The sequence below is a fragment of the Pseudomonas sp. WS 5027 genome (genome assembly GCF_012985695.1).
In the GTDB taxonomy this organism is placed as follows: Bacteria; Pseudomonadota; Gammaproteobacteria; order Pseudomonadales; family Pseudomonadaceae; genus Aquipseudomonas; species Aquipseudomonas hygromyciniae.
On record NZ_JAAQWU010000003.1, the window covers coordinates 115,344 to 173,014 of the forward strand.

Genomic DNA, 57,671 nt, shown 5'->3' on the forward strand with positions numbered 1-57,671 from the left:
CTTGACCATGTCCGGCTTGAGCTTGTTCCAGCCAATGGCCTGGTCCAGGGCGGCGTTGGCCTTGGCCTGGTAGGTGTCCAGCACGGTTTGCTTGGCGGCAGGCGCCTTGGTTTGCTCGAAACGCTGGGCGAACATTTGCTGCACTTGCATGTACACCGGGGTGCCGAGCTTGTCTGCGTGAGCCAGGGTCAGGAAGGCTTCGGCACTGGCGTTGTGGCTGGCGGTATCGGCAAAAACCTGGCCGCTGGCACATACCAGAGCAACCGCGGTACAGATGGCACGAAGACGAGTCATCGAATTTCCTTTTCTAGCAGGCGAGGTAAGACCCCAAGGGCGACCATTCTGCGCCTAAAAAACGCCGGCACTCAACCCCACGCCTTGTAGGGCCTGGTTTTGCGGGGGTTTGCCCGATGAAATGGCTTTTATGGAACCCAAACGGGCCCCCAGGGCCTAAACTGCGCAAACCGACTACAAGGAGAGTCACCGCGATGAGCCGTATCGAAACCGACAGCCTGGGTGAAGTACAAGTCCCGGATGACGCTTACTGGGGCGCACAGACCCAGCGTTCACTGGTCAATTTCGCCATCGGCGAGCAACGCATGCCACTGGCGGTCCTCCACGCCCTGGCCCTGATCAAGAAAGCTGCGGCGCGGGTCAACGATCGCAATGGCGACCTGCCCGCCGATATCGCCCGCCTGATCGAACAGGCCGCCGACGAAGTACTCGACGGCAAGCATGATGACCAGTTCCCGCTGGTGGTCTGGCAGACCGGCAGCGGTACCCAGAGCAACATGAACGCCAACGAAGTGATCGCCGGCCGCGCCAATGAGCTGTCGGGCAAGCCCCGTGGCGGCAAGAGCCCGGTGCATCCCAACGATCACGTCAACCGCTCCCAGAGTTCCAACGACAGCTTCCCCACCGCCATGAGCATTGCCACAGTGCAGGCGGTGCATGAGCAGTTGCTGCCGGCGCTGCGCGAGCTGTCCGGCGGGCTGGCAGAGCTGTCGGCGCGCCATATGAAGCTGGTCAAGACCGGCCGCACCCACATGATGGACGCCACGCCCATCACCTTTGGCCAGGAAGTCTCGGCATTTATCGCGCAACTCGATTATGCCGAGCGCGCCATTCGCAGTGCCCTGCCCGCCGTGTGCGAGCTAGCGCAAGGTGGTACGGCGGTCGGCACCGGCCTGAACTCGCCCCATGGCTTTGGTGAGGCAATTGCCGCAGAAATTGCCGCGTTGTCCGGGTTGCCGTTTGTCACCGCCCCCAACAAATTCGCCGCGCTGTCGGGCCATGAGCCGCTGACCACCCTGTCTGGCGCCCTGAAGACCCTGGCCGTGGCCTTGATGAAAATCGCCAACGACCTGCGCCTGCTGGGCTCGGGCCCACGCGCCGGGCTGGCTGAAGTGCGCATGCCGGCCAATGAGCCGGGCAGTTCGATCATGCCCGGCAAGGTCAACCCGACCCAGTGCGAAGCCCTGTCGATGCTGGCCTGCCAGGTACTGGGCAATGACGTGACCATCGGCATTGCTGCAAGCCAGGGGCATTTGCAGTTGAACGTGTACAAGCCGGTGATCATCCACAACCTGCTGGAGTCGATCCGCTTGCTCGCCGACGGCTGTCGCAACTTCCAGGAACATTGCATCGCGGGCCTTGAGCCCGACGCCGAGCAAATGGCCGAACACCTGGAGCGCGGCCTGATGCTGGTGACGGCGCTGAACCCGCATATCGGCTATGACAAATCAGCAGAGATTGCCAAGAAAGCCTACGCCGAGGGGCTGACGCTACGGGAAGCCGCGCTGGAGTTGGGCTACCTCACTGACGAAGAGTTCGACCAGTGGGTACGCCCGGAAAATATGCTCGAAGCCGGGCATTAAGACGCCAAACGCAGCCGCCGGGCCTTGAGCCCGGCGAGCAACGACGGCGCCAGCGCGACAGTCGCCGACCCCAGCACCACCACCAGCGCCCCGGCATAGCCCAGGGCGTTGATCTCTTCGGCCTGCACGTAGTCCGGCCATAGCCAGGCCGCCAAGGCGACCGCTACAAAGGTCACCAGCGGCGTGAGCGCCAGGGTCGCACTCACCCGCGAGGCTTCCCAATGGGCCAGGGCTTCGGCAAACGCGCCGTAGGCCACCAGCGTATTCATGCAGCACGCCAACAGCAGCCAGCCTTGCAGCGGGCTCAGTTGCAGCGCTTCCAGCGGATGGGCCCATGGCGTGAGCAACAAGGCGCAGGTGAGGTAGATCACCATCATGACTTGCAGCGAATTCCACACGGTCAGCAATTGCTTCTGACCCAGGGCATAGAACACCCAGATCGACGTGGCGAGCAGGATCGTCAGCACCCCGGCGGTGTAAGTGCCGAGGGACGTCAGTAATTCCTCCAGGCGCTGGTTGAAGAACAGGCCGAAGCCTGCGATCAAGACGACCAATCCCACCACTTGCCCGCGGCTGAAACGTTCCTTGAACACAAACACGCTGGCGATCATCAAAAAGATCGGCCCCATCTGCACGACCAACTGTGCGGTGCCGGGGCTGAGCGATTTCAGGCCCACCAGGTACAACACGTAGTTGCCCACCAGGCCGCATACCGCCATCGCCACCAGCCAACCGCCCTTGGGGCCGAGCACTTTGCGGCTGGGCAGACGCTTGGTGGCCGCAAGGTAGACGAACAGACAACCGCCGGCCACGGTCAGGCGAAACCAGGTGACGGTGATCGGGTCCATCACCTGCAGCACTTGCTTGAGTTTGATCGGCAGAATGCCCCAGAGGAACGCGGTCAGCAGGGTCAAGCCAAAGCCATAGACCCAGCGGCCGGAAGAGATGTGCATGAGTGCCCCAAAAAGCCAGAGGTGGAGGAGCTGGCATTCTAGGGCGATGCGGTGTGTTTTGGGTATCGATCATTCATCTGCTGCAGACCGAGTCATGGCACCCCCATCACCAGTACACCGCTGCCGCTGATAGCCCCCGGAGTCGGCAGTGAGCCGGTTCGCCGCACCAGCGAAAACGTCACATCGTCTCCGCCCACACTGTTGGTGATTCGGGTGAGGAATGAACCGTTAACGGCTACCGCAGCCCCGCCGCGCAAGAGCGCCGTGCCCACGTCGGCATTGCTCATGAGCAACAGCCGCGAGTCGAACGAGGAGCGCGTGCCTTTATAAGTAATGGTGATCGGTGTGTTGATTCCGCCGTCCGGACAGGAGTAAGTGAGTCTGCGGTTACTGACCACGGACGTTGACAGCGGATCGGTGCCGATTGCCCGTTGGTGGACGTCGCCGAAGTTGATTTCGATCGGGTTGTTATTGTTGATCGTGCAGGTTGAGGGCGAGATGGTGAAATTGTTGGCGGCGTAATAAGTGACCGTCAGACTCGCCGAGGATGTGTCGTAATTGTTTGTCTGCTCCAGACGCAGCACACCGAGGGCGTCCCCTACGCGAATGTCGATGGGGTTGCTGGGATTGTTACGCAGCATGATGTAAGGGGTCACATTGATGGGATAACCGATGAGGTTATTGGGCATCGTTGCGATATAAATGCCGTTGGGAACGGGATTGTTGTAAAACGCTCCATTTATACGAAGGCCGGTGATTTGGGCGGCAAACTTTGGGCCTGGAGTCCATGCCGAACCGACCCTGGTCGAGGTTCGCCAGTAGTCCTCTCTCGAGGGAGGAAAGCCCGGGAAGGGTTTAAACCTGCACTCCAGATTCGCGCCCTCAAGCATGATACGTGTCTTATCAGCATCCGCCTGAACCCTGACGGGAACCTGCAGGTTAGGGTTTCCGCCTATCCACGCCCCACCGTCTACCCGGCACTCAGCAGCGCGCAAGTTTGTAGTCACGCCAATCAAGACGAGAAGCACCGTGGTTCCAAATAATCGTTTCATTTCTAATCTCTCTTTGCCTGTCTCCCCGCGTGACCCAACGCGCTTTCACCGTGTGCGTCAAAGCCGCCCGAGAGAGCGTTGAGGTTCGCCTGAGGCTTTTTATGTGCACTGCCACCCCCTTCAATGTCGGCAGTGACGAAAAGGTGATGTCCACTGACGTAATGAGGGGCACTGGCAAGCTGTCGTGAAAAATCCGAACCCCCATCGCACGTCACGCCGTGCCTTGCAGTCCCCCGGAGGCGCTGGAGGTTAGCCAAGGCCACTTTCAGCTGTGAACGATTACGGATAGTCCAATGTAAAAGTGGAGGTCACCGTGTACGCGCCGTGCCCGATGGTTTGATCCCTGATCGCATTCGGCTCGCCCTGTACGTAGGCCTTGAGCTCAATGACATTGCTGCCATCGCTTAGCAGTTGCCTGTCGCTGACGGCATTCAAGGGCAAGGGCTTGTCACTCAGCGTTTCCATGCCCACCCCGATCCCCGAGGCACCACTGCCGCCATCGAGCGCGAGCAAACCGGGCAGCGCGGTGTTTTCCGTGCCGCCGAACATGATGGTCACCGAGTCGCCGATCGTGGTGTCACAATCCTCCAGGTGCAGCCTGAAACGCTTGCCCACGGATCGCGTGTTGAGATAGAGGTATTTGCTGGTCAGGTCCCACAATTCCAGAGTGACGGCCTCGTCACCGGGGCGCAGTGTGCAGGCCTCTTCAACCAGGTTGCCCTTGAAGCTCAGGTTGTCCGCCGCATACCCCAAGGGGGCCAGGCCGAAGGCGAGCAGCACTGCCAACCCGCCCTTATGCACAATTTCATATCGCATCGACTCAGCTCCTACTGGTATTCGGCCAACAACGTGGCCACCGCCGTAAACCGGGCCGGCGTCAGGACTGCCCCGGGCTGTTGCACCGGAACGACCTCCAATGTCGGCGGTGACGACAGGGTGATGTCCATTGGCGTATTGAGGGGCAATGGCAGGCTGTTCTGAAAAACCCGAATACCCAGCGCCGGCACGCTGGTCTGCACGGCAGAGCCATCAAACGCCGTGGGGGTGCCGTTGACACTCAACTTCAACGCCCACGGCAACGTGTCAGTGCCACAATTAATCGCGTAACCGATGCCTTTTCGGTATTTCACACCATCAATGCGCTTGACCCCGACGTCGCCAAAGTCGACTTCAATGGTCTTGCCACCTTCAATCGTGCAGGGTGGCGGCTCGTTCAACATACCGCTGAACGTCAGGTTGGCCGATGCAACATTGCACAGGCCGATGGAGCACAGCGCGAGCAATGCTCGCTGTGGCCAAACCTTCATTAGTCGTTCCTCATATAGGTCGCCGTCATTGGTAATCGACCACAAGGGTCGCAGCGGCATCGAACGCCCCGCCGCTCAGTTGGCTGCCCGCGCGTTTGACGGGCACCGCCTGCACCACCGGGAAATTGGGATAGGTAAAGTTCACCCGGGTGTTGAGCGGCCAGTCAGCGCCGTTCACGAACAGCTTGACCCCAAGGTCCGCCTTGCGCGTAGAGAGCACGCGGCTGTCAAACGAGGCACCGGTGCCGTTGAGCGCCAGGGTCAACGCATTGCTGTGGGGAGCGCTGCAGGTGACGGTGTACGGCACATCGCGACGATAATTCACCCCGTCCACCCGTGACGTCTGCAAGTCATTGCCAAACGGCACGTCCAGCGTATTGCCACTGTTAATGACACACGGCGGAGGGGCAATGATGACCGCGCGAATCGTCAAATTGGTCTGTGCCTGCACACTCTGGCTGACGGCCCCTATCAGGCAAACAGCGATCAGAATGGCCCGTGGGCTGATTGGTCTATCCATCGCTCTGCCCTTACTCATAGTTGAGCCTGAAATCCACCACGGCCCTGAATGCTCCACTGGTCAGTGGCGCAGCGGTGCGTGTGGGCCGTACGTGCCAGGTCTGAATGTTGCGTCCCACGGGCAGAAACAAAGCTTCGCCCCTTGAACCCAACTGGACGTCCCGGCCCAGGGCGTCGGTCAATTGCAGGCCCATCCCGGTGATGCCTTGCACTTTGACCAGCCGTGGATCATCGGGATCGGCAGGCGCAGAAAACGCCACCGACAGCACGGGTTGGTAGGCACTCCATACCAGGTTGCCGGTGCGTTCACTGCGCGCGCGGCCGGCGGTGCGCTGGCAATCGGTAAAGCGCAGTTGAAAAGCCTTTGCAGTCGCCTGGTCACCGGGCCGCTGCAGCTGGCTGCTCGACACAGCGTCCAGGTCAACCGTTTGATGCAGTGACGCCATCTCCAGGCTGCAAGGCGATTCATGCATGGACCCGAGCACATTCAGCATCCCGCTCATACCTTCAATATCCTCGTCCTCCTCGGCGTGTACGCCCATCGCCAGGATCCACAACAAGCTGCCCAAGACCTTCACATTGTTCGATTTCATGACGTTCTCCAGCCGCATTACTCTTTCGGCAATGCGGCCTGCGTGTTCACCTGGCACGTGTTGCCATTGCAGGTGAAGGCCAGAAGCGGACGGCCGCCGTAATCATTCACATAGGCCAGGTAAGGGGTCGTACCCAGTGCGCTGGCCGTGGGGCCCAAGGTCAATGCGTCTTTGGGCGGGATCATCAGCGGCGCGAAGCCCTGCGCGGTTTTGCCGTCCTTGCTGCTGCGCGCATCCACCAGGGTCACGTAATAAGGCGTCGGGTTGTTAACCCGGTATTGATCGCCTTCGCGGGTCAGGGTCAGTTTCTGCTGCCAGGGGTTGGACAGGTCTTGCTGGCTTGGCGTAATAGCTTGTGGTCGATAGAACAACTTGATGCGGGTCTGCAATGCAATTTGCAGGGTGTTGGATTTATCGCTGCGCGGCGGGATTTCCCTCAAGTTGAAGTAGTAGACCGTCTCCCGATCCTGCGGTAACGACTTGGCTGCCGGTAATGCCTGAATTTTCACCTGGCTTTGTTTACCAGGCTCCAAGCGTTGAACAGGCGGGAGCACGATCAAGGGCGAGGTGATTTTTTTACCCGCCTCATCCTCAATCCAACCTTGGGCCAGATACGGCAGCTGGGTATTGTTGTTGGTAATGCTCACGCTGGTGGCATCTTTGCCGCCATCAAAAATCACGCGGGTACGGTCCAGGCCGACGGCGGCGCCGGCGCTCTGGCTCAAACCCAGAGCCAGGAGCACGAAAGCCGGAGGGGTGAGGCGCATATCAAGCATCATGAGGCTGTGTTCTCCGTATCGATAAGTTCCCCGGTCAGCGTGGCTGGCCCGGGCAAGGATGGGGTTGCAGCGATCCTGTGGCAGCCCAGTTGCAAGGTGTCCGTCAAACCATCAACGGGCAGGATGGCGGGAAGCGTAAGGACGCATTGTTCGTCGCCGCCCCAACTGACGACCATCTGCTCGCCAGCCCGCAAGCCACTCAGGTAGACACTGCCGCTGTCATTCACAATCCCGGTGTCCTGTTGCTTCATGTTCTTCACCGTCGCGCCGAAGGGCGGTGAACTGCCATCCGGCAGGCGCACAATGGCCATGGCTTTTTCGCCGGCAATCACATCCAACGCGCGGTAACCAATCGCTCCTTCGGTGAGCGTTAACTGGGTGACCGACTCAGTCGCTTCGACATTGCTCGGCAAGCGCTCCAGATCAACGCTGGCCACCGTACGCTGGTAGCTGCTGATGTCGGAGATGACAGCCTTGCCAAAGACGTTACTGCGAGTCGGTGAGCCGTAACCGCGAACAGGTACATCGGGCACCCCACCGGTATCGATCATCAGGCGCGTGCCGCCGGTGCTGGTGGTACGGTGCAGAGCCGCACCGTAGGCCGTGAGCGTGCCACCACCACGGGCAGACACACCCAGGCTGCTGTAGCCACCCTCTTGCGTACTGGCGCTGATATCGATGTCGGCCTGATCCCCCATATGACTCAGATACCCACTGCCGTAGGCATTGCTGGCACTGAGCTGGTAGCTGTTGCGCTCATCGATCCGATCGCTGTAGCGGGTTGCAAAGGTGTTCTTGCCAGCGGCCCTGTTGGCATCCGCCGACAGGGTGCCGGTGCGCCCAAACGGCAGGCTGACCGTCAGCGCCATGCCGTTGTCGTTGTAGTTGTATTCCTGGGTGCGATACATATTCAGGGACAGGTTCATATTCTTGACCGTGCCCACATTGAAGTAACGCGACAACGACAGGTTCCAACGCTGAGTGTCCGGCCGGTCCCAATAGGTTTGCTTGTGGTAACTGGCGTAGACGGTAGCGCCCAGGTCACGAAACTGTTTGTTGACCGTCACCGTATAAAGCGCCTTGCTGCCGCCAATAGGCTTCCAGCCCTCGCTTAAATCGCGATAATCGCCGCGCCCGCCGAGTTCACCGTTCAAACCGTAATGCCGGGCGTCCAGGTACTCACTCATACTCAAGAAATTCTTCTCGGAAAACCGGTAACCGGCGAAGGTCACCTGGCTGTCATACTCTTCAAAGTTCTTGGAGTATTGAAGGCGGTAGGATTTACCCGAGAGCGTCTCGTTCCACACATGGGCGCGCGACTGCGTCACGTCCAGCGAAACGGCGCCGAACGCCAGCAAGTCGCGCCCTGCGCCCACGGACACGGCTCGGTAGTTGTTGTCGGTCATGCCGCCGCCGAACAACGACCAGCCATTGCTGATCCCCCAGGAAAACTCCCCGGTACCGAAAAAGTCGCCATCCGCACCGTATTGCAGATTGGACGGTCGACCCGCCGCCAGCTTGTAACGCATTTGGCCCGGACGCGTCAGGTAGGGAACACCCGCCGTGTCGATCTGGAAGCTGTTTACCACGCCATCCTGTTCTTCAATCCGCACGTCCAACTTGCCCGTCACCGCGTCCTGCAAGTCCTGAATGCGAAAGGGGCCTGCCGCCACCAGGGTTTCGTAGAGCACGCGCCCCTGCTGGCTGATGATGACTTTCGCATTGGTTTTGGCCACCCCGACAACTTCCGGCGCGTAACCACGCAGGTTGGGTGGTAACTGGCTTTCATCCGAGTTCAGCGCGGCACCGGTAAAGCGGAAGCTGTCAAACAGGTCCGAATACAGGTAGTTCTCACCCACTAACAGGCGCGCTCTCAACGCCGGAATAGCGCGATACGCGTAGTAGCGGCTCCACTCCAGCTTTTGAGGCCCTGCGGCTTCTTGTCGGCCGCTCTCGACGCGCCCTTGCCAGTCCGCCCTGAGGCGCCAGGCACCGGCATTAGCCCCCACGGTGCCATTGCCACTGAGGTTTTTGCGGTTACCGTCGTTTCGTTGATAGTTGGACTGCGCCGTCAGGCTGTAATCGATCAACAGCCCCGGCACGCCTTCATCCCAGCGTGAAGGCGGATCCCAGTTGATGGCGCTGTACTCAAGGTATGCCTGGGGCAAGTTGATGCTCAGCGTGGAGCTGGCCAGATCACCCTGGACGTCCATGCCAGGCAAACTTTGAATGTCCAGGCAATCGCCGCCTTTCCACCATGCCAGTTTGTCGGCTTCGGACACTTTAAGGCCCAACTGTTCCACAAGACTGTGGGACAAACAGGCCTGGCTACCCTTGGGATCATTATCGGGCGGATAGAACGCCACCGGTTGTTCAGCAATAGGCTGACCGTTTATCTGCACAACCATCGAATAAGTGCCGGGTAAAATAAACCCGCTGCGCGCAAACTGAGACAAGTCAATATTAGTGCGATCAGTCAGGTCAAGAACGTCCGTATTAAACTCGATGTCTGCGGCGCCCAATGCACTTCCCGCCAGTGATATAAGCCCACCAAACAGGCCCGGGCGCAGCGTATTTTTGATCTTCGCCGTATTCAACATGCATGCCTGCCCATCAATGTTCAAAAATATTCCAACTTGAACCGCACTGCGGCGCTGTGGGGTCCCGCCACCAGCGGCAGTCCATTGCCGACCAGATAGAATCTGTAGTTGAGTGTCATGTCGCCCTCCGCCAACGGTGTCGGCGCCATCCGCTGACCCGGAATACTTTCTTCGCCGGCGGCGTCCACAATGTGCAGGGCGACCCCCTGCGAGTCGCCAAACACCGCAAAGGAGAGCCCTAGCCTGTCGGTGGGGCCGTCAAACGTCACTCGCATATGCTCCCAATCAGGCAGAGTTACCCCCGGGCGCAACGGGTCCGGCCGAGTCAACGAGCAATTGATCAGGCGCAACTGGAAGGGGTGGTCTTCCCCGCGCGTGTTACGTAAAAGCCGGCCAACCGGTTCTGGCTGCATCTCGATGGTCTGGTCGATACTGGCCAGCTCCAACCCGCAGGCTGAGTCGACGACTTGTCCCCCAAGCAGGACAACGCCCTCGCCCTGTGAGGCCTCCTGCGCAAAAACGTAAGGGCAGACCAACATCGTTAGTGAAGAAGCGATAGCGAAACGCACAAATGTTTTCACCTGGATCTCCCGACAGCGTCCCCCGCCACCCGCGGTGGCGGGGGGAAACACTTACTGATAAGCCAAGGTGAAATTGGTGACTGCGCTGAAATCGCCAGGAGTGATGGCGCCCGTGGCGGCACCTTGGACGTAAGCCCCGAACTCCAGCGTGTTATTGCCTGCAGCAATGATCTGCGGAGTTGTAGGAACGCCAAGCTCAACCACGTCACCGCCGTGGGTCATCATGATGCCCACACCGCCGGCGCCACCCACCGTGCCGATCGCCCCTGGAACAACGCTGGAAGGTGCTCCCGTGAAGGTCGTGGTGACGGTATTGTCGGTGAGGTTGGACAAGTCGCAGCCTTCAAGCTCGATCAGCAAACGACGGGCCTCGGACTTGCCGCCTGATTCCAACTGGTGTTTGGCGATCGCACCCAGTCGGATGGTCTGATCGACGGAGTCAGGTTTGATGGAGCAGGCGCCCGAATGTACCGAGCCCAGAAACGTGACCGTTCCATCCGCGGCCTGAGCAACGGACGCAGTCCCCGCCAAAACGCCGACAGCCAAAAGCACAGTTTTCAGTTTAGTTTTCATTCACAATTTCCCACTTATCAAATGTCATAAGGCGTCCTGCAACACGTCAGCGCAGGACTGATTAAACGAACGGTGTGACCCGTGCCATTAAGTCGGTGACCGCCAAGTTGTTTTTCCAACTTATTGCATTGCAATTCGCGACACCGCTCAACACAGGGGAAGTTTGTACATAACGCACAAACAAGAAAGCCGTCCATTTCCCTTAACGAAGTAGCCGTGAGCCACTAACACTCGCAGGAAAAACATGGCAATCTGCCAAAACTTTAAAAAGTGCTGAAGGAATTAGACTACACGCAGATTAATGAGAATATTTTAACCAAGATTATATCTGTAAGAACGAGATTACAGGCACTAAAAAATCACCGCTCCCGTTGAAAAACCCCAACTAAGCAAGCAACTAAAAGTGCGGTTTTGAGATAACTGAACAGCAGATGCGCAAAGGGAGGACAAGCCCCCCCTCTGCATTGATCGAGTACGAACGACCCGAAGCGCGAAACTCAAGTGACTAGCGTGCGACCTCAAACAAACCGGTGGCGCCCATGCCGCCACCCACGCACATGGTGACGACGCCGTAACGCAGGTTACGCCGTTGCAACTCACGCACCAGATGCCCCACTTGCCGCGAACCGGTCATGCCGAACGGGTGACCGATGGAAATCGATCCGCCGTTGACGTTGTATTTGGCGTTGTCGATTTCCAGACGATTGCGCGCGTACAGGCACTGCGAGGCAAACGCTTCGTTGAGTTCCCACAGGTCGATATCCGCCACTTGCAAGCCACGCGCCTTGAGCAGCTTGGGCACTGAGAACACCGGACCGATGCCCATTTCGTCCGGCTCGCAGCCCGCCACGGTGAAGCCACGGAAAAACGCCTTGGGCTTGAGCCCCAGTTCCAGGGCTTTTTCCAGGCTCATCACCAGGGTCATCGAGGCGCCGTCGGACAGTTGCGACGAGTTACCCGCTGTCACCGAGCCGTCCTCGGCGAACACTGGTTTCAAGCCTTGCAAGCTCGCCAGGGTGGTGTCGGGGCGGTTGCAGTCGTCGCGATCGACCACGCCGTCGAGAATCTGCACCGCGCCGGTGTTTTTGTCCTCGACCTTGTACTTGACCGCCATCGGCACGATTTCGTCATTGAACAAACCATCGGCCTGGGCTTGGGCGGTACGTTGCTGGCTTTGCAGGGCGTACAGATCCTGTTCTTCGCGGCTGACGTTGTAGCGGCGCGCGACGATTTCGGCGGTCTGGCCCATGGGAAAGTAAATGCCCGGTACTTGCTCTTTGAGCAGCGGGTTGATCAGGTTGTCGGTGTTGACGCTTTTCATGGTCAGGCTGATGGACTCGACGCCACCGGCGACGATGATGTCGCTGCAGCCCGAGGCGATCTGGTTGGCAGCGATGGCAATCGCCTGCAAGCCCGATGAGCAGAAACGGTTGAGGGTCATGCCCGCCGTCCCAGTGCCCAGTTGCGACAGTACCGCCACGTTACGCCCGATGTTGTAGCCCTGGGCACCCTCATTGGAGCCAGCGCCGACGATGCAATCTTCAACCGTCGCCGGGTCGATGCCGTTGCGGGTGAGCAGCGCGTTGACGCAATGAGCCGCCATGTCATCCGGACGGGTCTGGTTGAACTTGCCGCGAAAGGACTTGGCCAGGCCGGTTCGTACGCTGTCGACGATGACTACTTCACGCATGGGCTACCTCGATCTTGTGGTTGTTGGGCGATGGATCGAGGATAGATCCAGGCCCAGGCAACCGCGATGATCATTCACCCGGCATATACAAAACCATGGCTGGCTGAAGCAGTGGGGCTTTGGGGTGGGGCCGCTTCGCGCCCCGGCGCGGGGCAGGCCTGCTCACCACAAAAAGAAAACTCACCACACACAGCCGGCTCCCCCCAAAAAGCACAGTCACCCCAAAAACGCCTGCTCTCCTCAACCAGCACGGGTGGGGTCGTTTGTTGAGGTGAACAGGCTCTTTGCGGTGAGCCTATACCTGATGGCGAACACAACCTTTTTGTGGTGAGCAGGCTTGCCCTGCGCTGGGCTGCGAAGCGGCCCTAAAACCTACCGACGGGTTCTGCCTGAAGAAACGCGGCGACTGGATTGGGGCCGCTTCGCGCCCCAGCGCAGGGCAAGCCTGCTCACTACAAAAAGCGAACTCACCACACACTGCTGGCTCACCAAAAAAAGTCTGCGCTCCCCAACCAGCACGGCGCGCAAACCACGTAGTTATTTCTTCTTCTTTTTATCGTGCTTGTCGGACTTGGCGAAGGCTTCTTCTAAAGCAAGGTTAATCGTGCGAAGCACCTTGACCCGCGCCCAGCGCTTGTCGTTGGCCTCAACCAGGGTCCAGGGGGCGATCTCGGTGCTGGTGCGGTCCACCATGTCGCCCACCGCTGCCCGGTAGGCATCCCACTTGTCGCGGTTGCGCCAATCGTCTTCGGTGATTTTGAAGCGCTTGAAGGGGATTTCTTCGCGCGCCTGGAAGCGCTCCAACTGGGTGTCCTTGTCGATGGCCAGCCAGAACTTGACCACGATCACCCCGGCGTTGCGCAACTGCTCCTCGAAATCGTTGATCTCGGCATACGCCCGCATCCAGTCCGCCGGGGTGCAGAAGCCTTCGATCCGCTCCACCAGCACCCGCCCATACCAGGAGCGGTCAAACACGGTGAACATCCCCCGCGCCGGGATCTGCCGCCAAAAACGCCACAGGTACGGCTGGGCCCGTTCGTCTTCAGTGGGCGCGGCAATCGGTACGATGCGGTATTGGCGTGGGTCCAGCGCCGCCGCCACCCGGCGGATCGCCCCGCCCTTGCCCGCCGCGTCGTTACCTTCAAATACCGTAACCAGCGCGTGCTTGCGCATGCGTTTGTCGCGCATCAAGCCCGAGAGCCGCGCCTGCTCGGTGATCAGTTGCTCTTCGTAGTCGTCCTTCTCCAGACGCTGGGTCATGTCCAGGCTGTCGAGCAGGCTCCGTTGATCCACCGACGAGGGCAAGGGCGCCGGCTGAATCCCGCTCGCCTTGCCTTTGCGCACCTTCAGGGCATTTTGCAGACCCTCCAGCAGGATCTTGCCCACCGTCAGCCCACGGTAATTGGCATCGACGCCTTCGATCACATGCCAGGGCGCGTAGTCCCGGCTGGTGCGGCGCAGCACGCGCTCACCAAAATGCACGAACTTGTCGTAGGTCTCGGACTGCTGCCAGTCCAGCGGGCTGATGCGCCAGCTGTGCAGCGGATCGTCCTGCAAGGCCTTGAGCCGTGCCTTCATTTGTTTCTTGGACAGATGGAACCAGAACTTGAAGATCAGCGCGCCTTCATCGCAGAGCATCTGTTCCAGGCGTTCGGCCCCGGCGATAGCCTGGTCCAGCCGCGCATCCTTGATCTGCCCATGGACCCGCGCCTGCAACATCTGGCTGTACCAGTTGCCGAAGAACACCCCCATGCGCCCCTTGCCCGGCAATTGCCGCCAATAGCGCCAAGCCGGCGGGCGCGCCAGTTCTTCGTCGGTCTGCTGGTCGAAGGTACGCACTTCGATCAGGCGTGGGTCCATCCATTCGTTGAGCAGCTTGACCGTTTCGCCCTTGCCGGCGCCTTCGACGCCATTGATCAGGACGATCACCGGGAAGCGTCCCTGCTGGTGCAACTCAAACTGAGCCTCCAGCAAGGCTTCACGCAATGCCGGGACTTCTGCGTCGTAAATGTCTTTATCGACGGCGTGACCGATTTCTGCGGATTCGAACATGGGCGACTCCCTTCCAAGATGGATCAAGACTAGCGGATTGGGCTTCACGGCGGGCAAGCAATTCCATAGAGCTTGCCGTGGATCAATCTGCAACCCTGCCGGCTAGTCTTCCGGCAGATGGCAGATGTCCAGGTCCTGATGCTTCATCATCTGCTGGGTCAGGCGCTCCATCACCTCGTTGATCGCCTGTCTGCGCGGCGCGCGCAGGGCTTCCATTTGCGCCAGGTATTCACCGTCGGTGAGGTTCTGGCTGTTCTCGAAAAGCGCCTGCTGCTGTTCATCAAACGGCTCGGCTGCGCGGCTGAATGTCTTGGGAAACTGCTGTTTGAGGTGGGCCTTCCAGAACGACAGCTGGGCAATAAACCGCAAAAACAACGGTGACAGTTCGGCGCTGAGGACTTGCTCATGCGCCTGCTCCAGGTTCTCGCTGGTCAAGTCCGCCAATGACGCGTAGCGCATGTGCTTGGGTTGCCCCGGCAACTGCAGGATCTTCGCCAAGCCGACCCGATACGCCAGGCTGACCTCCAGCGGATCTTCGCTGGCATGTTCGGCGGCGTAAGTGGCCGCAATCTTTTCCAGTTCACTGAGGCGAAACAAACCGCGCCCCAGGGTCAGCAGCACTCCGGAATTGCCTTGCCCTCGACTGGCCTGGCGCGTGGCGTTCGCCACGGCCTTGAGCACTTCGACCTGGCTGAAAATCTCTGTCGCGCCATCGACACAGTTCGCCGGATGGGCCACCAGTTGAAACACCTGCTCGCGCAACTCGACGCTGTCATGGGTCGCCTGCAGGACTTCCCAGACCCGCCGGGTCATGTCCTCGCGCACGTGGCGGCTATCGGCGGCGCCGGAAAGTTGCGCCAACAACGTCATCAGTGGCATCGATTCCGGATCGTCGCGCAGGTTGGCCCAGATCGCCCGCTTGCTGGCATCGGCCGCCGCCACCTCGTCTGGCAGCCAGGTGCGCCTGGCCTTCAGCTCAGTGAAGCGTGACTGATCGTCCTCCACATAGCCCATGCCAATGCCCACTTCATCGCGGTAACGAATCAACGCGGTCATTGTCGTCGAGGACAAGGGGTTGCCCCCCAGATTGATCGCCTGGCTGAACCTGCGTGTCGACGCGAACAACCAGTCGGGCAATACGGTGATCCAGTTGCTGCGCAGGTCGACCTGCTCCAAATGGGCCAGGCGTGCGATCCCGGTGGGCAGGTCCACCAGCTTGGCGTCCTCTAGCAACAGGGTATGCAAGTCGCGCATGTTGCTCACATCCAGATGCGACTCGATGGGGTTGTGGCTCAGGTCCAACAGACACAAGGTGCTCATGTCCGCCAGTTTGCGCCGGGTGTACTCAGTCAGCGCCAACTGATTGTGGGGCAAGCACAGGCTGTTGAGTTCGGGCATGCGCGAGAGGTATTCCGGAAGCCGGGTCAGGCGGTTGCGGTCCAGATTCAGGCGCCGCACGCCCTTGAAGCACTTGAGGAAATACGCCACGTCATCACCCAGGCGCATGTTTTTCAGGGACAGGTGCCGCACATGGTCGAAGCGGATCTCGGCGGGCAGGTTCGGCAAGGCACCCACGCGCATGCCATCCAATACCAACCCCGGCACGGGCACTTGTTGATCATCGAGGACAAAGCTCTGGCGGCGCCAGCAGGCCTCGATCCGCTCGGCCACTTGCTGGCGGCTCTGGCGCACATCAGCCATGCCCGGCTGCGCCTCCAGGTCGCCGACGTTGTTCTTCCAGTGTTTGAGGATCGTGCGCAGGCGCTCCAGGTCAGCCTGCAGGCGGGCAACGGCCTTGGCCTGGGCCAGGGCGTCGGTCCCCAGGCTGCGCAACAACTCTGCGGCCTGGACATCACTGAACAGGGGATAAATTTTCTGCACCTTGCCCACCAGTGGCGAGCGCAGCGCCAAAGGGCTGGTCGGTGAATCCGCCAGGCGGCAGGGAACCTCCAGCGCTTGAGGCTCGCTGGCCTGATCGGAAAAGGCTTCACCCGCCACCCCACGCTCGCTCTGCGCCCGGGCAGCCACCCGGCGGCGCAGTCTCCAGCCGCTTTCGCCAGGATTGAGCGGCAACTCCAGGGCGCTGCGCTGGGTAGCCGAGAGCGTGTGCATGATCGCCTCGAACAGCCCGTCGGTACCGGCCTGGGCCGGCCCCATGCTGACGCCGTGGGCATCGAACGGCGCAAAGCCCGCCGCTGAACTGACCACCACCCGACGCTCGCTCGCACCCGCCCTCGCCCCCAGGGCCAACAGCGGCCCGGTGGGCGAATCCTGGCGCAACTCCAATTGCAGTGCGCTATCCCAGCCTTCGAGGCCCGGCAGCATGCGTACCGCCACGCACTGGGTGTCGAGACCGGCCAACTCCGGCTGCTCGAAACCGGCCAGGGCACGATCCAGGCGCTGTGTCTCAAGGGTCACGCGCGCCGACTCTGCCAGGGCCATGGGCACCCGCTGATTGTCCCGCAGGGCTTGAAGCTCCAAGGAAGACACCTGGGCCATGAGCTCGCGCATCACCCGGGTGGGCAGCTGCGGGTAGGCCTGGCGCAGCGCCGCCCACTCCTCGGGCACCGGCCCGTCGTAGGCCTGATACAGCTGTTCAAACAACGGTCTGCGATCAGCCTTGAGGTGGGCGAGCAATTGACGCGCCAGCGCCCCGTGCTCGTCATTGGCGGCCACCCCCTCACCCAACAGTGCAGCCTTGTGTTGCGTATCCAGGCCAGCCAGCAGCACATCAAATACCCGCCCCTGAGCCACCGCCTGCGCGTCGATGCTCAAGCGCCCTGCGGCACCAAACGGGCCGGCGGCGGGATAACGCGCCGTGACGCTACCCTGGGCATCCAATACCTCGAAATAATGACCCTCGGGCCAACCCGGCAGCAGCGGCAAAGCGTGCATCTGGGTAGCCGCACTTTGCCCATTGAGGTAAGCGCCACGCTCCAAAAGCCAGACCAGATCGCGGATCGACTGCTCCAGCCTGAAACGCTCGTACAGATCACGAAAGCGCGCCGGAAAGGGCAGACACTCGTGCGCCAGGTGATACCCCCAGCGGTGGGGCTTATCGATGATGTCCTTGACCAGCCGCAGCTTGCGCGAGTCCAGCGCAGGGTGGCGACTGCTCGGCTCCAGACGGGAAAACAGATAGTCCTGGTCCTCCCACTCGTCAGGATCCTCGAACGCAAAGCGCCAGGCCCCCTCGCCGTTGTGCAACATCACCGGTCGATAGGCCGCCTGCCGCGTGCGGTGATTGGCCCGCCACACGCCCTGCTGGGGCTCGTAGGTCACCTGATGCAGGTTGTCGCCGACTTTGACGTATGAGCGCGCGCCCACCTGGTAGACGCCTTGCGCGTCGGCAGCCACCTCGTCGATCAGGTGTTGATCGTGGGAATACTGCCCGAGGTCTGGCCGCCACAGGCGTGGCTGCCCGTCGTTGGAGCGCACCGCTTCCAGCGTCTTGAAGTAATCGGCATAGCTTTGTCGGGCGCGCTTGAAGACCTTGCCCACCACCTTGGCCCCCGCGGCGAACAACACCATTGAAGTAATGTCCTGCGCCACGGCAACCAATTGTTTGAGCGCTTCTTCCTGGTCGCCACGGCGCCAATCTTCAATGCCGTCATACACCTCGCCGAGCATCTGCCCCACCGCCACGCTGGTCATCAATAGGCCCAATGCCGGGACCACAAACCCAGCGAGGTTGAGCAGCGTCAGCCCGGCGTCCAGATAGTCCAGCAGGCGCTGTTTGCGCACCTCTTCATCTACATCCGCCACCGGGACCGCCAGGGTCCGCGCGTCGATCTGCAATTTGCCCGCATAGGTGGCGAAAAAGTGCTGCGCCAGGCTGGTGGTGATGGGCCTGGCCTCCAGCACGCCCAGGGTGCGGCGCTGGTCAAAGTGCCGAAAAAAACCGACCCGGTCTATTTCGCCCAAGTAAGCAGTGAAAAACGTGCGGTAGGTGCGCACTTCCAGCTTCAGATCCAGATAGACCTTGAAGTCGTTGAGCGAGGGGTATTCAAAAAAAGGTCGCCCCGGCTCATTGGGCATGTACACCACACAGGGCTCCTGCGGGTAATCGGCAATCGACCGGCCAGAAAACACCACCACGCTCCACAGGCAGCAATCCAGTGCACTCAAGCCCTGCCAGATGACCTGACGGCCTTGAAACAACAGGCCCCTGGCCTGCACCGGGTCCATCTTGCGATCCAGCAGGGTGCATAGCAGGCCATAAGTCTGGTGGGTGATATCGCCGCGCATGCAGGCCATGTGCGCGTCGATTTTCATGTCCAGGGTTTTCATCCAACCGATATCGAGCGCCACGCCATTGAAATAGGCGTCATCGCCGGGCTCACCAACGTTGAGGTTGAACACGTCACTGATGTGCTGCTGATACAAGCGCCCTACATCAAGGTCCCGGCAGCCCTTGGCAAACGCCTGCACTGAGACGGGGCTCACCCCACGCAAGGCTGAGCCCAATTGCAGCCGCGACTGCGGCGCAAAATGCCCGTCTTGTGTTTCCTCCTCGGTAAAGTTCTGCAGGGCCATGTGCAGCAGGGTCTGCTGCTCCAGCTTGGTACTGCGGACATATTCCAGCGGCAGGACGTCTTTCTGGTATTCGTAGAAAGCCCGTACAAACAGGTCCTTCTGCGGCTCGACCGTGACTTGCCAGTGCCTCTGGCAGTAGGCCTTCAACTGCGCACTGCAAAATTCATCCAGTGACCGCAACGGGCGCAAGCGGCCTGCGACTGCGGCCCTGGCCTCGTCAATCTGCGCAGCATCGCGCTCCAGCGCCTCCAACACCCCTTTGGGGGCGTTCAGCATCCAGCCCGGCAGGCGCTTTTGCAGGACCTCGGCCTTGGGCAGGTCGTTGGTGATTTCCAGCAACGCGGCTTGCAACTGGCGCTGGGTCAATTGAGTACATGTCTTGGTCAAATCATCCTGGTCCGGCATGCGCAATGTCCTTTATTGCCCGTTAATCAGCCATTCACCATAACCCGACGCAAGCCATTGAATTTACGCAGATAGTTGATCGATACCGGGGTCACTTCAGGCATTTTTTGCGTGCAAACAGCAGCGGGCTACCACCACAGGCCGGCGTGGATCGGCCGCCGCTCCCGTGATCGGCTAGAATGGCCGCCTTGTCTTTGCCGAGTTGCCCATGAACCCCGTATCGCCAAATGCCCAGCTTGACTGGGACGACCAGGGACGCCCGCGCTCGCGGGTCTTCGACGACGTGTATTTCTCCGATCAGTCGGGCCTGGACGAAACCCGTTATGTGTTCCTTGAACAGAACCATCTGCAACAGCGCTTTGCCGCGCTGCCCGTGGGTGGGCGACTGGTGATCGGCGAGACCGGCTTTGGTACCGGGCTCAATTTCCTGTGTGCCTGGCAGTTGTTTGACCAGCACGCCGCGCCCGGCGCCCGTCTGCACTTTGTCAGTGTGGAGAAGTACCCCCTGAGCCACGCCGACCTGCAGCGGGCCCTGGCTCTATGGCCGGAACTCCAGCCCTGGGCCGAGCAACTGCTGGCGCAATACATTGCCATTCACCAGGGTTTCCAGCGCCTGGTGCTGGACGCGGGCCGCGTGACCCTGACGCTGATGATTGGTGATGCCCTGGAACAACTGCCGCAACTGGACGCGCAGGTCGATGCGTGGTTCCTCGACGGCTTTGCCCCGGCGAAAAACCCCGACATGTGGACCGCCGAGCTGTTCGCCGAACTGGCGCGGCTGGCAGCGCCGGGCTCGACTATCAGCACCTTCACCAGCACCGGCTGGGTACGTCGCCTGCTCAATGGCGCCGGGTTCAAGATGAAACGCACGCCAGGCATCGGCCACAAGTGGGAAATCCTGCGGGGTGAATTCCTCGGTTGGCCGGCTGAAACACCGCCACCCACAGCCATCAAGCCCTGGTTTGCCCGTCCGCCGGCCTACACCGGCGAGCGCCGCGCCCTGGTAATCGGCGGCGGCCTGGCCGGTTGCACCACGGCCGCCAGCCTGGCGGCGCGCGGTTGGCAGGTCAGCCTGCTGGAACGCCACGCCGGCCTGGCGCAAGAAGCCTCGGGCAATCCGCAAGGCGTGCTGTACCTCAAGCTGTCCGCCCACGGCACCGCGCTGTCGCAACTGATTGTCAGTGGTTTCGGGCATACCCGGCGCCTGCTGCAACACCTGCAGCGCGGGGTCGACTGGGACAACTGCGGAGTCCTGCAACTGGCCTTCAACGCCAAGGAAGCCGAGCGCCAGGCGCAGTTGGCGACGGCCTTCGACCCACAGTTGGTGCATCAACTGGATCAACAGCAGGCGCAGGCACGGGCGGGTATCGGCCTTGGATCAGGTGGATTGTTTTACCCCGAAGGCGGCTGGGTCCATCCACCCGCACTCTGTGATTGGCAGGCGCACCAGCCGGGCGTCGAGGTCCTGACCCATCATCATGCGCTGGACCTGCGCAAGGTCGATGACCAGTGGCAGGCCTGGAATGGCCAACAGTTGCTGGCCAGCGCAGCGGTGGTGGTGCTCGCCGGGGCCGCCGAGGTCAAGGCTTTTGCGGCGGGCGCCGAGCTGCCCCTCAAACGCATTCGCGGGCAAATCACCCGCGTGCCACAGACCGACACCAGCCAAACCCTGGCCACGGTGGTGTGCGCCGAAGGCTACGTGGCACCGGCGCGCCAGGGCGAACACACACTGGGGGCCAGCTTCGACTTCAAAAGCTGTGACCTGACCCCCACTGCCGCCGACCATGCGGGCAACCTCGAACTGCTGGAGGCGATCTCGCCCGACCTGGCTGCGCGCCTGCAGGCGTCTACCCTCGACCCGGACAGCCTGCAAGGCCGCGCGGCTTTTCGCTGCACCAGCCCCGATTACCTGCCGATTGTCGGGCCGCTGGCCGACAGCCCGGCATTCGCCGATACCTACGCGGCGCTGCGCAAGGATGCACGCCAGACGCCGGACGTTGCCTGCCCTTGGATGGACGGTTTGTATGTCAACAGCGGCCATGGCTCCCGGGGCCTGATTACCGCACCGCTGAGCGCCGAGCTACTGGCCGCCTGGCTCGACAATGAGCCGTTGCCCTTGCCCCGAAGCGTGGCCGAAGCCTGCCACCCGAATCGTTTTGCCTTACGCACTCTGGTGCGCAGCAATACCCTCAAGCGCGATCATTCAAACTGACGGCAAACCACTGCCGATCAACTCCTGGTATTTCAACGCCTCCTCGCTGAGGCGTTCCGACTCGGCGCGTCGGGGTTTGATCGGGTGTCGGTGTCACCTGCAACGCTCCTTATCGACGCACAGGCCATTTGCCTTATAACGCATTGTTCTAAAACTCCCTTAACACGCACGGGGTCAGTCTCTGGGTACCCGCCGCTTTGGCGCGTGCGCTTTTATCCCTCCCCAACGGAAAAACCGGTAAGGAATTTATGTGCGGATTAGCTGGAGAATTACGTTTCGATGCCCAACCTGCCGACTTGGCAGCCATTGAGCGCATCACCCATCACTTGGCCCCTCGCGGCCCCGACGCGTGGGGTTTCCATGCCCAAGGGCCGATTGCCCTGGGCCATCGGCGCCTGAAAATCATGGACCTGTCGGATGGCTCCGCCCAACCGATGGTCGATGCCCAGTTGGGCCTGTCCCTGGCCTTCAACGGCGCGATCTACAACTTCCCTGAATTGCGCAGCGAACTCGAAGACCTGGGTTACGCGTTCTATTCCGGTGGTGATACCGAAGTGCTGCTCAAGGGCTACCACGCCTGGGGCGAAGCCCTGCTGCCCAAGCTCAACGGCATGTTTGCCTTCGCTATCTGGGAGCGCGACAGCCAGCGCCTGTTCATCGCCCGTGACCGCCTGGGCGTGAAACCCTTGTACCTGTCGCGCACCGGCCAGCGCCTGCGCTTTGCCTCGGCGTTGCCAGCGCTGCTCAAGGGCGGCGATATCAACCCGATCCTCGACCCGGTGGCGCTCAACCACTACCTGAATTTCCATGCCGTGGTGCCCGCGCCGCGCACGTTGCTGGCGGGTATCGAAAAACTGCCGCCCGCCAGTTGGATGCGGATCGACGCCAACGGCACTACCGAACAGAAAACCTGGTGGACCCTGCCCTACGGCCCCCATGAGGATGAAAAGAACCTGACCCTGGAAGACTGGACCGACCGCGTGCTCGACAGCACCCGCGAAGCCGTGGCGATCCGTCAACGGGCCGCGGTGGATGTGGGCGTGCTGCTCTCGGGCGGGGTCGATTCGAGCATGCTCGTGGGCCTGTTGCGGGAAGTGGGCGTGCAGGACCTGTCGACCTTCTCCATCGGTTTTGAAGATGCCGGCGGCGAACGTGGCGATGAGTTCCAGTATTCGGACCTGATCGCCAAACACTACGGCACCCAGCATCACCAATTGCGCATCGCCGAAAGCGAGATCATCGAGCAACTGCCGGCCGCGTTCCGCGCCATGAGCGAACCGATGGTCAGCCATGACTGCATCGCCTTCTACCTGCTGTCCCGGGAAGTGGCCAAGCATTGCAAGGTGGTGCAAAGCGGCCAGGGCGCCGATGAGTTGTTCGCCGGTTACCACTGGTACCCACAGGTGGACGGTGCTAGCGACCCTTACGCCGCCTATCGCGATGCGTTTTTTGATCGCAGCTACGACGACTACGCCGCCACTGTCGCGCCGCAATGGCTGACCGCCAATGACGCCGCCGGCGACTTCGTGCGTGAACATTTCGCACAGCCGGGTGCCGATGCCGCTGTGGATAAGGCCTTGCGTCTGGACAGCACAGTGATGCTGGTGGACGACCCGGTCAAGCGCGTGGACAACATGACCATGGCCTGGGGCCTGGAAGCGCGTACGCCGTTTCTCGACTACCGCCTGGTGGAGTTGTCGGCCCGGGTGCCGGGCAAATTCAAGCTGCCGGACGGCGGCAAGCAAGTGCTCAAGGAGGCCGCGCGCCGGGTCATCCCCAGCGAGGTCATCGACCGCAAGAAAGGCTACTTCCCAGTGCCCGGCCTCAAACACTTGCAGGGCGATACCCTCAATTGGGTACGCGACCTGCTGCTGGACCCGAGCCAGGATCGCGGCCTGCTCAACCCGGCGATGCTCGACCGCCTGCTCACCGATCCCCAAGGCCAACTGACGCCGCTGCGCGGCTCCAAACTGTGGCAATTGGCAGCGCTGAACCTGTGGCTCAGCGAACAAGGAATCTGATTGATGAAACCTCACGCCACGGCCTACAGCCAACGTCTGCTGCGCGGCCAGGCGCCCTCCTACGAGCGCTTGCAAGCGCGTCTGGCCGAAGACGGCAGCGAACCCAGCGCGCAGCCCATAGCATTACATTGCGGCTGGGGCCGGTTGTTGATTGGGCATACCTTCCCTGACCCGGCGAGCCTGGCCCTGGAGTTGCTCAACGAGCAGCCGGGGGAACGGGATATCGCCCTGTATGTGGCCGCGCCCCAGCAGATCCTCGGGATCGATCCGCAACAGTTGTTCCTCGATCCATCCGACACCCTGCGCCTGTGGTTCACCGACTACCGCCCGGCGACCCGGGTGTTTCGTGGCTTTCGCATTCGCCGGGTACAGAGCGAAGCCGATTGGCAGGCCGTCAATCGCCTGTACCAGGGGCGCGGCATGTTGCCGGTGGATGCCGACCTGTTGACTCCGCGCCACCAAGGCGGCCCGGTGTACTGGCTGGCCGAGGACGAAGACAGCGGCGCGGTGATCGGCAGCGTCATGGGCCTCAATCATCAAAAGGCCTTCCACGATCCGGAAAGCGGCAGCAGCCTCTGGTGCCTGGCCGTGGACCCGCAATGCTCGCGGCCGGGGGTCGGCGAAGTGCTGGTGCGCCACCTGATCGAACACTTTATGAGCCGGGGCCTGAGTTACCTGGACCTGTCGGTATTGCATGACAATCGCCAGGCTAAAAGCCTCTACGCCAAGCTCGGTTTTCGTGCCCTCACCACCTTCGCGATCAAGCGCAAGAATGGCATCAACCAACCGCTGTTCCTCGGCCCTGGGCCGCAGGCGGGGTTCAATCCCTATGCGCGGATCATTGTCGAAGAAGCCCACCGACGCGGGATCGACGTGCAGGTAGATGACGCCGATGCCGGGCTGTTTACCCTCAGCCATGGCGGCCGTCGAGTGCGCTGCCGCGAGTCGTTGAGCGACCTGACCAGTGCCATCAGCATGACCCTGTGCCAGGACAAAAGCCTGACCCACAAGACCTTGAGCGCCGCCGGTTTGAAATTGCCATCGCAGCAACTGGCCGCCAGCGCCGACGATAACCTGGAGTTTCTCGACGAACACCAGCGCATCGTGGTCAAGCCGCTGGACGGGGAACAGGGCCAGGGCGTGGCCGTGGACTTGCAGACCATCGAAGAAGTACAACGCGCCATCGAGGCGGCGCGCCAGTTCGACTCGCGGGTATTGCTGGAGAGCTTCCACGAAGGCCTGGACCTGCGCATCCTGGTCATTGGGTTTGAAGTGGTGGCCGCCGCCATCCGCCGCCCGGCCCAGGTGATCGGTGACGGCAAGCACAGCGTCGGCGCGTTGATCGAGGTGCAAAGCCGCCGACGCCAGGCGGCCACCGATGGCGAAAGCCGCATCCCCATGGACGACGAAACCCTGCGCACCTTGAAAGCGGCGGGTTACGACTACGACAGCATCTTGCCTTCCGGTGAGGTGCTGGCGGTGCGCCGTACCGCCAACCTGCACACCGGCGGTTGCCTGGAGGATGTTACGGCGATTCTGCACCCGTCCCTGGCGGACGCTGCCGTACGTGCCGCGCGCGCCCTCGACATTCCCATGGTGGGCCTGGACCTGATGGTGCCGGCCGCCGACCAGCCGGAGTATGTATTTATCGAAGCCAATGAACGCGCAGGATTGGCCAATCATGAACCGCAACCGACTGCGGAGAAATTCGTGGATCTGTTGTTTCCCCATAGTCAGCCCACGGCTTGAGATAGGCGTTGACTGGTCGGGCCTCATCGCGGGCAAGCCCGCGATGAGGCCAGCCCAGGCACCCAATACCCTCAGCCCCCTCATCGAAACCATCGATGCCCTCAACTCATCAGGAGTTTCCATGACCCGAACCATCCCCGAACCGGATCTCAACTACCTGCAGAAAGTGCTGCTGGAAATGCTCGCCATCCCCAGCCCCACCGGGTTTACCGACACCATCGTGCGCTATGTCGCCGAGCGCCTCGAAGAACTGGGCATCCCCTTTGAAATGACCCGTCGCGGGACCATCCGCGCCACCCTCAAGGGCCAGCAAAGCAGCCCCGACCGCGCGGTTTCCGCGCACCTGGACACCATCGGCGCTGCCGTGCGGGCGATCAAGGACAATGGCCGCCTGACCCTGGCGCCCGTGGGCTGCTGGTCTAGCCGCTTTGCCGAAGGCAGCCGCGTGAGCCTGTTCACCGACAATGGCGTGATCCGTGGCAGCGTCCTGCCACTGATGGCTTCCGGGCACGCGTTCAACACCGCCGTGGATGAAATGCCAATCAGTTGGGACCATATCGAACTGCGCCTGGACGCCTACTGCACCACCCGTGCCGATTGCGATTCCTTGGGGATCAGTGTCGGCGATTTCGTGGCCTTCGACCCACTTCCGGAGTTCACCGAGAGCGGCCATATCAGCGCCCGCCACCTGGATGACAAAGCCGGGGTCGCGGCCTTGCTGGCGGCGCTCAAGGCGATCGTCGACAGCGGTGAACCGTTGCTGATCGACTGCCACCCGCTGTTCACCATCACCGAAGAAACCGGCAGCGGCGCGGCGGCGGCATTACCCTGGGATGTCAGCGAATTCGTCGGCATCGACATTGCCCCGGTCGCCCCCGGCCAGCATTCCAGCGAGCATGCCGTGAGCGTAGCGATGCAGGATTCTGGCGGGCCCTATGACTATCATTTGTCCCGTCACCTGCTGCGCCTGGCCGCCGACCATGAGCTGCCGGTACGCCGCGATCTGTTTCGCTATTACTTCAGCGATGCCCATTCTGCGGTGACCGCTGGCCACGATATCCGCACCGCGCTGCTGGCCTTCGGTTGCGATGCGACCCACGGTTACGAGCGCACCCATATCGATAGCCTGGCGGCATTGAGTCGCCTGCTTGGCGCCTACATCCTCAGCCCGCCGGTATTTGCCAGCGATGCCCAGCCAGCCCAGGGTTCCCTGGACCGCTTCAGCCATCAACTGGAGCACGAGACGCAAATGGAGAGCGACACCCGCGTGCCGTCGGTAGACAGCCTGGTCGGGCAGAAAACCTGACGCTGGCAACAATGATCCCGGCGCAGTAGCATCGCCGGGATCAATCATTTGAGGCTTGTATGCTGATTCCCTACGATGCACTTGAAGTCGACACCCTGACCCGCCTCATTGAAGACTTCGTCACCCGCGACGGCACCGATAACGGCGACGACACGCCCCTGGAAACCCGGGTACTGCGTGTACGCCAAGCGTTGACCAAAGGCCAGGCGCTGATTGTTTTCGATCCGGAGAGTGAACAGTGCCAACTGATGCTCAAGCACGATGTGCCCAAGCATCTGTTCGACTAAGGGTTGGGCACAGGCACTGGATGGGTCGCCAGCGGCTGCCCCTGCAGGTTGCGGATCTTTTCGTAGACCTCCGCCCGATGCACATTGACCCCTGCCGGCGCGTCCACACCAAGTTTCACCTGGAAGCTGTTGACCTCCAGGATCCGCAGGGTGATGTGATCGCCGATGGAAATGATTTCGCCTACCGCGCGGCTAAGTACCAGCATGGCGTTTGTCCTTTGAGAGTTACCGGACATCGACCATGCGCCCTCCCCCATGCCCCATCAATGCCTTGCTAGCTAAACAGACCTCCCCTACAAGCCTTGGTTAACTTTACTGACAGACAAATATGGAAAGTGCTGCAACAGAAGACAAAAACTGAACACACCGTTTAACGTGTGGCGAGGGGGCTTGTCCCCCGCTGGGCTACGCAGCAGCCCCAAAATATGCCACCCCGGTGTGTCAGATAAAACTCGGTGAGGCTTATTGGGTTGGGGCTGCTGCGCAGCCCAGCGGGGGACAAGCCCCCTCGCCACAATAAGCGCCTGAGCCACACTTGCCCCTGCGCCCGTTAACTTTTGACCGACTGGGCCTTGGCGCGCATTTTTTCCGACATGCTGGTCATTTCGTCATACAGCAACTGCGGGTTTTTCTGCTTCAGAGCCCAGGCCATCCGCCCCTGTTCGTGGGGCAGGATCATGAATTCACCGGCAGCCACGCGCTGGTAGATGTAATCGGCGATGTCCGCCGCCGTGATCGGCGAGCTTTCCAGCAGCTTGCCGACCTGGGCCTTCATCGCCGGGGTGGGGCCGCGGAACGAGTCCAGCAGGTTGGTCTGGAAGAACGACGGGCAAACCACATGCACCCCGACTTCCTGCTGCTTGAGTTCCACCAGCAGGCTTTCTGAAAGTGCCACCACGCCGGCCTTGGCCACGTTGTAGTTGCTCATGGCCGGGCCTTGCATCAGGGCCGCCATGGAAGCGATGTTGATGATCCGGCCCTTGCTTTTTTCCAGCAGGGGCAGGAAGGCCTTGCAGCCCTTGACCACGCCCATCAGGTTGATCGCGATCTGCCAGTCCCAATCCTCCAGGGACAGTTCGCTGAAGAATCCACCGGAGGCGACCCCTGCGTTGTTGACGATCACATCGATACCGCCCAGCTTGACTTCGCAGGCCTGGGCAAAGGCGGTGAGCTGGCTGTAGTCACGCACATCACAGCGCTGGATAAAGCCATCGCCACCGGCCTTGCGCACCAGCGCGAGGGTTTCCTGCAAACCCGGCTCACTGACATCCGACAAGGCCAGTTGCCAACCTTCGCGGGCCCAGCGCAGAGCGATTTCGCGACCCAGGCCGGATCCGGCGCCAGTGATCATCATGCGATTTTGCATAGGAAGTAGCCTTGTGATTCAGGGAAGAAGTACGCGCCAGTGTAGCGAAGGTTATTCACCGCCCCATGCACCATCAAGTTGCTGAATGCCGCGGGCAAACCAAAGGCCCGGTCGGATGCCTGGGCGCGGGGTAAGTTCAATCTTTTCAAACTAAGCGCGAAGCCAAACAACAATTAAAAAGGAAATAAGCCAGCGGCCAAATCGCTTTAAAAAAACAGGGAATTTTCTGCAAAGTGCAGGAGTCGGATTGATTAAGGCAGCCGCTTTAGATGTGCGGCTCTGGTATTTAACAATCAGGTCTTTGCACAAGACAAATAAGGAAAACAACCTATGAGCCTCATTCTTATCATTGTTCTGATCCTCCTGCTGGTCGGCGGTCTGCCAGTGTTTCCGCACTCACGCAACTGGGGTTATGGGCCATCGGGTATTCTCGGCACGGTGCTGGTGGTGCTGTTGATTCTGTTGTTGCTGGGCAAGATATAACTGCCTTGATTGCATAACTGTAGGAGCGAGCTTGCTCGCGAAGAACTCAGCACCACCGCGGTTATCCAGAACAAACGCGTTGCCTGGGCATTTTTCGCGAGCAAGCTCGCTCCTACAAAAAAAGATGAAAAAAAAGAGGCCTTGAAAAAGGCCTCTTTTTTATTGCCAGCCGATTAGTCCGGCTTGCCGTCTACCACGCCTGCGGTGTTATCCAGCAGGCTCTTGGTGGCGGTCTGCAGGAACGACTCAAGTTTCTGCTTGAGTTGTGCCTCATCCGCCGACTCAGGGATCACCTTGCCGGTAGGGTTGGCGCCCAGTTCGTATTGCCACAGTTTCGGTGGCATTTCCTTGGGCAGTACCAACACGCGGTCAGCGGTGAGCAACGCCACGGTCTGGTCGCTGCCCGATGGCTTGATCACGCCAAAGCCCTTGTCGCCTTCCGGCAGGTTGAGCAGGTCACGGCCCCAGCACTGGTGGCGGGTTTCACCGCCCAGGCGGCCCATGATGGTCGGCACGATGTCGATCTGCGTCCCCACGGTGTGGTCACGCACGCCGAACTTGTCCTGCACGCCAGGGGCGATCAGCAGCAGCGGCACGTTGAAGCGGCCCAGGTCCATTTCGGTGATCTGTTGCTCGTTACCAAAACCATGGTCGCCGACGATCACAAACAAGGTGTCCTTGAAATACGGCTCCTTGCGGGCCTTCTCGAAGAACTGGCCCAGGGCCCAGTCGGAGTAGCGCATGGCCGTCAAATGTTCGTTGAGACGACCACGGTCAGTCACCGGCTCGACCGGCAACGGCGTCGGCAAGGCGTACGGCGTATGGTTGGACAGGGTTTGCAGCAGTGCGTAGAACGGCTTGCCGCCCTCGCGCGCCTTCAACTCTTGCAGGCCACGGTCGAACATATCCTGGTCGGACACGCCCCAGGTCGGATCGGAGAACACCGGGTCGACGAAGTCATTGCGGCCAATGAAGTTGGTCATGCCCTGGTTGCTGAAGAAGCCCGACTGGTTGTCCCAGGCGAAGTCGCCGTTGTAGACATACACGTCGTCGAAGTCACGGGCACTGAGCAACTGCGGCAAGCCCGACAGCTTGTGGCTGCCTTCCGGGGTCTGCATCAGGTATTCAAAACCTGGCAGGTTCGGGAAGCAAGCCATGGTGGCGAACATGCCCTGGTGGGTATGGGTGCCATTGGAGAAGAAACGGTCGAACAGCAGGCCTTCCTTGGTCAACTCGTCGAAGTACGGCGTGATCTTGCCGCCACTGCCCAGGGCGCCCACCGAGTGACCGGCGAAGCTTTCCATCAGGATCACCACGACGTTCTTGATCGGCAGGGTTTTCTCGGCCGGAGGCGTGAAGTCACGGCGCACGGCGGCGGTGTCGGTATCTACCAGTTTTTCGTCAGGCAGCACCAGCATGTCGCGCACGGTCTGGGTGGCCAGCGGTTGCTCCAGGGTAGCTTTCCAGACGTTCTCGCGATGCTCGGAAAAACGCGCCTTGGCCGCACCGATCAGCGACAACGTACCGTTGAGGCCCAGGTGGTTGGCGAAGTTGGAGTCGGTGGTGTACACGTCACCCCAACGCAGCGGCGGGCCCTGGCGCAGGGTGCCGCGCGCGGCGACCACGGCAATCAGCAGGCACACCACAAACACCGCGACGCGGCCGTACCACGGGGCAACCTGGCGGGTGCCGACGGTGCCACCGCTGAACGGGCCACGGGGCCGCGTTGCACGGTCAGCGCCCTTGAAGGCGATGCTCAGGATAAACGTCCCCACGGCCCAGCCCAGCAGGTAGCGCACCACCGGGAAACCGTACCAGAGCATACTCATCACGGTTTTCGGGTCTTCCTTGACGTACTGGAAGACCAGGCCGTTGAGGCGCTGGTGGAACTCGCGGTAGAAGTCCATCTCCATCAGGCCAAGGAACAACGCGATGCTGGAGACCACCGTCAGCCACAGCCGGAAGAACCCGCGAGCAGCCATGGCCCGCACACTGAACAAGGCCAGGATCAGCGGGATGCTCAGGTACACCACCAGGCGCAAGTCCAGGCGCAGGCCATTGACGAACGCTTCAAGAAAGGTCGAGGCCGGGGTGTCGAGCATCATGTCGCTGTTGTAGACCAACAGCCCGAGGCGCAGCAGGGAGAGCATCACCATCATGACCAGCGCGCAAAGCAGCGTGTAGGCCAGGTGGGACTTGACGGTGGGTTGCAGCAGGCGATTAGAAGCTCGCTGCTGATTCAGGGCGTCCGGGTTTGCCATGTTGTTTGAGGACCCATTGGAAGTTTAAGTTGCGAAATAATGCAGCGGCGTCCTGCCCCGGCCAATAGAGGCATAGGGTCCAGGGTATTACGCGGTGGGCAGATGGTGCCCGATCAACGTCGGCAACGCTATTGATTACTCAGCGCGCAGGGCTCCTGGCGACACAGACGGACCGTGGCAGGAAAATAAAGCGGGGGAATTGTCTTGGATGAAGTGTGAAAATTTTGTGCAGCGAATATCTCGACACACAAATCTGACGGACATGGTGCAAAAAAATGGGGGGGCGGGCTTGCTCGCGATGGTCATGAGTATCGACACAACTTTTTGATGATTCTTGGGGTTGGGTACATATCCGTTGCTGCGGTCACGGCCACTTAGGGTTCCGCCCTGACGGCGGGTCACTTTTGGAAAAGAGCCCCAAAAGTAACCAAAAAGGCTCTTGCCCCACCACTTGGTGCCTCGCCTAGGCTCGGCATGCCCGTAATCCGACATTGATTTGGGGGGCCGCCGCGATGGGCCATCCATGGCCCAGCGCGGCTAAACCGGCGTCCTGCCGGTTTACCCCCCAAATCAATATCGGATTACGGCCAGCGTGGTTTAACGGGGCGCCTAAGATCAAAATCACAAGCAAAGCGAGGCGGCCTGACAGCCGACCTGATCGTCGAAGCGTACGCGTACCCTTGTGGGAGCGGGCTTGCTCGCGAAGGCGGTGTATCAGTCAATATATCCATCACTGACCCACCGCATTCGCGAGCAAGTCGAATCGTCGCACCGCCGCTCCCACAGGGGAATGCAGCTCCGCGCTCTGGCGTTGCTGTTGCTCTGTTTTTGATCTGGTTTTTGATCTTGGGCGCCCCGTCAAACCACGATGGCCGCAGGCAGGTATTGCGCAGTGGGCACCCCGGCATGGATGCCGGGGTAGCCGCGACACGGCCATGGATGGCCGATCGCGGCGGGCCCACGGAGCAATGCCTGACTGCGGGCATGCCGAGCCTAGGCGAGGCACCGAGTGGTGGGGCAAGAGCGCTTTGGTTACTTTCGCGCTCTTCGAAAGTGACCCGCCGTAAGGGCGGAACCCTAAGCCGCCGTGACCGCAACAACGGATATGTACCCATACCAAGAAGATACTTGTGTAGATACTTACAGCTATCGCGGGCAAGGCCGCACACTATTTGATCGTGCCCACTGAAGATCAGATCCGCACATTGCCCCGTGGCCCGGCGATGGCCCAGATAATCAGGCCCAATACCGGCAACAGCAGGATCAACAGGATCCACAACACTTTGGCCCCGGTGCTGGCGCCGCTTTTGAACACGTTGATGATCGCCCAGATATCCAGTGCAAGGATGATCAACCCGATCAGACCATTAAATGTGGAACCCATGGTGTCGCTCCTAAGTGAGGGCTTGCCTGTTTAGGATAGCCAGCCCTGACGAGGGTTCCGTTTTATTTCAGACATGCAACGCGATGCGCAAGGCTTCCAGGGAGGGTTCGCCCTTGATCCCGACTGCGGCACACAACTCCAGCACCCGTGGTACGTCGTTGCCGTACACCAACACCGCCTGGATCTCATCATCGAGCAACTGGCTGAAGTTCATCAGCGTATAGCCGCCGTTTTCCGGGTTCATGGCACTGAGTTGGATCTGGATGCGATTGAGCGCCGTGAGCGCCTCGGTCTTGGCCAATTGCTTGGGCTTGAGGTTGAACGCAACGTTGGGACCAAAGGAGGCAACGATCTGGGCGAACAGGTCCTGGTAAGTATCAGCCTGGAACAACACCGTCTCCGGCAGGCTACCGACCACAATCCACTCGCCCAGAGGGATGGGGAAGCTGTCGTCATAGTTGATATCGGAGTTGGCCTCCAGGAATCCGTCGGCATCGGCGTAGGCCTGGGCGGCCTCGTCGGCGATCTGCGCGATCTCGGCCTCGCCCAGGCAACCGGAACTGATTTTAGTGATGAGTTCGACGAGCGCGGTGTTCATGGGCGAATCCTGTGGCGAGGCTGATTTTGAGGGCGCAAAGCCTACACCAGTTTTTGCAACTGCGCCGTCGTATCCACTGCACCCATGGTCTGGGCCGCCACCAGGGCGGTCGCCCCCTGGGCATCCGTGGCCTTGAGGTTGGCCCCGACGCTGATCAGGTACTCGACCATCTCGGTACGGTTGAACATCGCCGCCATCATCAGCGCCGTGCGGCCATCGGCAGAGGCACCGTCTACCGGAGTGCCAGCTTCGATCAGTGCCGTGACCACCGCCAGGTTGCCCTTGAATGCCGCACCGGCAATCGGCAATTGATTCTTATCGTTGGCGATCTGCGGGTCGGCCTTGAACTCCAGTAGCACTTTCACCGCCTCGGCATGCCCGTGATAGGCGGACAACATCAACAAAGTATCGCCATTGTGATTGCGCAGATTGACCGGCAAACCTTTGGCCAGCAGCGCGGCCAGCATGGCGGCATCGCCCCGGCGGGCCACGTCGAAGACCTGCTCGGCAAATTCGGCGGCTTCTTCTTCGGTCATTTGTTTGGCTTGATCTGACATCTGCGGCTCCCTATGGGGTGTGGCGTAAGGCCGTCAGTTTCCCGAGCGGCGCCACGCCTGTCACCCCTTTTTTGCCGAAGGCAGCAATAGTCAGGCTCTATCACGTGCCGTCAGTAGCGATATTTTCCGCCCTGAATATCCGCCAGCACCTGCTCGGTCACAGGCACATAGGCATCCGTGCCTGGCAGCCAGGCATAGAGTGGATCATCACCAACCCTGGCCGGGTCGAACGCCTCCTCCTTGAGTCGCACCTTTTGGTACTTGAAGGTGCCAGTGGTTTCCATCTTGACCTTGATCCGCAGGAACAGCGGCACCGCATAGGTCGGCATCTGGCTCAGGGCGAACTGCAGCAACGCCTGCATATCCAGGGTTGCCAGGGATTCGGATGGGGTAATCGCCGCCATCCCGGCGCGGCCGTTGGTGTTGGCGATTTCCACGCCGTAGGCCACCGCCTCGGTGATCTGCGGGTGCTGCATAAAGATGTTTTCCACCTCGGTGGTGGAGACGTTCTCGCCCTTCCAGCGATAGGTGTCGCCCAGGCGGTCGACGAACTGCGCATGGCCAAAGCCGATGCTGCGCAACAGATCGCCGGTGTTGAAGTAGCGATCGCCCTTTTCGAACACATCGCTCAACACCACCTTGCGGTTCTTTTCCGGGTCGGTGTAGCCATCGAACGGTGCCTTGTCGTCGATCCTGGCCAGCAGCAGGCCCTGCCCGCCCTTCTGCACTTCACGCATAAAGCCATTGCTGCCACGAATCGGTTCGCAGGTGTCGTGGGCGTAGTCCACCAGTGCCCAATGCATCAAGGAAAAGCCGATGGTGTTGTCGAAATTCAGCACGTTGGTGAAGCCGATATTGCCGTCGCTGGCCGCGTACAGTTCGCAGATATGATCGACCCCAAAGCGCTCCTTGAACGGCCCCCACACTCCAGGGCGCAAGCCGTTGCCGATCATCTTCACCACGCGGTTGTCGCGGTCGCGAGGGCTTGGCGGCTGGTCGATCAGGTAGCGGCACAACTCACCGACATAACCCAGGGTGGTTGCGTTGAATTTGCGCACATCGTCCCAGAACTGGCTGGCGCTGAACTTGCGGCGGATGGCAAACCCTGACGCACCGGCAATCGCCGAGCCCCAGCACACGCAAAGCCCAGTGGCGTGGTACAGCGGCAGGGTGCAATAGACGACGTCCTCCGGGCCCATGTCCAGGGCGATGGTGCCGAAGCTGGCCGAGGATTTCATCCAGCGGCCATGCTTGAAAATGCCAGCCTTGGGCAAACCGGTGGTGCCGGAGGTGTAGATATAGAAGCATGGGTCGTTGAAGTAGATCTGTTGGCTGCTGGCCGGGTTGTCCGGCGAGCAGTCCGCGCTGGCCGCCATCAGGTCGATATAGCCGGCAGGCACCGGCGCCGCCTGTTGCTCGGCAACGTACCAGGTACGCTGAGGATCAATCGCCACCTGCCCGCGCACGGCGTCGTAGGCTTGGACCAGTTCAGCGCCGACCACAATCGCCACCGGATCTACCAGGGTCAGGCTGTGGACCAGCACCGCCTGGGTTTGCGCGGTGTTGAGCATGGCGCAGATACCGCCGACCTTGGCCACCGCCAGCACGGTCAGCAGCAGTTCGGGACGGTTTTCGATAAACAGCGCGACCACATCCCCCTTGCCAATGCCCTGGGCCTGCAGGTGATGGGCGATGCGGTTGGCGTGCTGGTTGGCCTGGCGATAACTGAGCACCTGGTCGCCGTACAGCAGCGCCGCGCCCTCGGGGTTGCGCTGGGTGGCCTGTTCGAAGGTCCAACCCAATCCGCAGGGTTGGTCGGGGTCAGTGATGTTGGCGACGCGGATACCACGTACCAGGCGTGGCAGGGCCCGGACAATGGTCGGCACCTTGCGCAACATCATGCCGAGGGTAATCATCTCGCTGTTCGGATTGCTCATGTACAGAAGTCCTTTTTCTTATTATTCGTAGAGTCTGCGGCCCTTCAGGCGGTGTAGGACCATTCCTGAATGCCTTGCAGGAAAATACGCCAGCCATTCCTTGGCTGTACACGCAGGATTTGCAATGTTTTGTATCCCACATCGAGGCGGTGCCCAGCACCGTTCGTCACCGGTCAATAGCGCAAAATGCAGGATGCACGATAGCCATTCATGCATATTGCACGAATCCGAAAAATTCATTTTTTTATAAAACATTGATTTATAAGGTTTTTTTACAAAACCCAATACTGGCACAATCACTGCACCTATCACTCCATGCCGCACAACACGAGCCAATGGAGCCGATAGACATGAGCCTGATCCAAGACAAATTCGCTTCTGTATTCTCCAACTACGACGTCACCACTCAAGCGCGTCCTGATGGTGGGATCCTGCTGACCCTGCGCAACACTGAGGGCAAGCAGATCAAACGCTCGATCTCGTACCAGCAGCTGCACACTGCCGACCAACTGACCTGGGTCATCAGCGCTATCCGTCGTGACCTGGCAGAACAGGCCAGCGAGCTGCCGCAGATTTCGATGTTGCAAAGCCAGCACCGCTTTGCCCTGCCGACCTACCATTCGGCCTGAATACAGATTTGTTTCCCAGGGCCGTGAAGCTGTCAGGCTTCACGGCCTTTTTTTATCTGCACAAACCGCGCTTGATCGCCTCGCTCACCGCCTGGACACGGTTATTGACGTGCAACTTGCCGTAGATATTGCGCAGATGAAATTTCACCGTGGCTTGTGAGACACAACGGATCCGGCTGATTTCCCATACGGTCTTGCCCTGCGTGGCCCAACGCAGTATTTCCAGTTCCTTGGCAGTCAGCGGCTTAATCGGCAACGCCAGTTGTGCGCCACCCGCCCTGTCGCTGGACGCCTGTTCACCGGCCTCGTGTGCCGCGGGCGCCACGGATGGGGTCGACTCCTCTGGGCTGCTCATGCATACCTCTCCGTCTCTTATTGAATTGCACTGCCAATATTCGGACTCCTCCTATTGACAGATAAATGCACAGCGACGGGAGAGTTACATAAAGCCTGGAATTAACACATCGACCCACAGACAAATAGCTGGAACTTACAAACTATAGAGCCCATTCCCACAAACTTATCCAACTTCGGAGTATTGAATAAGTTTGTGGAAAGTGAACTAAGATCAATCATCCAGCCCGGGGAAAGCTTGGGCGATGTCCCTGCCGGTGACTTGCGCCACAGCCCCAGACACCGTCTTGAACAGACTGATGGCGACCACCCGCGGCTCTTCACCCAGGTCAAACCAACGCGGCATGCCGGCCGGGATGCGCAGCAGGTCATGTTTTTCGCAGAGCACGGTGTAGACGTAATCGCCGATATGCAGGCCGAGCAACCCTCGCCCGGCGGCGAATAGGCGGATTTCGTCGGCATCATGGCGATATTCATCGCGCAACCGCGCAGCAACGGCATCCTTTTGCGGATGCTCGCGGTTCACACTTAACACCTCGACTTGCGCGTAGCCCTCTGCGGTCATCCAGCTGTCGATTTGCCCCTGGTACGCCGCCGTCACCTCGGCCGCGCTGGCACCGGCCTCGACACGGGTGCTCGCCTGCCAGCGCTCGAAGCCCACGCCCTGCTCGGCCAGGGTCGAGGCAATATCGTCAGCGTGGGTCAGGACCTTGTTCGGGGTGTCCGGGGTGGCAACGTGATAAACGAAGAGAATGCTCATAAAAGGGGTCCTTGGGCGGTAAGAGTCTGCAGATGATGGGCCGGGCTCACGGCCGTTCCTCGGGCAAGCGCAGCGCCATGACCAACGCGGCGGCCAGGGCCGCGAGGCTGGCGATACTGAAGGTCAGGGTCGGCCCCAGCTGGTTCCAGCTATAACCGGAATACAAGGCGCCCAGCGCGCCACCGCTGCCGGCCAGCGCCGCATACAGGGCCTGGCCCTGGCCTTGCTGGCGCGCACCGAAGCTGCGCTGCACAAACTGGATGGCCGCCGCATGAAAGCTGCCAAAGGTCGCGGCATGCAGCAATTGGGCAAATAGCAGCACCCACAGGAATTCGGCGAACGAACCCAGTAACAACCAGCGCAACGCCGCCAACAGAAAACTGGCCACCAGCACCCGCCGTACCGAGAAGCGCGTGAGAATCCGGCTCATGGCCATGAACATCAACACTTCCGCCACCACGCCCAGGGCCCACAACAGGCCGATCACGCCACGGCTGTAACCGAGGTTTTCCAGGTGCAGGGTGAGAAAGGTGTAGTACGGGCCATGGCTCATTTGCATCAAGGCGACACAGGCATAGAACGCCAGCACCCCAGGGCTGCGCAATTGCCGCAGGAAGCCGTCGCCAGCCTCGCGATCGCCGGTGGCGACCGGCTGGGCATTGGGCACCCACCAACTGGCACCGATGATGCCGGCCATGATCAATACGATTGCCGCCGGGTAGATGTCCAGGCTCATGGCTTCAAACAGCCGTCCCAGGGCGACTACGGCGAGGATAAACCCCACCGAGCCCCACAGGCGGACTTGGCTGTAGCGTGAGGTCTGGCCCCGCAGGTGCGCCAGGGTGATGACCTCGAACTGCGGCAGCACAGCATGCCAGAAGAACGCATGCAGGGCCATCACCAGCGCCAGCCAGGCGTAGCTCTGGCTGACGAAGATCAGCGAGAAACTCAGCAGCGTGCATACCGCGCCAAAGCGCACGATGGCCAGGCGCCGACCGGTGTAGTCCCCCAGCCAGCCCCAGATATTGGGTGCCACACAGCGCATCAGCATCGGGATCGCTACCAGTTCGCCAATGCGCGCGCTAGAGAATCCCAGATGATGGAAGTACAGCGCCAGGAATGGCGCCGTCGCCCCCAGCAGGGCGAAATAGAACAGATAGAAGCTGGAAAGTCGCCAGTACGGGAGTGCTGTCACGGTCAGACCGTCACAGCTGGCCCAGCACCGGGGTACTCACGCGCACATCGGCATTCTGCCCACGATGGCGCAGCAGGTGGTCCATCAGCACAATGGCCATCATTGCCTCGGCAATCGGCGTGGCGCGGATGCCGACGCAAGGGTCATGGCGGCCCTTGGTGATCACGTCCACCGGGTTGCCATGCACATCGATGGAGCGGCCCGGCGTGGTAATGCTCGACGTCGGTTTGAGTGCCAGGTGCGCCACGATTGGCTGCCCGGAAGAGATACCACCCAGAATGCCGCCAGCGTTGTTGCTGACAAAGCCTTCGGGGGTCAGCTCATCGCGATGCTCGGTGCCACGCTGGGCTACGCAGGCGAAACCAGCGCCGATTTCCACACCCTTGACCGCGTTGATGCTCATCAGCGCGTGGGCCAGTTCGGCGTCCAGGCGGTCGAAAATCGGCTCGCCCAGGCCCGGCATCACCCCTTCGGCAACCACGGTGATCTTCGCGCCCACCGAATCCTGGTCACGACGCAACTGGTCCATATAGGCTTCCAGCTCCGGCACTTTGTCCGGGTCGGGGCTGAAGAAGGCGTTGTCTTGCACGCTGTCCCAGGTCTTGAACGGAATTTCGATCGGGCCCAACTGACTCATGTAGCCACGAATCACGATGCCCTGGGTCGCCAGGTACTTTTTGGCGATGGCCCCGGCGGCTACGCGCATCGCGGTTTCCCGCGCCGAACTGCGGCCACCGCCACGGTAGTCACGCTCACCGTATTTATGGTGGTAGGTGTAGTCGGCATGGGCCGGGCGGAACAGATCCTTGATCGCCGAATAGTCCTTGGACTTCTGGTCGGTGTTGCGGATCAACAGGCCGATGGCGCACCCGGTGGTGCGGCCTTCGAACACGCCGGAGAGGATTTCGACTTCGTCGGGCTCCTGGCGTTGGGTGGTGTGGCGGCTGGTGCCGGGCTTGCGGCGGTCGAGGTCGCGCTGCAGGTCGTCCAGGGACAACTCAAGGCCGGGCGGGCAGCCGTCGACAATGGCGACCAACGCCGGACCATGGCTTTCGCCTGCGGTGGTGACAGTGAACAGCTTGCCGTAGGTATTGCCGGACATGCAGAGCGCTCCGTGAAATCAGTTGAATCAACTCAACCGTGATAACTAAGCGCGCCAGTATACGCAGGCTCATCCAGTAGTTCATCCTCGAAACCTTCCCGGTAGACGTTGGTCCAACCGGCACCTTCCTCATGATGGCGCGATGATGCTGCGAGTTTTACTGTTTACCCTCACCCTGATCTGCACCGCCGCCCACGCCGCCGCCCCTGTGGTGCTGCAACGCCCCATCAGCCTGGACACCGGCAGCGGCGAGTTGTTTGGCTCGTTACTACTCCCCCAATCTGACAAACCCGTGCCCGTGGTGCTGATCATTGCCGGCTCCGGCCCCACCGATCGCAACGGCAACAGCGCCGAAGGAGCACGCAACGACAGCCTCAAACGCCTGGCCTGGGTCCTGGCCCGCCATAACATCGCCAGCGTGCGCTACGACAAACGCGGCGTGGCCGCCAGCCTCAAGGCTACGCCCGATGAGCGCAATCTGACGCTGGACGCCTACGTGGCCGACGCGGTGGCCTGGGGTAAATCACTCAAGGCCGATCCGCGTTTCGGGCCCTTGGTGGTACTGGGCCACAGTGAAGGCGCCTTGGTGGCAGCCCTCGCCGCCCCTGAACTTGGGCCCGCCGGGGTGATTTCCCTGTCCGGCAGTGCCCGCCCGGTGGACCAGGTGATCCGCCAGCAACTGGCCGACCACCTGCCACCGGCTCTGCTGCTGCGCAGTAACCAGATCCTCGACCGACTCAAGGCCGGCCAGGTGGATGCCGATGTGCCCGGCCCGCTGCAAAGTATTTTCCGCCCCAGCGTGCAGCCTTACCTGATCAGCCTGTTTCGTGCAGATCCTGCGGCGGCATTCGCCCGCCTGAACATGCCGGCCCTGATTGTCCAGGGCACCACCGACCTGCAAGTGGGGGTGGCCGATGCCGAAAAGCTCAAGCAGGCCAAGCCCGACGCCGAGTTGGCGGTGATTCCCGGCATGAACCACGTGATGCGCATCGTACCCAACGATGTGAAGCAACAACTGAGTTCCTACAACAATCCACAATTGCCCCTCGCCGATGCGCTGGGCAGGCGTCTGGTTGGCTTTATCGACGGACTTCGCCCCCGATAACCCACTATTTACCCTCCAGTCCTGGAACAAACGGCCGATAAGCACAAGGTCGACAGCAAAAAGCCTGTCGACTTGCTGGGCTTGGACAGGATCGCGCCGAATGACGAACACCGAAGCAGTACCGGAATCTCCCGCCGAGAGCACCGCCGAAACCGAAACGGCGGCTGCGGCTGCTCTGCCGTGGGCGGAGGTTGAGGCCGAACACTTCAAGATGCTGCGCCTGGCGCCCTTGGCCACTGACCGCGCCACCGGCGCTCGGCCATTGCGTTTTGTGCAGTTTGGCTATGCCGAACGCAACAACAAGGACCACAGCCTGCTGCGCATGGTCATCCAATTGCCTGGCCAACGGGTGCGGCACGAACAGAATCGCCTGGATGTGTGGGTCGACCACGCCACCCACCGCGTACATTTTGGCCCGGGCAACAGCCTGGAAATCGAGCCGGCAAACCGGGGCCTCGGCCGTTTCCTGGTAGCCCAGGGCGCCGCGTGGGCAAAGAAGAAGTGGTCGCACTATCGCGTCGACGGCGTGGACCTGGCGAACAAGGACGCGCTGAACGAAGCCACTCGCCTGCGCCGCGACCACTTTTTGCGGATCCAGGGGTTTGATGTGGCCTATGCCGACGTCCAGCATCTCAAAGGGCATGTGCAGCCGGGCAAGGTCAGCGAAGTGCTGGACAGTTGGAACACCGAGAAGGTGCAGTTCGTGGAAATCCTGGAAGCGGCGCAGATGCTGCAACAGGCCGAGCAGAACCTGGCGGAACAGGAAGTGAAACTGCGCCACGAAGAAGAAAAGGTCATCAAGTTCAAGCGCGAAGACAGCGGCTTGCGCTTCACCATCACCTGCCTGGTGGCATTTACGGTGTTCCAGGCGGGGCTGTTGATCTGGATTGCGACGCACCGCTGACAACGCGGTGCAACGGAAGAATCCAAATCAAATGTGGGAGCGGGCTTGCTCGCGAAAGCGGTGGATCAGTCGGTAAATGTATTGACTGATCCACCGCTTTCGCGAGCAAGCCCGCTCCCACATTCAGTACCGCCTGATCAGACGCGAGAGGCAAATACCGCCTGATGCGCCCGGCACTGCTCAGCCGTGAGCATGAACACGCCATGGCCACCGTTCTGGAACTCCAGCCAGGCAAAATCCACTTCCGGGTACAGCGCCTCAACGTGCACCTGGCTGTTGCCCACCTCGACAATCAACAAGCCCTTCTCGGTCAGATGATCGGCCGCCTCGGCCAACATCCGCCGCACCAGGTTCAAGCCATCGTCACCGCAGGCCAGGCCCAGCTCAGGTTCGTGCTGGTATTCATCGGGCATGTCGGCAAAGTCTTCGGCATCCACGTATGGCGGGTTGGACACAATCAGGTCAAAGCGCTGGCCGGGCAAACCGTCGAAACCATCACCCTGCACGGTGTACACGCGCTCGTCGGCACCATGGCGCTCGATGTTCTGGTTAGCCACTTCCAGCGCTTCGAAGGACAAGTCCCCCAGCACTACTTCGGCGTCCTGGAACTCGTAGGCGCAGGCGATGCCAATACAACCGGAGCCGGTGCACAGGTCGAGGATGCGCGCCGGAGGCTGGGCCAGCCAGGGTTCGAAGCGGTTTTCGATCAGTTCACCAATCGGTGAACGCGGGATCAACACGCGCTCGTCGACGATAAACGACATGCCGCAGAACCAGGCTTCCTTCAACAGGTAAGCGGTGGGCACGCGCTCGTGGATACGGCGATGCAGCAGACGCTGTACGTGGGAAATCTCTTCTTCTTCGAGGTTGCAGTCCAGATAGCTGTCGGCAATTTCCCAAGGCAAGTGCAGCGCACCCAGCACCAATTGCCGGGCTTCGTCCCAGGCATTGTCGGTACCATGGCCAAAAAACAGGTCTTCCCCATGGAAACGGCTGACGGCCCAACGGATGTGGTCGCGCAAGGTGCGCAGGCGGGAAGTGATCACGGGGCAAGCTCCAGGAAAAAACGACTGGCAATTCTAACAGCCTTAAGCTGTATGGACGATGTATGAAAAACCTCAGCGCCATGTCAGTTTCAACCTGATTCAAGGTTTTTCTGTTACACAGCAGTCCCTCTTGACAAGGCTGTAAGCCAACAACGGCGCACCTTACGTTAGTAGCGATTCACAGAACCGCTCAGCCAGAGGACAATGTCGCAAAAGCCCCACTCACAGGAGCCCCAGAATGTCCGTTCCAAAGACGATGTTTCAACTCAGCGGTCGCGGTTACGCACCGGCCAATTTGAGCCACGCGACCCTTGTGATCATCGATGCCCAGAAAGAATATTTGAGCGGCCCGCTCGCCCTGTCGGGCATGGACGCCGCCGTAGAAAACATCAAGCAACTGAGCGCTGCCGCACGCAAGGCCGGGCGGCCCATCGTGCATGTGCGTCACCTTGGCACCGTGGGCGGCCTGTTCGACCCCCAGGGCGAGCGCGGCGAGTTTATTCCCGGTCTGGAACCCCAGGGCGACGAAACCATCATTGGCAAGCTGCTGCCTAGCGCTTTCCACGGTACAGACCTGGAAAAAACCCTGCAGAACCTGGGCTCCCTGGACTTGATCGTCTGCGGTTTCATGAGCCACTCCAGCGTTAGCACCACTGTGCGCGCGGCGAAGAACCTGGGCTTTCGCTGCACCCTGGTGGAAGACGCCTGCGCTACCCGCGACCTGCCTTACAAGGGCGGTATCCTCAGCGCCGAGCATGTCCAGCAGACGGAAATGGCCATCATGGCCGACAACTTCGCCACCCTTGCCCTGACCCAAGATCTGATCTGATCGCCCTGTCGATGAGCGGCGCGGCCACCGCAACGGCCCCGCTCATCCGCTAAAGCCTGTCATTTACCGCAATTGCCTCCCAGCCCGGAACAAGTTGTTTATCTTCCGGTCGAAGGGCCGATACCCTGGAGGAAAGGTCGGAATGAAGATATCCGATGGTTTTGACGCTCGTCGCTTGCGCCCCAAGGGCCCGAGCAACTGGCGTCTGCGCCTGGGCGTGGCATTTGCCGCGCTGCTGGCGTTGTGTGGTTTGCTGCTTTCGTTGGCCGGCGCTGCCGGTCTGCTCGGTCACTCGCCCGCGCTGGGCGAGCTCAATGCCAGCCCCGGCGGCGCGGGCGTGCTGTTAGGCAGCGGGCTGTTGATCCTGTGGCTGGGCGTCTGGCTGTGGCGCCGTTGCCGGCGCCGTATGCGCCAGCCACTGTCGCTGAACATCGCCTCGCACCTGATGAAAAAGCACGATTAAGGGAGCACTGATAGCGTTTTGTCCCGCATCAACCGCCTCGATTTGGGTAAACTGCCCGCCCCGCGCGGAGGCTGACATGCAAGACGACGATTTTTCCCTTTTCAAGAACGAGCTGCGCGGCGTCAAGCCGATCAAGCATGATCGCGCCGATACCGGCAAACCCAAGACCGACCGCGCGCAGATCGCCAAGCTGCGCCAGGCGGCCACGGTGCGCACTGACGCCACCACAGTGGACGGCCTATCGGACCAGTTCGTGATTGACGTCGGCCCCGAGGACGAGTTGATGTGGTCCCGCGACGGGGTCCAGGAAAGCCAGGTACGCAAGCTCAAGGCCGGCCAGATCCCTTTCGAAGGCAGCCTCGACCTGCACGGCATGACCGTGGAAAAGGCCCGGGAAACCCTCTGGGCGTTCCTTGCCGAAGCCACCAAGTTCGAAATCCGCTGCGTACGCGTGACCCACGGCAAGGCCGTGCGCCTGGACGGCAAGCGCCCGATGATCAAGAGTCACGTCAACACCTGGCTGCGCCAGCATCCCCAAGTGCTCGGTTTCACCTCCTGCCAACCGCGCCATGGCGGTGCCGGTGCGGTGTATGTGATGCTCAAGCGCACGATGCTTGAAGGCCGCGACGAGTGAATGACTTGGGAAAGGTTCATCTGTGGCGAGGGGGCTCGTCCCCCGTTGGGCTGCGAAGCAGCCCCAATCTATAAGGCCCACTGCGCTTTATCAGATACACCGAGGCGCCAGGTTTTGGGGCCGCTTCGCAGCCCAACGGGGGACGAGCCCCCTCGCCACGAATGCAAACCCCGCATTCCAGGGAATTACACCTCTCGGCATACCTACGCTACTATGTGCGCCAATCACTGGCGACGCTGCACGACCGCTCGCTGGCGTACCGCTTCACATTGGTACAGGCATACACCGTACCGTTCTGAAACCCATACGGAAACAGTCCTGTGACATTGGAACAAAACTACACCGCAATCCTCGGCCAACTCGGCGAGGACGTCTCCCGCGAGGGCCTGCTGGACACGCCAAAACGTGCCGCCAAGGCCATGCAGTACCTTTGCCGCGGCTATGAGCAAACACTCGAAGAGGTCACCAACGGTGCCCTGTTCAGCTCCGACAACAGCGAAATGGTGCTGGTCAAGGACATCGAGTTGTACTCGCTGTGCGAACACCACCTGCTGCCGTTCATCGGCAAGGCCCATGTCGCCTATATCCCCAGCGGCAAGGTCCTGGGCCTGTCGAAGGTCGCGCGGATCGTCGATATGTATGCGCGCCGCCTGCAGATCCAGGAAAACCTCAGCCGCCAGATCGCCGAAGCGGTCCAGCAGGTGACCGGTGCCCTGGGTGTTGCCGTGGTGATCGAGGCCAAGCACATGTGCATGATGATGCGCGGTGTGGAGAAACAGAATTCGTCGATGATCACGTCGGTGATGCTGGGTGAGTTCCGCGAAAACGCGGCAACCCGCAGTGAGTTTCTCAGCCTGATCAAGTAACAGGCTGCGTCAGAAAAAACCGGCATTCATCGCCGGTTTTTTTTCGCCTGTGGAAATCAGGTAAGCTGCCGCCCCTTCTGTCATGGGCAAGAGGTTTCAGCCATGTTCGTCAAAGCACTTCGAGTAGGCCTCGGCCACGTCATCATCGCGGGCGACTTCCTTACCCGTCCACGCAAAAAGCAGCGCCCTGCCGAACAACAGGCGCAGGTCAATCAAGCGGCCAAGAGCCTGACCCTGTACCAATTCCACGCCTGCCCGTTCTGCGTGAAGACCCGCCGCACCCTGCACCGCCTGAATGTACCGGTGGCGCTCAAGGACGCGAAGAACAACGAGCAGGACCGCCAGGCATTGCTTACCCAAGGTGGCAAGATCAAGGTGCCGTGCCTGCGTATCGAAGAGAATGGCCAGACCACCTGGATGTATGACTCCAAGGTGATCATCGATTACCTGGACAAGCGCTTCGCCGCGATCTGACAGAAAACGCGGTCAAAATGTGGGAGCGGGCTTGCTCGCGAATGCGGTGTGTCAGTCAATTATTCATCAACTGACCCTACGCTTTCGCGAGCAAGCCCGCTCCCACATTTAGGTCGTGCCTATCAGTCGAGCATCGGCACGTGCCGGGGATGACTGGCCACGCGTGCAAGCCAGGCTTGTACGGCCGGATAGGGGCTCAGGTCAAAGCCCCCCTCATGGGCCACATGGGTGTAGGCATACAGTGCAATATCGGCAATCGAATATTGGTCACCCACCAGGTACGGCGTGGCTTGCAGCTGCTTCTCCATGACCCTCAAGGCCTTGTAGCCGCCTTTATGGGTGGTTTTGTACTCCTCCAACCGATCGTCCGGCAGCCCCAGGTAAAGCTGGATAAACCGCGCCACCGCGATGTACGGCTCATGGCTGTATTGTTCGAAAAACTGCCACTGCAACACCTGGGTGCGCAGGCGCGGCTCAGTGGGCAGGAACTCGCTGCCGTCGGCGAGGAAGTTGAGGATCGCGTTGGACTCCCACAGGCACGTGCCGTCTTCGAGCTCCAGGACCGGGATCTTGCCGTTGGGGTTCTTCGCCAGGAACTCGGCGGTCTGTGTGTCGCCGTTCAAGATGTCGACATTGACCCACTCATACGCGATGCCGAGCAGGTTGAGCATCAACTTGACCTTGTAGCAGTTGCCCGAGCGGTAATCGCCATAAACCTTGTACATGAAGCTCCCCTTATGCCGCTTGCGCGCGCTGTGCTTGACGGATCACCGCCGCGAGACGCTTGAGACCTTCGTCCAGGCGTGCCGGGTCGATGTGGCTGAAGTTGAGCCGCAGGTGCCCGTGGTGCTGGTCTGGCTCGGAAAAGAACGGTTCACCGGGCATGAACGCCACGTCCTGGTCGAGCGCTGGTGCCAACAAGGTGCGGGTATCCAGAGGCTGTTTCAAGGTCAGCCAGAAGAATAATCCACCCTGGGGCACTTGCCAGTCGGCCAGTTCATCGAAGTGGCGCATCAATGCCGCCTGGAACCCATCGCGGCGCTCACGATAAAAACTACGCAATTGCCCCAGGTGTTGCTGGTAGCGCTCGGTGCCGATCCACTGCATGGCTTGCCATTGGCCGACGCGGTTGGTGTGCAGGTCCGCCGACTGCTTGAGTTTGAGCAGGTGGGGGAACAGGTCGGGGCTGGCGATCAGGTAGCCGACCCGCAAACCCGGGAGCAAGGTTTTCGATACGGTGCCGGTGTAGATCCAACTGGCCTTGCGCAGGCGACTGACAATCGGCCGGGCGCTGCCGCCATCAAAGGTCAGCTCGCGGTACGGCTCGTCTTCGATCAGGGTCACGCCGAATTCATCGAGCAGCGCCGCCACGGCATCGCGCTTGGCTTCGCTGTAGCGCACCGCCGAGGGGTTCTGGAAGGTGGGGATCAGGTAGATGAACGCCGGGCGATGGCGTTCCAGATTGCTGCGCAGCGCCTTCAAGTCCGGGCCGTCGGCTTCCAGCTCAACGGTCAGGCAATCGGCGCCGAACAGTTGGAAGATCTGCAGGGCAGCCAGGTAGGTCGGGCCTTCCAGCAGGATCTGCGTGCCTTGGTCAATGTACAGCTTGGCCGCCAGGTCCAGGGTTTGCTGCGAGCCGCTGACCACCAGGACCTGGCTGGCCTCGCAAGCCACCCCCAGCGCCCGCGCCTCAACCGCCAGCAACTCGCGCAATTGTGGCTCGCCTTCGCTCATGCCGTACTGGCCCATGGCAGGCGGCATTTCTTGCCAATCCAGCGCCGGCAACATGGCTTCGGCTGGTAGGCCACCGGCAAATGACATCACCTGCGGGCGCTGGGCCGCCGCGAGGATCTCACGGATCAAGGAGCTTTTAAGGCGCGAAACACGTTCAGAGAAAGCCATAGGGTCACCGGTAGCAAAGCCTGGGGAAAATACGTCAAACTGGTTGACCGAAATTACGACGCCCAAGGTAGATACGTCAATATGCTTGACCTTAAAAACCAGACCTCGCAGCAAGCCGCCATGGAAGCGTTCTTCTTCGGCTACCAGGCCTTTACCGCCAAAGCCGATGCAATGCTGGAGCGTCGGGGCTTGAGCCGGGTGCATCAGCGCATCGTGTTTTTTATCGCCCGCTACCCCGCCTTGAGTGTCAAGCAACTGCTGGAGCTGCTGGGGGTGAGCAAGCAGGCGCTGAATATGCCACTGCGCCAATTGCAGGAAATGCAGCTGGTCGACAGCGTTGCCTCGGACTCCGACAAACGTAAGCGCCTGCTGCACTTGACCGAGGAAGGTCAGCGCTTCGAACAGTCCTTGCGCCGCGAGCAAGTCAAGCTGCTGCAGCACGCCTTTGCCGAGGCCGGTGAAGAAGCGGTGAAGGGTTGGCTGGCGGTGAACAAAGCCCTGACCCTACTTTGAAATTGGCCTTTCATCTTTTTTGCACACATAATCGCAAACATTATTTGCTTTCTTTGTATACAAAAGCATAATTCGCTTCGTGCGAGTTCCTGACCTACTGGTCAACAAAGCCCGCTGGTACCTCAAAGCGCCGCTGCCCACTCATGTGTCCGGCGCTGGAAATAACAATAAAACTCTTGAGGAGTACTTGCTGTGGAAAGCCATAAATCCGACGCCCCGACCCTGGACCTCAGTCCGCCCCACCTTTCGACCACAAAGCAGGGCTGGCTGGAACGCCTGTTCAAACTCAGCTTGCATGGCACCACAGTGAAGACTGAATTGATCGCCGGCCTCACGACGTTCATCACCATGGCCTACATCATCTTCGTCAACCCCAACATCATGGCCGACGCCGGTATCGACCACGGCGCCGCCTTTGTCGCGACCTGTATCGCCGCGGCCCTCGGTTGCCTGTTGATGGGCCTGTACGCCAACTGGCCAGTCGGCCTGGCGCCAGGCATGGGCTTGAATGCGTTCTTTACCTACACCGTGGTCGGCACCATGGGCTACACCTGGGAGACCGCGCTGGGCGCGGTGTTTATCTCCGGCGTGTTGTTCATGATCCTGACGCTGTCGCGCATCCGCGAATGGCTGCTCAACAGCATTCCGGTAAGCCTGCGCCACGCCATGGGCGCCGGGGTGGGCCTGTTCCTGGGGGTGATCGGCCTGAAAACCGCCGGGATTATCGTGGCCAGCCCCGCCACCCTGATCAAGCTCGGCTCCCTGCATGAACCGGCCCCGCTGTTGGCGGCCGTGTGCTTCCTGCTGATCGCGATCCTCAGCTATCACCGGGTATTCGGCGCGATCCTGATCAGCATCATTGCTGTCACTCTGGCCGGTTGGGGCCTGGGCCTGGTGCATTACCAGGGCATCGTTGCCGCCCCGCCGAGCCTGGCGCCGACCTGGATGGCGATGGACGTGATGGGCGTGTTCAACGTCAGCATGATCAGCGTGGTATTCGCCTTCCTGTTTGTGCACATGTTCGACACCGCCGGCACCCTGATGGGCGTCGCCCAGCGCGCTGGCCTGGTAAAGGCCGACGGCAAGATCGAAAACCTGTCGCGGGCCTTGAAAGCTGACAGTGCTTCCAGCGTGTTTGGCGCGGTGGTCGGTGTACCGCCCGTGACCAGTTATGTAGAAAGCGCGGCGGGCGTGGCGGCTGGTGGGCGCACAGGGCTTACGGCTGTGACCGTGGGCGTGCTGTTTGTGGCGGCGATGTTTTTCGCCCCGCTGGCGGGCATGATTCCTGCGTATGCCACAGCCGGCGCGCTGATTTATGTGGCGATGCTAATGATGAGCGGCATGGCACACATCGAGTGGGACGACGCCACCGACAGCATCCCGGCGATCGTCACGGCAATCATGATGCCCCTGACCTTCTCGGTCGCCGATGGCATCGCCCTGGGCTTTATCACTTACGTGGCGCTCAAGGCCGGCACGGGTAAGTACAAGCAGATTTCCATCAGCCTGTGGGTGCTGTGCGCGATTTTCATCGCCAAGTTTGTCTTCCTGTAACGCGGAAGCTGGCGAAAACCGCCTCACCTTCGGGTGGGGCTTTTGCATGTATGGAGGAATGTAATGAGCGTGGAAACCTGGCTGCTGTTCAGCGGCGCTGCTTTGATCGTGATCCTGATTCCGGGGCCGCTGTCGCTGCTGATGATCAGCAACAGCCTGAACTACGGCCTGCGCCGTTCGTACCCGGCGTTTCTGGGCGGGGTGTTTGCCTCGATCTGCCTGTTGAGTGCCTCGGCCCTGGGCTTGGGCGCGCTGTTGCTGGCCTCGGAGCAGTTGTTCAGCGCCTTGAAGATCGTCGGTGCGCTGTACCTGTTCTACCTCGCCTGGCAGAGCTGGCAGCAATCGCGCCTGCCGTCCCAGGGCGCCGTGGTGCCGGACGCAGCGCCCGTGCCGCGCTTTCGCGCCCTGTTTGGCCGGGCCTTTGTGCTGGGCGCCAGCAACCCCAAGGACATCCTGTTTTTCGCCGCCTTCCTGCCGCAGTTTCTCAGCAGCCAGCAACCGTTCCTGCCACAACTGCTGATCATGATCGCCACCTGGACCGTGCTGGATCTGCTATGCAAGCTGGCCTACGGCCTGGGTGCCCACGGCGCCGCACGCTACCTGCGCACCGGCAAGGGCCAGAGCTGGTTCAACCGCTTCAGCGCCGGGCTGTTTGGCAGCGCCGGAGCGGCGTCGCTGCTCAGGGGCTAGTGAAACCCTAATGCCGCTGTACATTGTAGGAGCGAGCTTGTCTCCGGGCGGCGCTCCGACGAAGAACTTGAGAGCGCCACGTTTAACCAGAAAACGCGCGTTATCGTTGGCGTTTTTCGTCGGAGCGCCGCCCGGAGACAAGCTCGCTCCTACAGTGGCCCTCCTTTATTGGCAGGCAAAAAAAAGCCCGCAGTGTGAGCGGGCGAAACCAACGAAGAGCATTTGGGGGTGTGAAGCGAGGGTGACGACTTAGCTACCGCGGTACGTGGAGTAGCTGTAGGGCGAAATCAGCAGGGGCACATGGTAGTGATCCTGTTCGGCACTGATGCCAAAACGCAGCACCACCACGTCCAGAAACGCCGGTTCCGGCAACTGCACGCCACGGGCGCGGTAGTAATCCCCGGCACTGAACTGCAACTGGTAGACGCCACTGCGGTAGTCGTCACCTTGCAGCAGTGGCGCGTCGCAACGGCCGTCGCTGTTGGTCAGGGCGCTGGCGACCAGCTCCAGTTGCGCGCCTTCGACGCGATACAGTTCAACCTTGATGGCGCTGCCTGGGCAGCCGTGGGCGGCGTCCAGTACGTGTGTAGTCAGTCGTCCCATGGATCGGAGCTCCCGTGTCATCGATTAGTAAGAGGCCGCACCTTTGTGGGGCACTGAAAAAGCCGGCGATGGCTGATTAAGACACTTTTCAAAAAAATTGTACACAATAAATTCAACAACCCCCCTCTTCCCCAATAGAAGCTGGCTTGCCGGCGATGACGGTGTATCTGCGAGCAATGCGGCTATAGGAAGATCGCTATCGCAGGCAAGCCAGCTCCTACACTAAAGCGGTGCCGCAGGTTTTTGAGATTTAGTTGACCAGTCGGGCAAGTTTCTTGCAAGGATAGGCCGGCGCGACCGCCTGGAAAAAATGCAGAAATACAGGCTTACAAAGTGACCATTAAGTTGTATACAATCAGCCCATCGCTGTGACGCAACGGCCGCCACACCATCGATCACGAACAAGAAGGAAGACTGCAGTGAGCGCTGACTACCCACGCGACCTGATCGGTTACGGCAGTAACCCACCGCACCCTCACTGGCCGGGCAAGGCGCGTATCGCCCTGTCGTTCGTACTCAATTACGAAGAAGGCGGTGAGCGCAATATCCTGCACGGCGACAAAGAGTCGGAAGCCTTCCTCTCGGAAATGGTCTCGGCTCAACCGCTGCAAGGCGCACGCAACATGAGCATGGAGTCGCTGTACGAATACGGCAGCCGTGCCGGCGTGTGGCGCATCCTCAAGCTGTTCAAGGAATTCGACATTCCGCTGACCATCTTCGCCGTGGCCATGGCCGCCCAGCGTCACCCCGATGTAATCCGTGCGATGGTCGCCGCCGGTCACGAGATCTGCAGCCACGGTTACCGCTGGATTGACTACCAGTACATGGATGAGGCCCAGGAGCGCGAGCACATGCTCGAAGCTATCCGCATCCTTACCGAGCTGACCGGCGAGCGCCCACTGGGCTGGTACACCGGGCGCACCGGCCCAAATACGCGGCGGCTGGTGATGGAGGAAGGCGGCTTCCTGTATGACTGCGACACCTATGACGACGACCTGCCCTACTGGGAACCGAACAACCCGACTGGCAAAGCGCACCTGGTAATCCCCTACACCCTGGACACCAATGACATGCGCTTCACCCAGGTGCAGGGCTTCAACAAGGGCGACGACTTTTTCGAGTACCTCAAGGACGCGTTCGATGTGCTGTATGCCGAAGGTGCCGAGGCGCCGAAGATGCTGTCCATCGGCCTGCATTGCCGCCTGATCGGCCGCCCGGCGCGCCTGGCCGCACTCAAGCGTTTTATCGAATACGCCAAGGGCCATGACCAGGTGTGGTTCACCCGCCGCGTCGACATTGCCCGCCACTGGCATGACGTACACCCTTTCCAGGGAGCCGCCAAATGACTGCTTTCCAGACCTTGAAACCATCGACCCTCAGCCGCGACGAATTCGTCGCAGCCTTCGCCGATATCTACGAACACTCGCCATGGGTGGCCGAAAAGGCCTTCGACCTGGGCCAGGACGCCTCGATCGATGAGATCGAAACCCTGCACCAGCGCATGAGCGATATCCTGTTGAGCGCCGATCACACCAGGCAACTGGCCCTGATCAACGCTCACCCGGACCTGGCCGGCAAAGCCGCCGTCCAGGGCCAACTGACCGAAGCCAGCACCAACGAACAAGCTGGCGCCGGTATTCACCAATGCACGGCCGAAGAGTTTTCTCGCTTCACCGAGCTGAACGACGCCTACAAGGCCAAGTTCAAGTTTCCCTTCATCATGGCGGTAAAAGGCAGCAACCGGCATCAGATCCTCGCCGCGTTTGAAACGCGCATCCACAACCCGGTCGAGACCGAGTTCAAGTGCGCACTGGCAGAGATCAACAAGATTGCGTTGTTCCGTTTATTGACCCTCTAGACACCATCCCCAGCCACTCTATCTAAGGCAGACAAGAAGAATGAAAGCGCAACCCCTACCCTTCGAGAAGTTCGTCAACCTGGCCGACGCCCGCCTGGGCACCAAGATCATCTCGGTGACCGATGACTGGTTCGCTGACGCCAACCGACTGTTCCAGCCGACCCCGGCCGTATGGAAGGAGGGCGTTTTCGATGATAACGGCAAGTGGATGGACGGCTGGGAGTCACGCCGCAAGCGCTTCGAAGGCTTCGACAGCGCGGTGATCCGCCTGGGCGTACCGGGCACGATCAAGGGCGTGGACATCGACACTTCATTCTTTACCGGCAACTTCCCGCCGTCGGCATCCCTGGAAGGCTGCTTCCTGGCCGAAGGCGAACCGACTGAAAACACCCAGTGGGTCGAAGTGCTGTCTGCCGTGGAGTTGCAGGGCAATAGCCATCACCTGCACGAAATCAATAACGACCAGGCGTTCAGCCACCTGCGCTTCAACATCTACCCGGATGGTGGCGTGGCCCGTCTGCGGGTGTATGGCATTCCGTTCCGCGACTGGTCGGCCGTGGGCGACAACGAACAAGTGGACCTGGCCTCCTCGCTCAATGGCGGGCGTGCCCTGGCGTGCTCCGACGAACACTTCGGACGCATGGGCAACATCCTCAACCCGGGCCGCGGCATCAACATGGGCGATGGCTGGGAAACCGCTCGCCGTCGCACCCCAGGCAATGACTGGGTGATCGTCGCGCTGGGGCATGCCGGCGAGGTCGAGAAGGTGGTGGTCGACACCCTGCACTTCAAGGGCAACTACCCCGACACTTGCTCGATCCAGGCCGCGTTCGTCAAGGGCGGTACCGACAGCCAGATCGAGACCCAGTCGCTGTTCTGGCGTGAACTTTTGCCCGCGCAGAAGCTGGAAATGCACGCCGAGCACACCTTTGCCGAGCAGATCAAGGCACTGGGCCCGATCACCCACATCCGCCTCAACGTATTCCCGGATGGTGGTGTAAGCCGCCTGCGGGTATTCGGCAAGGTCGCTAAATAAGGCCGCCCATGTAGGAGCGAGCTTGCTCGCGAAGATCGTCAACGATAACGCGCCCCTCCTGGATAAACGCGGTGCCCTTGAGTTTTTCGCGAGCAAGCTCGCTCCTACACAGATCCATCAATAACTAAACAGATTAAGAAGACAGCCATGCGCACACTGATGATCGAACCCTTGACCAAAGAAGCCTTCGCCCCTTTCGGAGACGTTATCGAAACCGATGGCAGCGATCACTTCATGATCAACAACGGCTCGACCATGCGCTTTCATAAACTGGCGACGGTCGAGACCGCCACGCCAGAAGACCACGCCATCATCAGCATCTTCCGCGCCGATGCGCAGGACATGCCGCTGACCGTGTGCATGCTGGAAAGACACCCGCTGGGCAGCCAGGCCTTTATTCCGCTGCTCGGCAACCCCTTTCTGATCGTGGTCGCGCCCGTTGGCGATGCACCTGTATCAGGCTTGGTCCGCGCCTTCGTCACCAACGGCAGGCAGGGCATTAATTACCATCGCGGCGTCTGGCACCACCCGGTGCTGACGATCGAAAAGCGGGATGACTTCCTGGTGGTTGATCGCAGTGGCACAGGCAATAACTGCGATGAGCATTTTTTCAAAGAGGATGAGCGGTTGATCCTCGCCCCCCACCAATAAGAGAAGGTCCGATCACCCGACAACAAGGGTGACGGGCGAGAGGTAAAGACTGTGGAAGCACATCTGTTGGAATGGCTGAACCTTAGCGTGCGCTGGGTTCATATGATCACTGGCGTGGCCTGGATCGGTGCGTCTTTCTATTTCGTATGGCTGGAAAACAACCTTAACCGCGTCAACCCCAAAAGCGGCCTGGCTGGCGATTTATGGGCGATCCACGGTGGCGGCATCTACCACCTGGAAAAATACAAACTGGCCCCACCGACCATGCCGGACAACCTGCACTGGTTCAAATGGGAGGCCTATTTCACCTGGATGTCGGGCGTCGCGCTGCTGTGCGTGGTGTTCTACCTCAACCCGACGCTGTACCTGCTCGCCCCCGGCAGCAGCCTCAGTGGTACCGAAGGCGTATTGTTGGGCATTGGCTCACTGTTCGCCGGCTGGTTCATCTACTCCTTTCTCTGCGACTCGGCCCTGGGCAAACGCCCTGCCCTGCTCGGTTTTATCCTGTTCGTCCTGTTGATCGGCGCGGCCTACGGCTTTAGCAAGGTGTTCAGCGGTCGCGGCGCGTACCTGCATGTGGGTGCGATTATCGGCACCATCATGGTCGGCAACGTGTTCCGCATCATCATGCCGGCCCAGCGTGCGCTGGTGGCAGCGATTGCAGAAAACCGCACGCCGGACCCGGCATTGCCGGCCAAGGGCCTGCTGCGTTCACGTCACAACAACTACTTCACCCTGCCTGTGCTGTTCATCATGATCAGCAACCACTTCCCGAGCACCTACGGCAGCCAGTACAACTGGTTGATCCTGGCCGGGATCGCGGTGGCGGCAGTGTTGGTACGCCACTACTTCAACACCCGTCATGACAGCCAGAAATACGCCTGGACCCTGCCGGTCGGCGCCCTGGCGATGATCTGCCTGGCCTATGTCACCGGTCCAAAACCCGTGGCTACCACACCGGACGTGGCCAAGGCGCCAGCGGCCATCGAGTACCAGCCATTGCCGGAAACGGCGCTGGGTGGCGGCCTCAAGCCATCAGCTCCCGCCACGCCAGCACCGCCAGCAGAAGCGGCTCCAGCCCAGGCCTCGACGGATTTCGGCAAGGTCCACAGCGTGATTGAAGAGCGTTGCACCGTGTGCCATTCGGCCAAGCCCACCAGCCCGCTGTTCAGCACCGCGCCGGCCGGGGTGATGTTCGATACCCCGGCGCAGATCCAGCAGCAGGCGGCGCGTATTCAAGCGCAGGCGGTTGCCAGCCAGATCATGCCGCTGGGCAACATTACCCAGATGACTCAGCAGGAGCGGGAGTTGATTGGCAGTTGGATCAATCAGGGGGCGCGTACCAACTAACAGGATAAAACGGCTCAAAATGTGGGAGCGGGCTTGCTCGCGATAGCGGTGTGTCATTCAACACATCCGGTGACTAAGGCACCGCTATCGCGAGCAAGCCCGCTCCCACAGGGGTCGGATGATGCTTTGAAGATTAGGTTTCACCTGGCAATTGACTGCCAAACAACACAAAAATAAAAAAGATCCGAGGTGTTGCATGTCCCAGTTAGAAACGCAGATTCCTGCCGCGCCCGCCATGGTGCGGCTTCCACTTTTGCAACTGATTCTGGTGGGCCTGCAACATGTACTGCTGATGTACGGCGGCGCGGTGGCCGTACCGCTGATCATCGGACAAGCTGCAGGCTTGAGTCGTGAAGAAATCGCCTTTTTGATCAACGCCGACCTGCTGGTGGCGGGGATCGCCACCATGGTCCAGTCCTTTGGCATCGGCCCGCTGGGTATCCGCATGCCAGTGATGATGGGCGCCAGTTTCGCCGCCGTCGGCAGCATGGTCGCCATGGCCGGCATGCCAGGTATCGGTCTGCAAGGGATTTTTGGCGCGACCATCGCCGCCGGATTCTTTGGCATGCTCATCGCCCCCTTCATGTCCAAGGTGGTGCGTTTCTTCCCACCTTTGGTGACCGGTACCGTGATCACGGCCATCGGTCTTTCGTTGTTTCCTGTCGCGGTGAACTGGGCCGGCGGTGGCGCTAGCGCTGTGCAATTCGGCTCGCCGATCTACCTGGCCATCGCCGGCCTGGTGCTGGCCACCATCTTGCTGATCAACCGTTTTATGCGTGGTTTCTGGGTCAATATCTCGGTACTGATCGGTATGGCCCTGGGCTACGCGCTGTGTGGATTGCTCGGCATGGTCGACCTCGGCGGCCTGGAGCAGGCGCCATGGCTGCAGGTGGTCACGCCATTGCACTTCGGCATGCCCAAGTTCGAGTTGGCGCCGATCCTTTCGATGTGTCTGGTGGTGGTGATTATCTTTGTCGAGTCCACCGGCATGTTCCTCGCGCTGGGCAAGATCACCGGCCAGGAAGTCACCCCGAAAATGCTGCGGCGCGGCCTGCTGTGCGATGCCGGTGCGTCGTTCTTCGCCGGGTTCTTCAACACCTTCACCCACTCCTCTTTCGCCCAGAACATCGGCCTGGTGCAGATGACCGGTGTGCGCTGCCGTTCGGTGACAATCATGGCCGGGGCCTTTTTGATTGTCCTCAGCCTGCTGCCCAAGGCCGCATTCCTGGTGGCTTCGATCCCTCCTGCGGTACTGGGCGGGGCGGCCATCGCAATGTTCGGCATGGTGGCAGCGACCGGGATCAAGATCCTGCAGGAAGCCGACATTGCCGACCGTCGCAACCAGTTGCTGGTAGCGGTCAGTATCGGCATGGGCCTGATCCCGGTGGTGCGCCCGGAGTTCTTTGCCCAACTGCCGTTGTGGATGAGCCCGATTACCCACAGTGGCATCGCCATGGCCACGCTCAGCGCGTTGT

General features: G+C 60.7%; 53 protein-coding genes (2 of these 53 cut by a window edge). 24 read left to right on the forward strand and 29 right to left on the reverse strand.

Annotated elements, in window-relative coordinates:
• Positions 1-294 carry the 5' portion of a DUF2059 domain-containing protein gene (locus HBO09_RS05540; RefSeq protein ID WP_057958889.1) on the reverse strand. 222 nt of this gene lie to the left of the window's left edge, so the window shows 294 of its 516 coding nt (coding positions 1-294); the start codon lies at positions 292-294; its stop codon lies beyond the left edge, outside the window.
• A gap of 194 nt (positions 295-488) precedes the next feature.
• On the opposite strand from HBO09_RS05540, the gene HBO09_RS05545 reads away from it, so the two are divergent.
• Positions 489-1,877 (forward strand): class II fumarate hydratase, encoded by a 1,389-nt coding sequence (locus HBO09_RS05545; RefSeq protein ID WP_169996599.1) that lies wholly within the window; start codon positions 489-491, stop codon positions 1,875-1,877.
• Here HBO09_RS05545 and HBO09_RS05550 read toward each other — a convergent pair.
• From HBO09_RS05550 to HBO09_RS05610, 13 genes are all read right to left on the reverse strand, one after another.
• Entirely contained in the window at positions 1,874-2,830 is a 957-nt protein-coding gene (locus tag HBO09_RS05550; protein WP_032885947.1) for a DMT family transporter, read from the reverse strand. The genes HBO09_RS05545 and HBO09_RS05550 overlap by 4 nt on opposite strands.
• A 92-nt stretch (positions 2,831-2,922) precedes the next feature.
• The gene (locus HBO09_RS05555) at positions 2,923-3,882 is read right to left on the reverse strand and encodes a fimbrial protein (protein WP_169996597.1); all 960 of its coding nucleotides are present in this window, start codon (positions 3,880-3,882) and stop codon (positions 2,923-2,925) included.
• Between the two features lie 279 nt (positions 3,883-4,161).
• Positions 4,162-4,698 carry a fimbrial protein gene (locus HBO09_RS05560; protein WP_170060853.1) on the reverse strand — a complete coding sequence of 179 codons (537 nt, stop codon included), beginning with the start codon at positions 4,696-4,698 and terminating at the stop codon, positions 4,162-4,164.
• An 11-nt stretch (positions 4,699-4,709) separates the two neighbouring features.
• Positions 4,710-5,189, reverse strand: coding sequence for a fimbrial protein (locus tag HBO09_RS05565; protein ID WP_169996593.1), 480 nt, complete (start codon positions 5,187-5,189; stop codon positions 4,710-4,712).
• A 25-nt stretch (positions 5,190-5,214) separates the two neighbouring features.
• The gene (locus HBO09_RS05570; RefSeq protein WP_233896878.1) at positions 5,215-5,709 is read right to left on the reverse strand and encodes a fimbrial protein; all 495 of its coding nucleotides are present in this window, start codon (positions 5,707-5,709) and stop codon (positions 5,215-5,217) included.
• A gap of 10 nt (positions 5,710-5,719) precedes the next feature.
• Entirely contained in the window at positions 5,720-6,301 is a 582-nt protein-coding gene (locus tag HBO09_RS05575) for a fimbrial protein (RefSeq protein ID WP_169996591.1), read from the reverse strand.
• A gap of 17 nt (positions 6,302-6,318) precedes the next feature.
• Entirely contained in the window at positions 6,319-7,080 is a 762-nt protein-coding gene (locus HBO09_RS05580; RefSeq protein ID WP_169996589.1) for a fimbria/pilus periplasmic chaperone, read from the reverse strand.
• A complete protein-coding gene (locus HBO09_RS05585; RefSeq protein ID WP_169996587.1) occupies positions 7,077-9,680 on the reverse strand; it encodes an outer membrane usher protein in 2,604 nt (867 codons plus the stop codon). Before HBO09_RS05585 ends, HBO09_RS05580 begins: the two co-directional genes overlap by 4 nt.
• 20 nt (positions 9,681-9,700) lie before the next feature.
• Positions 9,701-10,261 (reverse strand): fimbrial protein, encoded by a 561-nt coding sequence (locus HBO09_RS05590; RefSeq protein ID WP_169996585.1) that lies wholly within the window; start codon positions 10,259-10,261, stop codon positions 9,701-9,703.
• A 51-nt stretch (positions 10,262-10,312) separates the two neighbouring features.
• Positions 10,313-10,834: a fimbrial protein gene (locus HBO09_RS05595; RefSeq protein ID WP_032885959.1), complete on the reverse strand. Its 522-nt coding sequence runs from the start codon at positions 10,832-10,834 to the stop codon at positions 10,313-10,315.
• A gap of 505 nt (positions 10,835-11,339) precedes the next feature.
• On the reverse strand, positions 11,340-12,524 hold the full coding sequence (locus tag HBO09_RS05600; protein WP_095185477.1) for a thiolase family protein: 1,185 nt from the start codon (positions 12,522-12,524) through the stop codon (positions 11,340-11,342).
• A 537-nt stretch (positions 12,525-13,061) separates the two neighbouring features.
• Positions 13,062-14,576: a polyphosphate:AMP phosphotransferase gene (pap, locus tag HBO09_RS05605; protein ID WP_169996583.1), complete on the reverse strand. Its 1,515-nt coding sequence runs from the start codon at positions 14,574-14,576 to the stop codon at positions 13,062-13,064.
• Between the two features lie 102 nt (positions 14,577-14,678).
• On the reverse strand, positions 14,679-19,517 hold the full coding sequence (locus tag HBO09_RS05610; RefSeq protein WP_169996581.1) for an NEL-type E3 ubiquitin ligase domain-containing protein: 4,839 nt from the start codon (positions 19,515-19,517) through the stop codon (positions 14,679-14,681).
• A gap of 208 nt (positions 19,518-19,725) precedes the next feature.
• On the opposite strand from HBO09_RS05610, the gene mnmC reads away from it, so the two are divergent.
• From mnmC to HBO09_RS05635, 5 genes are all read left to right on the forward strand, one after another.
• Positions 19,726-21,729 (forward strand): bifunctional tRNA (5-methylaminomethyl-2-thiouridine)(34)-methyltransferase MnmD/FAD-dependent 5-carboxymethylaminomethyl-2-thiouridine(34) oxidoreductase MnmC, encoded by a 2,004-nt coding sequence (gene mnmC / locus HBO09_RS05615; protein WP_169996578.1) that lies wholly within the window; start codon positions 19,726-19,728, stop codon positions 21,727-21,729.
• 248 nt (positions 21,730-21,977) lie between these two features.
• Entirely contained in the window at positions 21,978-23,750 is a 1,773-nt protein-coding gene (locus tag HBO09_RS05620; RefSeq protein ID WP_169996576.1) for an N-acetylglutaminylglutamine amidotransferase, read from the forward strand.
• Between the two features lie 3 nt (positions 23,751-23,753).
• Complete coding sequence (ngg, locus tag HBO09_RS05625; RefSeq protein WP_169996573.1) at positions 23,754-25,499, forward strand: N-acetylglutaminylglutamine synthetase; 1,746 nt, start codon at positions 23,754-23,756, stop codon at positions 25,497-25,499.
• A gap of 121 nt (positions 25,500-25,620) precedes the next feature.
• The gene (locus tag HBO09_RS05630; RefSeq protein WP_169996571.1) at positions 25,621-26,805 is read left to right on the forward strand and encodes an osmoprotectant NAGGN system M42 family peptidase; all 1,185 of its coding nucleotides are present in this window, start codon (positions 25,621-25,623) and stop codon (positions 26,803-26,805) included.
• Between the two features lie 59 nt (positions 26,806-26,864).
• The gene (locus HBO09_RS05635; RefSeq protein WP_003192759.1) at positions 26,865-27,092 is read left to right on the forward strand and encodes a YheU family protein; all 228 of its coding nucleotides are present in this window, start codon (positions 26,865-26,867) and stop codon (positions 27,090-27,092) included.
• Here the strand turns inward: HBO09_RS05635 and csrA are convergent.
• On the reverse strand, positions 27,089-27,298 hold the full coding sequence (gene csrA / locus HBO09_RS05640; RefSeq protein WP_169996568.1) for a carbon storage regulator CsrA: 210 nt from the start codon (positions 27,296-27,298) through the stop codon (positions 27,089-27,091). The two genes, HBO09_RS05635 and csrA, sit on opposite strands and share 4 nt — an antisense overlap.
• A gap of 344 nt (positions 27,299-27,642) precedes the next feature.
• Positions 27,643-28,458 carry an SDR family oxidoreductase gene (locus tag HBO09_RS05645; RefSeq protein WP_169996566.1) on the reverse strand — a complete coding sequence of 272 codons (816 nt, stop codon included), beginning with the start codon at positions 28,456-28,458 and terminating at the stop codon, positions 27,643-27,645.
• 330 nt (positions 28,459-28,788) lie between these two features.
• On the opposite strand from HBO09_RS05645, the gene HBO09_RS05650 reads away from it, so the two are divergent.
• Positions 28,789-28,941: a DUF3309 family protein gene (locus HBO09_RS05650; protein WP_032863216.1), complete on the forward strand. Its 153-nt coding sequence runs from the start codon at positions 28,789-28,791 to the stop codon at positions 28,939-28,941.
• 173 nt (positions 28,942-29,114) lie between these two features.
• Here HBO09_RS05650 and HBO09_RS05655 read toward each other — a convergent pair whose 3' ends face one another.
• The 5 genes from HBO09_RS05655 to HBO09_RS05675 form a co-directional block, all read right to left on the reverse strand.
• Complete coding sequence (locus HBO09_RS05655) at positions 29,115-31,202, reverse strand: LTA synthase family protein (RefSeq protein ID WP_169996564.1); 2,088 nt, start codon at positions 31,200-31,202, stop codon at positions 29,115-29,117.
• A gap of 1,192 nt (positions 31,203-32,394) precedes the next feature.
• Complete coding sequence (locus tag HBO09_RS05660; RefSeq protein WP_003172956.1) at positions 32,395-32,586, reverse strand: PLDc N-terminal domain-containing protein; 192 nt, start codon at positions 32,584-32,586, stop codon at positions 32,395-32,397.
• Between the two features lie 67 nt (positions 32,587-32,653).
• Complete coding sequence (locus tag HBO09_RS05665) at positions 32,654-33,184, reverse strand: hypothetical protein (protein ID WP_169994069.1); 531 nt, start codon at positions 33,182-33,184, stop codon at positions 32,654-32,656.
• A 41-nt stretch (positions 33,185-33,225) separates the two neighbouring features.
• Entirely contained in the window at positions 33,226-33,741 is a 516-nt protein-coding gene (locus HBO09_RS05670; protein ID WP_169994072.1) for an ankyrin repeat domain-containing protein, read from the reverse strand.
• Positions 33,742-33,851: 110 nt separating this feature from the next.
• Complete coding sequence (locus HBO09_RS05675) at positions 33,852-35,678, reverse strand: long-chain-acyl-CoA synthetase (RefSeq protein ID WP_169994075.1); 1,827 nt, start codon at positions 35,676-35,678, stop codon at positions 33,852-33,854.
• A 350-nt stretch (positions 35,679-36,028) separates the two neighbouring features.
• Between HBO09_RS05675 and HBO09_RS05680 the strand changes: the two genes are divergently transcribed.
• Complete coding sequence (locus tag HBO09_RS05680) at positions 36,029-36,307, forward strand: DUF3509 domain-containing protein (protein ID WP_029300345.1); 279 nt, start codon at positions 36,029-36,031, stop codon at positions 36,305-36,307.
• A gap of 52 nt (positions 36,308-36,359) precedes the next feature.
• Here the strand turns inward: HBO09_RS05680 and HBO09_RS05685 are convergent, their stop codons facing one another.
• The 4 genes from HBO09_RS05685 to aroC all read right to left on the reverse strand — a co-directional run bounded on the left by HBO09_RS05685 (position 36,360) and on the right by aroC (position 39,718).
• Entirely contained in the window at positions 36,360-36,662 is a 303-nt protein-coding gene (locus tag HBO09_RS05685) for a helix-turn-helix transcriptional regulator (RefSeq protein WP_169994079.1), read from the reverse strand.
• Between the two features lie 213 nt (positions 36,663-36,875).
• The gene (locus HBO09_RS05690; RefSeq protein ID WP_169994082.1) at positions 36,876-37,421 is read right to left on the reverse strand and encodes an acireductone dioxygenase; all 546 of its coding nucleotides are present in this window, start codon (positions 37,419-37,421) and stop codon (positions 36,876-36,878) included.
• A gap of 46 nt (positions 37,422-37,467) precedes the next feature.
• Positions 37,468-38,616, reverse strand: a complete 1,149-nt coding sequence (locus tag HBO09_RS05695) for an MFS transporter (RefSeq protein WP_169994085.1) — start codon at positions 38,614-38,616, stop codon at positions 37,468-37,470.
• Between the two features lie 10 nt (positions 38,617-38,626).
• Positions 38,627-39,718 (reverse strand): chorismate synthase, encoded by a 1,092-nt coding sequence (gene aroC, locus HBO09_RS05700; protein WP_169994100.1) that lies wholly within the window; start codon positions 39,716-39,718, stop codon positions 38,627-38,629.
• A gap of 142 nt (positions 39,719-39,860) precedes the next feature.
• Between aroC and HBO09_RS05705 the strand changes: the two genes are divergently transcribed.
• Positions 39,861-40,823: an alpha/beta fold hydrolase gene (locus tag HBO09_RS05705; protein ID WP_169994105.1), complete on the forward strand. Its 963-nt coding sequence runs from the start codon at positions 39,861-39,863 to the stop codon at positions 40,821-40,823.
• Positions 40,824-40,923: 100 nt separating this feature from the next.
• Complete coding sequence (locus tag HBO09_RS05710; protein ID WP_169994107.1) at positions 40,924-41,727, forward strand: hypothetical protein; 804 nt, start codon at positions 40,924-40,926, stop codon at positions 41,725-41,727.
• Positions 41,728-41,864: 137 nt separating this feature from the next.
• On the opposite strand, the gene prmB is transcribed toward HBO09_RS05710, so the two are convergent.
• The gene (gene prmB, locus HBO09_RS05715) at positions 41,865-42,773 is read right to left on the reverse strand and encodes a 50S ribosomal protein L3 N(5)-glutamine methyltransferase (RefSeq protein WP_169994110.1); all 909 of its coding nucleotides are present in this window, start codon (positions 42,771-42,773) and stop codon (positions 41,865-41,867) included.
• A gap of 238 nt (positions 42,774-43,011) precedes the next feature.
• Between prmB and HBO09_RS05720 the strand changes: the two genes are divergently transcribed.
• The 5 genes from HBO09_RS05720 to HBO09_RS05740 all read left to right on the forward strand — a co-directional run bounded on the left by HBO09_RS05720 (position 43,012) and on the right by HBO09_RS05740 (position 46,039).
• Complete coding sequence (locus HBO09_RS05720; RefSeq protein ID WP_169994112.1) at positions 43,012-43,602, forward strand: cysteine hydrolase family protein; 591 nt, start codon at positions 43,012-43,014, stop codon at positions 43,600-43,602.
• A gap of 142 nt (positions 43,603-43,744) precedes the next feature.
• Positions 43,745-44,065, forward strand: coding sequence for a hypothetical protein (locus HBO09_RS05725; protein ID WP_169994114.1), 321 nt, complete (start codon positions 43,745-43,747; stop codon positions 44,063-44,065).
• A 76-nt stretch (positions 44,066-44,141) separates the two neighbouring features.
• Positions 44,142-44,699 (forward strand): Smr/MutS family protein, encoded by a 558-nt coding sequence (locus HBO09_RS05730; protein WP_169994117.1) that lies wholly within the window; start codon positions 44,142-44,144, stop codon positions 44,697-44,699.
• Between the two features lie 320 nt (positions 44,700-45,019).
• Positions 45,020-45,565: a GTP cyclohydrolase I FolE gene (folE, locus tag HBO09_RS05735; protein ID WP_169994120.1), complete on the forward strand. Its 546-nt coding sequence runs from the start codon at positions 45,020-45,022 to the stop codon at positions 45,563-45,565.
• Between the two features lie 102 nt (positions 45,566-45,667).
• Positions 45,668-46,039, forward strand: coding sequence for a glutathione S-transferase N-terminal domain-containing protein (locus HBO09_RS05740; RefSeq protein ID WP_169994122.1), 372 nt, complete (start codon positions 45,668-45,670; stop codon positions 46,037-46,039).
• 122 nt (positions 46,040-46,161) lie between these two features.
• On the opposite strand, the gene HBO09_RS05745 is transcribed toward HBO09_RS05740, so the two are convergent.
• A complete protein-coding gene (locus HBO09_RS05745) occupies positions 46,162-46,764 on the reverse strand; it encodes a glutathione S-transferase family protein (RefSeq protein ID WP_169994124.1) in 603 nt (200 codons plus the stop codon).
• A gap of 10 nt (positions 46,765-46,774) precedes the next feature.
• Complete coding sequence (locus tag HBO09_RS05750; protein ID WP_169994127.1) at positions 46,775-47,941, reverse strand: PLP-dependent aminotransferase family protein; 1,167 nt, start codon at positions 47,939-47,941, stop codon at positions 46,775-46,777.
• Positions 47,942-48,022: 81 nt separating this feature from the next.
• Between HBO09_RS05750 and HBO09_RS05755 the strand changes: the two genes are divergently transcribed.
• The 3 genes from HBO09_RS05755 to HBO09_RS05765 all read left to right on the forward strand — a co-directional run bounded on the left by HBO09_RS05755 (position 48,023) and on the right by HBO09_RS05765 (position 50,698).
• Positions 48,023-48,454 (forward strand): MarR family transcriptional regulator, encoded by a 432-nt coding sequence (locus tag HBO09_RS05755; protein WP_169994130.1) that lies wholly within the window; start codon positions 48,023-48,025, stop codon positions 48,452-48,454.
• Between the two features lie 222 nt (positions 48,455-48,676).
• Positions 48,677-50,008 carry an NCS2 family permease gene (locus HBO09_RS05760; RefSeq protein ID WP_178120276.1) on the forward strand — a complete coding sequence of 444 codons (1,332 nt, stop codon included), beginning with the start codon at positions 48,677-48,679 and terminating at the stop codon, positions 50,006-50,008.
• Between the two features lie 63 nt (positions 50,009-50,071).
• A complete protein-coding gene (locus tag HBO09_RS05765) occupies positions 50,072-50,698 on the forward strand; it encodes a LysE family translocator (protein ID WP_032863245.1) in 627 nt (208 codons plus the stop codon).
• 249 nt (positions 50,699-50,947) lie between these two features.
• Here the strand turns inward: HBO09_RS05765 and uraH are convergent, their stop codons facing one another.
• Positions 50,948-51,301, reverse strand: coding sequence for a hydroxyisourate hydrolase (uraH, locus tag HBO09_RS05770; protein ID WP_092235056.1), 354 nt, complete (start codon positions 51,299-51,301; stop codon positions 50,948-50,950).
• Positions 51,302-51,720: 419 nt separating this feature from the next.
• On the opposite strand from uraH, the gene puuE reads away from it, so the two are divergent.
• From puuE to HBO09_RS05800, 6 genes are all read left to right on the forward strand, one after another.
• Positions 51,721-52,647 carry an allantoinase PuuE gene (gene puuE, locus HBO09_RS05775; RefSeq protein WP_029300381.1) on the forward strand — a complete coding sequence of 309 codons (927 nt, stop codon included), beginning with the start codon at positions 51,721-51,723 and terminating at the stop codon, positions 52,645-52,647.
• Complete coding sequence (gene uraD / locus HBO09_RS05780) at positions 52,644-53,159, forward strand: 2-oxo-4-hydroxy-4-carboxy-5-ureidoimidazoline decarboxylase (RefSeq protein ID WP_169994136.1); 516 nt, start codon at positions 52,644-52,646, stop codon at positions 53,157-53,159. The genes puuE and uraD overlap by 4 nt, the downstream gene beginning before the upstream one ends.
• 40 nt (positions 53,160-53,199) lie before the next feature.
• On the forward strand, positions 53,200-54,195 hold the full coding sequence (gene alc / locus HBO09_RS05785; RefSeq protein WP_169994139.1) for an allantoicase: 996 nt from the start codon (positions 53,200-53,202) through the stop codon (positions 54,193-54,195).
• Positions 54,196-54,342: 147 nt separating this feature from the next.
• Positions 54,343-54,846: an ureidoglycolate lyase gene (locus HBO09_RS05790; protein ID WP_099168728.1), complete on the forward strand. Its 504-nt coding sequence runs from the start codon at positions 54,343-54,345 to the stop codon at positions 54,844-54,846.
• A 51-nt stretch (positions 54,847-54,897) separates the two neighbouring features.
• Positions 54,898-56,196, forward strand: a complete 1,299-nt coding sequence (locus HBO09_RS05795) for a urate hydroxylase PuuD (RefSeq protein WP_169994142.1) — start codon at positions 54,898-54,900, stop codon at positions 56,194-56,196.
• 196 nt (positions 56,197-56,392) lie between these two features.
• Positions 56,393-57,671 carry the 5' portion of a nucleobase:cation symporter-2 family protein gene (locus tag HBO09_RS05800; protein ID WP_169994145.1) on the forward strand. It continues 65 nt past the right edge of the window, so only the first 1,279 of its 1,344 coding nucleotides appear in the window; its start codon is at positions 56,393-56,395; its stop codon lies off the right edge, out of view.

Coding starts and splice junctions, on each gene's coding strand:
- HBO09_RS05545 (WP_169996599.1), top strand. CDS start 489: ATGAGCCGTATCGAAACCGACAGCCTGGGTGAAGTACAAGTCCCGGAT.
- HBO09_RS05550 (WP_032885947.1), bottom strand. CDS start 2,830: ATGCACATCTCTTCCGGCCGCTGGGTCTATGGCTTTGGCTTGACCCTG.
- HBO09_RS05555 (WP_169996597.1), bottom strand. CDS start 3,882: ATGAAACGATTATTTGGAACCACGGTGCTTCTCGTCTTGATTGGCGTG.
- HBO09_RS05560 (WP_170060853.1), bottom strand. CDS start 4,698: ATGCGATATGAAATTGTGCATAAGGGCGGGTTGGCAGTGCTGCTCGCC.
- HBO09_RS05565 (WP_169996593.1), bottom strand. CDS start 5,189: ATGAAGGTTTGGCCACAGCGAGCATTGCTCGCGCTGTGCTCCATCGGC.
- HBO09_RS05570 (WP_233896878.1), bottom strand. CDS start 5,709: ATGGATAGACCAATCAGCCCACGGGCCATTCTGATCGCTGTTTGCCTG.
- HBO09_RS05575 (WP_169996591.1), bottom strand. CDS start 6,301: ATGAAATCGAACAATGTGAAGGTCTTGGGCAGCTTGTTGTGGATCCTG.
- HBO09_RS05580 (WP_169996589.1), bottom strand. CDS start 7,080: ATGATGCTTGATATGCGCCTCACCCCTCCGGCTTTCGTGCTCCTGGCT.
- HBO09_RS05585 (WP_169996587.1), bottom strand. CDS start 9,680: ATGTTGAATACGGCGAAGATCAAAAATACGCTGCGCCCGGGCCTGTTT.
- HBO09_RS05595 (WP_032885959.1), bottom strand. CDS start 10,834: ATGAAAACTAAACTGAAAACTGTGCTTTTGGCTGTCGGCGTTTTGGCG.
- HBO09_RS05600 (WP_095185477.1), bottom strand. CDS start 12,524: ATGCGTGAAGTAGTCATCGTCGACAGCGTACGAACCGGCCTGGCCAAG.
- pap (WP_169996583.1), bottom strand. CDS start 14,576: ATGTTCGAATCCGCAGAAATCGGTCACGCCGTCGATAAAGACATTTAC.
- HBO09_RS05610 (WP_169996581.1), bottom strand. CDS start 19,517: ATGCCGGACCAGGATGATTTGACCAAGACATGTACTCAATTGACCCAG.
- mnmC (WP_169996578.1), top strand. CDS start 19,726: ATGAACCCCGTATCGCCAAATGCCCAGCTTGACTGGGACGACCAGGGA.
- HBO09_RS05620 (WP_169996576.1), top strand. CDS start 21,978: ATGTGCGGATTAGCTGGAGAATTACGTTTCGATGCCCAACCTGCCGAC.
- ngg (WP_169996573.1), top strand. CDS start 23,754: ATGAAACCTCACGCCACGGCCTACAGCCAACGTCTGCTGCGCGGCCAG.
- HBO09_RS05630 (WP_169996571.1), top strand. CDS start 25,621: ATGACCCGAACCATCCCCGAACCGGATCTCAACTACCTGCAGAAAGTG.
- HBO09_RS05635 (WP_003192759.1), top strand. CDS start 26,865: ATGCTGATTCCCTACGATGCACTTGAAGTCGACACCCTGACCCGCCTC.
- csrA (WP_169996568.1), bottom strand. CDS start 27,298: ATGCTGGTACTTAGCCGCGCGGTAGGCGAAATCATTTCCATCGGCGAT.
- HBO09_RS05645 (WP_169996566.1), bottom strand. CDS start 28,458: ATGCAAAATCGCATGATGATCACTGGCGCCGGATCCGGCCTGGGTCGC.
- HBO09_RS05650 (WP_032863216.1), top strand. CDS start 28,789: ATGAGCCTCATTCTTATCATTGTTCTGATCCTCCTGCTGGTCGGCGGT.
- HBO09_RS05655 (WP_169996564.1), bottom strand. CDS start 31,202: ATGGCAAACCCGGACGCCCTGAATCAGCAGCGAGCTTCTAATCGCCTG.
- HBO09_RS05660 (WP_003172956.1), bottom strand. CDS start 32,586: ATGGGTTCCACATTTAATGGTCTGATCGGGTTGATCATCCTTGCACTG.
- HBO09_RS05665 (WP_169994069.1), bottom strand. CDS start 33,184: ATGAACACCGCGCTCGTCGAACTCATCACTAAAATCAGTTCCGGTTGC.
- HBO09_RS05670 (WP_169994072.1), bottom strand. CDS start 33,741: ATGTCAGATCAAGCCAAACAAATGACCGAAGAAGAAGCCGCCGAATTT.
- HBO09_RS05675 (WP_169994075.1), bottom strand. CDS start 35,678: ATGAGCAATCCGAACAGCGAGATGATTACCCTCGGCATGATGTTGCGC.
- HBO09_RS05680 (WP_029300345.1), top strand. CDS start 36,029: ATGAGCCTGATCCAAGACAAATTCGCTTCTGTATTCTCCAACTACGAC.
- HBO09_RS05685 (WP_169994079.1), bottom strand. CDS start 36,662: ATGAGCAGCCCAGAGGAGTCGACCCCATCCGTGGCGCCCGCGGCACAC.
- HBO09_RS05690 (WP_169994082.1), bottom strand. CDS start 37,421: ATGAGCATTCTCTTCGTTTATCACGTTGCCACCCCGGACACCCCGAAC.
- aroC (WP_169994100.1), bottom strand. CDS start 39,718: ATGTCCGGCAATACCTACGGCAAGCTGTTCACTGTCACCACCGCAGGC.
- HBO09_RS05705 (WP_169994105.1), top strand. CDS start 39,861: ATGATGCTGCGAGTTTTACTGTTTACCCTCACCCTGATCTGCACCGCC.
- HBO09_RS05710 (WP_169994107.1), top strand. CDS start 40,924: ATGACGAACACCGAAGCAGTACCGGAATCTCCCGCCGAGAGCACCGCC.
- HBO09_RS05720 (WP_169994112.1), top strand. CDS start 43,012: ATGTCCGTTCCAAAGACGATGTTTCAACTCAGCGGTCGCGGTTACGCA.
- HBO09_RS05725 (WP_169994114.1), top strand. CDS start 43,745: ATGAAGATATCCGATGGTTTTGACGCTCGTCGCTTGCGCCCCAAGGGC.
- HBO09_RS05730 (WP_169994117.1), top strand. CDS start 44,142: ATGCAAGACGACGATTTTTCCCTTTTCAAGAACGAGCTGCGCGGCGTC.
- HBO09_RS05740 (WP_169994122.1), top strand. CDS start 45,668: ATGTTCGTCAAAGCACTTCGAGTAGGCCTCGGCCACGTCATCATCGCG.
- HBO09_RS05745 (WP_169994124.1), bottom strand. CDS start 46,764: ATGTACAAGGTTTATGGCGATTACCGCTCGGGCAACTGCTACAAGGTC.
- HBO09_RS05750 (WP_169994127.1), bottom strand. CDS start 47,941: ATGGCTTTCTCTGAACGTGTTTCGCGCCTTAAAAGCTCCTTGATCCGT.
- HBO09_RS05755 (WP_169994130.1), top strand. CDS start 48,023: ATGCTTGACCTTAAAAACCAGACCTCGCAGCAAGCCGCCATGGAAGCG.
- HBO09_RS05765 (WP_032863245.1), top strand. CDS start 50,072: ATGAGCGTGGAAACCTGGCTGCTGTTCAGCGGCGCTGCTTTGATCGTG.
- uraH (WP_092235056.1), bottom strand. CDS start 51,301: ATGGGACGACTGACTACACACGTACTGGACGCCGCCCACGGCTGCCCA.
- uraD (WP_169994136.1), top strand. CDS start 52,644: ATGACTGCTTTCCAGACCTTGAAACCATCGACCCTCAGCCGCGACGAA.
- alc (WP_169994139.1), top strand. CDS start 53,200: ATGAAAGCGCAACCCCTACCCTTCGAGAAGTTCGTCAACCTGGCCGAC.
- HBO09_RS05790 (WP_099168728.1), top strand. CDS start 54,343: ATGCGCACACTGATGATCGAACCCTTGACCAAAGAAGCCTTCGCCCCT.